Below are 55707 nucleotides of genomic sequence, written 5' to 3' on the forward strand. Positions count from 1 at the left end.
TCTCACGATGTAACGATAAGGCGGCCAGCAGCTTCCGAAGGACCGACCCTCGGCAGACCCAGGCCAACGGAACTACTGCCCTCCGATAGAGCTACTCCCGGCCCATGAATAACCGTGTATGCCAGTTCGTATAGAGTCCTGGAGCGGGGCAGGACGCGAAGCAATCCCGGCCCTGCAATCCAGGACACTTGCGCCTGCTTCCCGGGACAATTGCATGGCGAAACCGCTGTTCAATTCCGCCGGGACCATTGTCATAATCAAAGCGCACGTCAAGAATGACGTGATGACGGTCTACGTGCGTTCACTTGAAACTGCAGTTCCGACGACAAAGCTGATCCAGTCCGAAGCCCGTGATGTATTCGCCGCGCAGCCGGGTCTTTCCCGGCTTGGTTCACGCCTGGTCACCACCTGCTTTGACGGCGCAGCCATAGACACGAGATTCACGGCAGTCAGCGAACTCACCAACACCTCACGCTCGGACAATCCTCAGTTCTATGACCCGGACACCGGGCTCCTGCTGAATCCCAGCACCAAGGTCCGCAACGACATCTTCGCCCGGGAAGCCACCAAGCTGTTCGTTGAGGCTGCCCGCGCTGCCCTGCAGGCGGCTCCCGAACTGGATTTACTTGACATAACTCACCTCGTGACGGTGTCGTGCACGGGCTTTTTCAATCCGGGCCCGGACTACAAGGTGGTGCGCGAGCTCGGGCTTAGTCCTTCCGTCCAGCGGTATCACCTGGGCTTCATGGGCTGCTACGCGGCGTTTCCGGCGCTCCGCGCTGCGAAGTTGTTCTGTGAATCCGATCCGGACGCGGTGGTCCTGGTGGTCTGCGCCGAACTCTGCTCCCTGCACGTACGCACGTCCAATGATCCGGACACCATCATGGGTTCGGCCCTTTTCGCCGATGGCGCCGCCGCCGCCGTCGTGACCGCACGGCCCGGCGCGGAAGAAGCCGCGCTGCTGAAGCTGGACCACTTCGAAACAGTCCTGACCCCGGTCGGTGAGGACTCCATGGCATGGAACATCGGCGACCATGGGTTCGAGATGGTCCTGGGCACCTATGTGCCCCACATCATCGATGACCACATCGTGGGTGCCCTGCAGCCACTGCTGGCAAAGGACCCGGAATTGGCGGCACTCCCCTACACCGCGATCCCCCACTGGGCCATCCACCCCGGTGGCCGCAGCATCCTGGACAAGGTCCAGTCCCGGCTTGGCCTCAGCGACGCGCAACTGGTTCCGGCGCGGGACATCCTCCGGAACTACGGCAACATGAGCAGTGCCACGGTGCTCTTTGTCCTCAAATACATCCTGGAACAGCCGCTGCTGCCCGGGGATTCCAACGGTGGCGGGCGTATCTGTTCCATGGCTTTCGGCCCGGGATTGACCGTGGAAACGGGGCTGTTCACCAAGCTCCGGCAGTCCATCGCCGCAAACCAGGACCTCGTACGGCAGGACCACGCTGCCGGATTCGCCCCGGAGGCGCGCCAGGACCGGACGCCCACAGAAGCACCCGTGGCCTGACTGGAACGCCAGGCCATGGGGATTCTGCTGCGAACGCGCGCCGCCGGGGACATCGAGCAGATGGACCGCACGGACTGCGATGAAAAGCTCCTGGACAATACTTACCGGCAGTTTTGGGTCATCAACCGGGTGTTGTCCGGCTGGCGGGGCCTGTACAACAGGGAACTGCGCACCATCGTCAAACCGGACAAAAGCCCCGTGACCGTCCTGGACATCGGGTCCGGCGGCGGCGACCTCGCCATCATGCTGGCCCGCTGGGCACACCGGGACGGCACGTCCATGCACGTGACCGGCATTGATCCGGATCCCCGCGCTGCCGCCTTCGCCGGCCGGCGCACCCCCATGCCCGGCGTGGAATTCCGCCAGGCGCACAGCCGTGACCTGGTCCGCGAAGGTGCCAGGTTCGACGTCGTGATCTCCAACCACGTACTGCACCACCTCCAGTCCGGGGAGCTCAAGCAACTGCTGGCAGATTCGGAAACCCTCGCCGGCCACAAGGCGCTGCACAACGATCTCATCCGCAGCACCATCGCATTCTCCCTCTTCGGTGTGGCCGCCCTGCCGTTCCGGAAATCCTTCATCCGGGAAGACGGGCTGACGTCCATCCGCCGCAGCTACACCCATGCCGAGCTTGCCGCAGCCGCTCCCCCGGGGTGGTCCGTGGAGCACTCATCGGTCTTCCACCAGGTCCTGGCCTGCCGGAAGGGCTGAGATGGATGCCGATGTCCTGATCGCCGGCGGCGGTCCCGTGGGCCTGTACCTGGCGGCCGCGCTGCTGCAGGAAGGCGTTTCGGTAAGGGTCTTTGAGCAACGGCAGCAGCGGAACCGGCATACCCGGGCCATCGGCATCCACCCGCCGGCCCTGGAGGCCCTGGCCGCCGTGCGCGTGGCCTCTGCCATGGTGCAGGAGGGTGTCCGCATCCGGTCCGGCATGGCGGTGAGCCGCGGGAAGACGGTGGGCACCATGGCGTTCGACGACGTCTCCAGGGACTTTCCGTTCGTGCTGGCACTCCCGCAGTACAGGACGGAGCAGCTCCTGGAAGAGCGCGTCCTCGCCCTGGACCCCGGTGCAATTGTCAGGGGTGCGAAAGTCACCGGTGTCAGGGACGACGCCGGCACGGTCACCGTCGCGGTGGATGCCGGCGCGGGTGCCACGGCTCCCGGCCGCAGTGCGACGGGGGCTTTGCTGGTCCTGGCCGACGGTGCCCGGTCACGGCTGCGGGATGCGCTCGGGGTTCCGATGGTCCGGAAAACGTATCCCGACCACTACCTCATGGGGGATTTCGACGACGGCACGGACTACGGGGACAAAGCTGTCCTGTTCCTTGAACCGGACGGAATCGTTGAGTCCTTCCCGCTGCCCGGTGGCGTCCGGCGCTGGGTGGTGCGGCTGGGCGCCCCGGCCGGACCGGCGGCAGGGGCCGGCCACCTTGCGGAGCTGGTGCACCGGAGGACCGGGATTCGCCCTGATCCGGCCACGAACTCCATGCTCAGCGCCTTCAACGTGCAGTCCGGAATCGCCCAAAGGACCGTCGCCGGACGGACGGTGCTGCTCGGCGATGCCGCCCATGAGATCAGCCCCATTGGTGGCCAGGGCATGAACCTCGGTTGGCTGGGTGCCCGGGACCTGGTGCCGGTGGCCTGCGCGGCACTGGCCGGTGAAGATCCGGGCACTCAACTCAGCCACTTCGAGCAGAGTCGGCGACGGGCTGCCGTCCTGGCCCGCCGGCAGGCCGAAATCAACATGATGCTGGGCAGGCCGCTGCCGGGCCCGCTCCTGCGGATGCGTACCGCCGGTGTTGCCGCGGCCGCCGCAATTCCGGCAGTGAACCAGTGGGCCGCCAGGCGTTTCACCATGAACTAGCGGCCGCACCAACGACCGGTTTGCCGGGTTACCGGAAGTAGCAGTCGTAGCTGTCCTGGCTCACGATCACGCCGTTGCTGACCTCAAAGACGGACGAGGTCCTGGCCCGGATTGTCTCGCCGCGGTCCCAATACCGCAGATCCATCAGCACCGTGGCAGACCAATCCGCCTCCACCACCACCCGGCCGCCTTCACATGTGGTCCGCCGGACAGTGAACTGCTGGTCCTCCACCACGTCGCGGCTCTGGTTAGCACCGGCCAGCACCGCCGCCAGCGTCCGCGTGGAGCCTTCCGGGGCCAACAGGTGCGGTGCTTCCGTCAGCACGAACTCTGCAGAGAGGAACGGCCGGATGTCCGCCGCCCCGCCACCCGATTCGAGGACCCGGATGAATTCAAGGACGTGTTCCAGCGGGGACGCTGCAGGGAGCGGATCTTCAGCCATGGAGTAGACCCTACCCAACGTCCCCGCCCGCCCTCCGCCAGTAGGCTGTCCCCATGACCCAGACTGTTCCCCCGACAACCGCCGGCGCCGGCCAGATCCGTGAGATTGTCGAGCGGATCCTGGCCGCCGGATCCCTCCCGCCCATCGTCCAGGCCGGACACCCGGCGCTCCGCCAGCGTGCCGCGGACTTTGACGGCCAGCTGTCAGCGGACCAGCTGGACCGCCTGATCGGGATCATGCGGCAGGTCATGCACGAAGCGCCCGGCGTGGGCCTTGCCGCGCCGCAGCTGGGCATCCCCCTGCGGCTCGCCGTCCTGGAGGACCAGTTCGACATCGATCCCGTTGCCGCTGCCCTGCGCAACCGGAGTCCGCTGGATTTCCTGGCCATCCTCAACCCCCGCTACACGCCGCTTGGGGAGGAACACGCGTCGTTCTACGAGGGCTGTCTTTCCCTCAACGGGCTGCAGGCGGTGGTGGCGCGTCCGGAGGCCGTGCTGCTGGAGTACGCAACACCCGACGGCGCGGCGGAGCGGCGTGAGTTCTCCGGCTGGCAGGCGCGCATCGTGCAGCACGAGACGGACCACCTCGACGGCATCCTGTACATAGACCGCGCCCAGCTTCGCTCTTTGAGCAGCAATGCCGAATACGCCGCGCACTGGGCAGAAGCGGGCATTGACAAGGCACGGGAAGGGCTGGGTTTCGACGACGGGCCTGCGGGGATCTCCCTCGGCTGACGGTCACCGCCTCCCTCCGCATGCAGGGCGGGCAGGCTGCATACCCGGGCCGCCCTAAACTGGTTCCCATGCCTTCCGCGGACCTTCCCCTCCTGTGCCCCGTCTGCTCACATCCGCTGGAGTACCTGGAAGCGGAGGCCACGCGCCAGCCGCGCCTGGTATGCCCGTCCGGGCATAGCTTCGACGCCGCGCGCCAGGGCTACTTCAACCTCCTGGTGGGCAAAGGCACACCTTTCGAACCGGACAGCGCCGCGATGGTGGCGTCACGGTACGCCTTCCTGGGGAACGGGCACTACGGGCCGCTGCAGCAGGCCCTGGCCTCCGCCGTCGTACCCGTCCTGCGGCCGGAAGGCGCGGTGGTGCTTGACTCGGGAACGGGGACCGGACACTATCTGCGGGCAATCCTCGATGCTGCAGCTGCCGGGGGGCGGAAGGCGTCCGCCATTGGCCTGGACATCTCGAAATTCGCCCTCAGGCGGGCTGCCCGCCTCAACCCGGAAGCCGTGAGCCTGGTCTGGGACATCTGGCGGCCGCTGCCGGTGGCGGACAACTCGGTGGACGCGGTCACCGTGGTCTTCGCACCGCGGAACCCCGCCGAGTTCGCCCGGGTCCTGCGCCCGGAGGGGGTGCTGGCGGTGGTGACACCGCGGCCCGGACACCTGGCGGGCATCGCGGCCGTGACCGGAATGCTTGGCATTGAAGAGGGCAAGGATGAGCGGCTGGCAGAGGCGATGGCCGGGCACTTCGAGCCCGAAAAGGCCGTGGACGTGGACATACCGCTCAAGTTGGGCCGCGCAGCCGCCGCGGACCTGGCGTTCATGGGACCGGCGGGCCACCACCTTGACCGGGACAAGATCGCCGCCCGCCTCGAAGACTCCACGGAACCGGTGGAAGCCGACGCAAAATTCAGGCTGTCCGTGTTTCGGCCTACTGCCCACGGTGCCCCGTAACGACTTGGCCACTATCCCCCGGCACCCGCTGTGAACCGGCCCACAGGCCAGGTCCGCGGACTAGGATGAAAAGACAGTTGCTGGCGGGTCCGCGGACGCGGCTCCCCCGTGACGAAGGGGGAAGCAGGAATGTTCGAATGGCTTGGGGAAAACTGGTGGGCGTTGTGGCTCACGGCTTTCCTGGCGTTTGCAGTGATCGAGATGATCACCCTTGACCTGTTCTTCATCATGCTTGGCGGCGGATCGCTCGCCGCACTGGTAGCCGATTTTGCCGGCGCCGAGCCCTGGCTCCAGGTAGTCATCTTCTGCATCGTGTCGCTGCTCATGGTGGCCTTTGTCCGGCCCGTGGCACTGTCCCACCTGAAGAAGGGCCCCTCCGAGCAGCGAACCAACGTGGACCGTCTGATCGGTGAGCCGGCCGTGGTGATGGAGGCCGTGACGTCCGACGGCGGCCTGGTGAAAATCGGCGGCGATATATGGAGTGCGCGCTCCGCTGCGGGAGTGCTTCCCGCAGGACAGACGGTGGTCGTAGCGGCCATCGACGGCGCAACAGCAGTGGTTTCGGTACCGCCCACGGCGGCCACCGGGCCTGATACAGCCTGACAATTGGGGAACAAGGAGTTGTATGGAAAACGCAGGCGGAACCGCACTGGCCATCGTGCTGGTGGTTCTGATCGTCTTTGTCATCATAGTTTTGGTCCGGTCCGTCCGGATCATTCCGCAGGCCCGCGCCGGTGTTGTTGAACGGCTCGGCAAGTACCAGCGGACACTCAATCCGGGCCTGACCATCCTGATTCCTTTCGTCGACCGGCTCCTGCCGCTCCTGGACCTGCGTGAACAAGTGGTGTCCTTTCCGCCGCAGCCGGTCATCACCGAGGACAACCTGGTGGTGTCCATCGACACGGTGGTCTACTTCCAGGTGACGGACCCGCGGGCGGCCACGTATGAAATCGCCAACTACATCCAGGCCGTGGAACAGCTCACCACCACCACCCTGCGCAACGTGGTGGGTGGCCTCAACCTGGAGGAAGCCCTCACGTCGCGGGACCAGATCAACGGACAGCTGCGCGGCGTCCTGGACGAGGCCACCGGCCGCTGGGGCATCCGCGTTTCACGGGTGGAACTGAAGGCCATCGATCCGCCCCACTCCATCCAGGACTCCATGGAGAAGCAGATGCGTGCCGAACGCGACCGGCGCGCAGCAATCCTCACGGCCGAAGGTACCAAGCAGTCGGCCATCCTCACCGCCGAGGGGCAGCGCCAGGCGTCCATCCTGGCCGCAGAGGGCGAAGCCAAGGCTGCCATCCTCCGGGCGGACGGCGAATCGCAGGCCATCCAGAAGGTGTTCGACGCCATCCACAAGGGAAACCCGGACCAGAAACTGCTGGCCTACCAGTACCTGCAGACGCTGCCCAAGCTCGCAGAAGGCTCCGCCAACAAGCTCTGGATCATCCCGAGCGAAGTCGGGGAAGCCCTGAAGGGCATTGGCAACGCCCTCGGAGGCACCAATGCGGAAGGCACTGCCGGCGGCACGCTCTTCCAGGACGCACCCACCGAACGCGCCCAGCCATAAGCTGAACGGGAAACGGGGAGGGCTTGGCGGTTGACGCCAAACCCTCCCCGTTTTGTTCCAACAGTGATAACCAACGTATAATTGGGTATTTGTCCGGCAGGAGACTACCAGCTGGAACAACCAAGCTTCGCAATGCGTTGAATCCTATGATGCAGCACAGTGCACAAAGTAGTCCGGCGGTGCCACGGCGCCACCGGCTAGCGCGGAGATTTCATCCGCGAACCGACCAGAGGGAGAAATCATGAGCGATCGCAGCCTGCGGGGCATGCGCCTTGGTGCGCAGAGCATGGAGACCGAGTCCGGAGTTGAGCCGGCTCCGCGCCAGCGGGTCGAATACCGTTGCGCGGATGGCGAGCAGGTCTTCGTCACGTTCTCCTCCGAGGCGGAAATTCCTCCGGTGTGGGTCTCCAAGACCGGTAAGGAAGCGCTCCTGGTTGACGGCGAAAAGCCGGACACCAGCAACGACAAGGCAGTCCGCACCCACTGGGACATGCTGCTGGAACGCCGCTCCCTGCCTGAACTCGAACAGATCCTCGAGGACCGCCTGACCATCCTGCGCGAACGCCGCGGAGAGCGCCGCTCGGCATAAGGCCAGCCGCCAAAAAAGGGGGCGGCCCCGCACTAAGGTGCGGGGCCGCCCCCTTTTTTGGCACCGCCCGGACATCGTCAGCGGCAGCAGTACCGCGAGGCTAGGCCTGCTTGTTCTTCAGCTTTCCGGCCAGCGTGTTCCAACGCGCGGCCAGACCCCATTTGGTGACGTTGATCATGGCTTCGACCACGATGTTGCCGCTCATCTTGGATGCGCCGAGCTCCCGTTCGACGAAAGTGATGGGGCGTTCCTCGATGCGCAGGCCCAGTTTGGCCACGCGCCAGGCCAGGTCCACCTGGAAGCCGTAGCCCACAGAGTCCACCTGGTCCAGGTTGAGCTTTTCCAGGGTGGTCCTGCGGAACGCGCGGTATCCGCCGGTCACGTCCCGGATCGGCAGGCCCAGCATCAACCGGGCGTAGGTGCTGCCCACCCGGGAAATCGCCTGGCGGTACAGCGGCCAGTTGACCACGCTGCCGCCGGGGACCCAGCGCGAGCCCATGGCCAGATCTGCGCCCTGTTCCACGGCTTCAAGCAGTTGGGGAAGCTGTTCCGGCTGGTGGGAACCGTCTGCATCCATTTCCACCAGGACGTCGTAGCCGGCATCCAGGCCCCACTTGAAACCTGCGATGTAGGCAGCGCCCAGGCCTTCCTTGCCCTTGCGGTGCAGGACGTGGACCTGGGAGTCCTCGGCAGCGAAGCCGTCGGCAAGTTGGCCGGTGCCGTCAGGGCTGTTGTCATCGACCACCAGCACGTCCGACGCCGGAACGGCCTTCCGCAGGCGCTGGAGCGTCTTGGGCAGCGATTCCAGTTCGTTGTAGGTGGGAATGATCGTAAGGACGCGCACAGAGGGCCTTTCCTGGTGGAAGTGGTCGGTGCACCTGGTGCCGGGCATGCCGGCCGCAGGCGCAACTCCCCATTATAGGGCGGGGGATTCCCGGGTCAGGAACGCAGGGCCGGGCTGGCGAACAGTTCGGCACCGTCTTTTACGGTTTGCAGGCATACCGGGTCTGAGCCCGTGTCCAGTGCCGGCAGCAAGGGGGTCCTGGCGCGCGGATCGGTGCTCCAGGACTGAACGCGCCCGTCAGCCACCTGGACCATCAGTTCCTCCACCTCCCACACGGCAAAACTCGCGGGAGCCCCGGGCACCAGTTGCCCGGCCATGGGGTTCGGGTGCCGCGCGGCCCGCCAGCCGGCCCGGGTGTGGCCCAGGAAGGCTGCCCGCGCAGAAATACGCTGGTCCGGGTTGTGGTGTTCCACGCAGGCGCGCACGCTGGACCAGGGACGCAGGGGCGTGACGGGGCTGTCGCTGCCGAAACAGACGGGAACTCCGGCCGAGTGGAACGCGGCGAACGGATTCATCGACCGGCTTCGGTCCCCCAGCCGCTGCTCGTAGAGGCCACCGGGGCCGCCCCAGGCAGCGTCGAAGGAGGGCTGTGCGCTGACGGTCACGGAGTAGTGCGCCAGTCTGGCCACGGCTTCGGCATCGGCCATCTCCACGTGCTCAAACCGGTGGCCTGCGGCGCGCACCCGCTGCTCCCCCACTTCCCTGGCGGCAAGGTCCAGCGCTTCGAGCGCAGCATCCAGTCCGGCGTCACCAATCACGTGGAACCCGCCCTGGATCCCGGCAAGGGAGCAGGCGGCAAGGTGGGCTGCTGCCTGGTCCACGCTCAGGTACAAGGTGCCGCGCTCCTGTCCGGCATCGCTGTAACCGGCGCGCAGGGCGGCGGTGCGCGAGCCCAGGGAACCATCGATGTTCAGGTCTCCTGCAAGGCCCCGGACTCCCGCCCCCAGCTCTGCCACCAGCGCGCGGGCCTGTTCCTCGGAGGAGACCAGCCCGCCCCAGTACGGCATGACTTCGGGAAAAAGGGGCTCCCCGGTTCCGGCGGCGTTCCATGCTGCCGCGAGCCGCAGGTCTTGGGCGCCGCCGATGTGCGGTGCACCCATTTCGGCCAGGGCGACGTAGCCGTTGGCGGCCGCTTCCGCCAGGGCCCGGGCCTGGAGCCGCTTCAGCTCATCCTGCGGCAGTTGCCGGGTCGCCAGCCGTGCTGCCTCGTGGGCGGCCCGCGTCACCCGGGCGCCGCCGTCGTACCCGTCCCGGTTCTGAAGGTCCGCGGACTGTGCCAGCGACGTTGACACCAGCGCCGAGTGCACGTCCACACGGGAGAGATACACCGGCCTGCCTCCAGCGGCCCGGTCGAGTTCTTCTGCAGTGGGCAGGGCCGGGTCCGCCCAGGTGGCCTCGTCCCAGCCGTGGCCGAGCACCGGTCCATTCCCGGCGGCCCCGGCGACTGCGTCCAGCACTTCCCGGGCCGACTTGAGCGTTCCCAGCTGGAGTGACTCCAGGGCGATTCCGGTTTCGGTCAGGTGCATGTGTGAGTCGACGAAGCCCGGCGCAACCAGGGCGCCGCGGAGGTCGATGAGTTCCATGGAGCTGTCGGCAATGGACGAGGCCGCCTGCTCCGATCCAACCCAGGCAACAGTGTCCCCATCCACAAGCATTGCCGTGGCGAACGGGTCAGCCGCGGTGTACACGGATCCGTTGCGGTACAGCACCGGAGTGGGACGGTCGGCGTTGCGGGGTGCGGGATCAGGGCGGGGCATAAAGGCAGGACTCCTGGGATAGTGCAGGCCGGTTGCAGCCGGCAAGGGGTGAGGTGTGACTAGAGGACGGACGAGTAGGCCACGACGCCGCGGCGGATGAGGTTGATCGCTTCGGCGCAGAGCCGTGCCAGGCGCGGATCGAGGCCGGGGATCTTGGCGAGCTGGTCCAGCAGGTCCACCACCTGCTTGACCCAGCGGACAAAGTCACCGGCGGCAAGGTCGGTGCCGCTCAGGACGTCCTGGAGGTGGCGTCCGCGGGCCCACTTGTACAGGGGCCAGACAAGTCCGAGTTCAGGTTCGCCGGTCAGTGGAAGCTTGTTCTCCTCCTCCACGTCTTCAAGGACGGACCATTCCTTGACCACGATGTCCACGGAGGTCTCCAGGGAGACGCTGGGCATGCGCGGCCGCAGGCCCCGGTCTTCGCGTTTGGCCTGGTAGACCAGCACGCTGGCCAGGGCAGCGACTTCGGCGGCGTCCAGGTCATCGAACGCGCCCAGCCGCAGCGACTGTGAGATCAGCAGGTCCTTCTCGCCGTAGATCCGGCGCAGCCGCTGGCCGTCCGGGCTGATGTTCAGGCGGCCGTCGCCGGTGTCTTCGAGGTATCCGTAGGCGGACAGGACGTCGCACACCCGGTCGAAGGTTTTGGCGATCGTGTTGGTGCGGCCCTGGATTTGGCGGACCAGGCCATCCGTTTCACGCCGCAGTTTCCACCACCGCTCCGACCACCGGGCATGGTCTTCGCGTTCGCTGCATCCGTGGCAGGGGTGTGCCTTGAGGGCCCGGCGCAGTTCGGCGATGCGCCGCTCTTGGTTGGGAAAGGCGGCGCGGCCGAAATCGTGGTTGCGGTTCTGCCCGGGAGCAGGCGGCCGGTTCTCGCGCAGGGCGTTCCGTGCGCTGGAGGCAAGGTCCCGCCGGGACTTGGGCACCTTGGCATTGAAGGATTTGGGAATGCGGATCCGGGTAACCGGCGCGATGGGTCCTTCCAGGTCGTCCGTTCCTATCCGGCGCAGCTGGTTGTCCAGGGTGAGCACGGCAGGCCGGGGTTCGCGGCTGCTGTGGTCAGAGCTGAGGACGACGGCGGGCCCCGGGGCACGCCCGCCGGGAACGTTGACCACGTCCCCGGGCAGGAGGCGGGCCAGGGAGTCGTCACTGAGTGACTTCTGAACCCGGGACTTGGTCCGGGAGGTGGCACTCTCGGCATCGGAAAGCTCCCTGCGCAGCCGGGCATACTCCGTGAAGTCGCCAAGGTGGCAGGTCATGGACTTGGCGTAACCCGCAAGGGACTCCTCACGGCTCCGCACCTGCCTGGCCAGGCCAACCACCGAGCGGTCGGCCTGGAACTGGGCAAAGGACGATTCCAGGATTTCCCGGGCCCTGGCACGCCCAAACTGTGCCAGGAGGTTGATGCTCATGTTGTAGGTGGGCCGGAAACTGGAGTTCAGCGGATAGGTCCGCCGCGACGCCAGGCCTGCCACCGCCGTCGGGTCCGTCCCCGGCTGCCACAGCACCACGGCGTGGCCCTCGACGTCGATGCCGCGCCGCCCGGCGCGGCCGGTGAGCTGGGTGTATTCGCCCGCGGTGATGTCCACGTGGGCTTCCCCGTTGAACTTGTCCAGCTTTTCCAGGACCACCGAGCGGGCGGGCATGTTGACACCCAGGGCGAGGGTCTCAGTGGCGAAAACCGCCTTGACCAGGCCGTCGGCGAAAAGTCTTTCGACCACTTCCTTGAAGGTGGGCAGCATGCCGGCATGGTGGGCTGCGAAACCCCGGAGCAGGCCGTCCCGCCACGTCCAAAAACCCAGGACGTCGAGGTCGTCCGGCGGGATGTCCTGCCCGGCCTCGTCCACCCGCTGGGCGATGATCCGCTGCTCCTTTTCCGTGGTGAGCCACAGGCCCGAACCAACGCACTGCGCCACGGCCGCTTCACAGCCGGCACGGGAGAAGATGAAGGTGATGGCAGGCAACAGGTCCATCCGGTCCAGGCTGGCGATTACCTGCGGACGGCTGGCGGGGCGGACCCCCGTTTGTTCGCTCCTGCCCGGGCGGTCATAACCGTTGCGGCCACGCTGGCCGCGGCGTCCGGCGCCGGGGCGGCTGCGGAAGCTCTGCTGGCTTTCGCTGCGGGCAACAGTGAGGAGGTCCGGGTTGACGTCGAAACCGCGGCCCTTGGCGGTGTCAACGGATTTGCCGGTCGCGGCAGGCTGCCGGCCCTCTTCCTCGACGGGCGGGGCGATCTCGTCGAAGGTGGTCTCTCCGGCGAACAGGTCCATGATCTGCCGGCCCACCATGACGTGCTGCCACAGCGGCACCGGCCGGTGCTCGGAGACGATGATGTCCGTGTCCCCGCGGACGGTGTCCAGCCAGGCGCCGAACTCCTCGGCGTTGGAGACGGTTGCACTGAGCGAGGCGACCTGGACCTCGCTGGGCAGGTGGATGATGACTTCCTCCCACACTGCCCCGCGGAACCTGTCGGCGAGGTAGTGGACCTCGTCCATGACCACGTAGCCGAGGTCCTCCAACGTGGCAGAATCCGCGTAAAGCATGTTCCGTAGGACTTCGGTGGTCATCACCACCACCTGCGCGTCGCCGTTGATGCTGGTGTCGCCGGTCAGGAGGCCCACATTCTCTGCACCGTACTTTTCGCTGAGTTCAGTGAATTTCTGGTTGCTGAGGGCTTTGATGGGGGTGGTGTAAAAGGCCTTCAGGCCCCGCTGCAGGGCGAGGTAGATGGCGAACTCCCCCACGATGGTCTTCCCGGCTCCGGTCGGGGCCGCCACCAGGACTCCCCTGCCTTCCTGAAGCGAACGGCACGCCTGCCGTTGAAAGTCGTCAAGTTCGAACTCGAGGGTCCGGATAAAGGACCCAAGGTACGTGGCCGCCTCTGCCCGGCGCTCGGCGCTGGCACGGTATCTCTCGGCTGGAGAAAGTTCTTCAGGATCGACGGGGCCGGTGGAGAAGGGTCCGGTGGTGGAGGACATACCCCAAGCCTAGCGGCACGCTACAGCTTCTTGAGTTCACTGCCGGGGGTGGCGATATCGGCTGTGGCCTCGGTCTCTTCCACCTGCCGGGCCTGCCGGCGTTCGCGGCGTTTGTCGTTCATGATGCAAATGCCAATCGCTGCAAAGAAGAGCGCCAACAGCGGTCCGGCCAGCATGAACATCGAAATGGCATCAGCACCCGGCGCTGCGATTGCTGCCAGGACAAACACCAGGAAGACGGTGATGCGCCAGGCCTTCAGGATGGTGCGGCCCGAAACGATGCCCGCCATGTTGATGCCAACCAGCACCACGGGGACCAGGAAGGCCAGGCCCAGCATCAGCACCATGCGGGTGACGAATTCAATGTAGGTCCGGGCGTCGATGACGCTGGAGGACCCCTCCGGAGTGAACTGGGTCAAGGCGTGAACCACCTGGGGCACCACCAGCCACCCTACCCAGATTCCGGCAAGGAACAGGGGGATGGCAGCGGCCATGTAGCCCAGGGTGTAGCGGCGTTCCTTGGACGTCAGCCCGGGCGTGATGAACGCCCAGAGCTGGTAGATCCAGATGGGGCTGGAGATGACCGCCCCGATGAGGAGCGACATCTGCAGCTTGAAGTCAAAAGGCGACGCGATGGTTCCGAAGTTGATGGCCGCAAGGCCTCCGGTCTCACTCGAAATCCGGTTTACCGGTTCAGCCAGTGCCTTCAACAGCGGATCGTAAAGTATCCAGCCCCCAATACCGCCGATGACGACGCCGATAGCCGACTTGATCAGCCGGTTCTTCAGCTCCTTGAGGTGCTCCCAAAGGGACATCCGCCCCTCGGGATTGGCTTTACGGGCCCGCGACAGTGCCACGGGAGGTCAGGCGCGGGTCGACGGCGGAACGTCAGTGCCGTCTGTCGGCTCACCGGGCTTCGCCTTGGGGTGGTTCACGATGGTGCCTTCCACCGGGCCGGTGGCCTCGGTGGACTCGGCTTTGCCGTCATTCTTCATTTCCTTGACCTCGGACTTGATGATCCGCATTGACTGTCCCAGGCTGCGGGCCATGGCCGGAAGCTTGGGGGCGGCGAAGAGAAGCAAAGCAACGACGATAATGATTACGATCGGCCAGGGGCCATCAAAGAGTCTTCCCACGGGAAATCCTTTCCTCTAAATACATCCTACTTCTATGTGAAGTCGAGATCTCCGAGCGCCTGCGGCTGGCCCCGGTCCTTTTTGCGCTGCACTCGCCGGCGGCGGCGGTCTTCGCGCCGGGCCGATTTGGATGCCTCGTAATCATGTCGCATCACGGCGGGTGAGGCAAAAACGGCGGAACCCGGAAGCGGCCGTTCCGGGTCCGCGGATTCCTGCGCTTCGACGGGGTTCAGGTGCCCCAGCTTTTCACCGGCAGCACTGAGGTCCTTGACGGTCGCCATGAACTGGCGGAAGAGACGGATGCCCAGCAGGACATAGAACAGCAGGGACACTGCAACGAGCGCCACCCATATGAGAATCCAGGACCACCAAGGCATGCTGAGAAGTCTATCCGGCGTACCTGTCCAGCGATGCCGCAAGCCAGTCCCGCGCGGCGTCAGCCAGCCCGGCAGGAGCCAGGATCCGGGCCGAACCGCCGTGCTGGGCCACGAACATCGGCAGCCACGCGGTGTTGCCGAACCTGAGCTGGGCCACCAGCCCGCCGTCGGGCAACTCTGCGGTGCGCTCCGCGTAATAGTCATCCGCCAGCCCCCTCCCCTGCCGGGTGAGCTGGACAGTGACTGTTGTGTCGTCGTCGTTCGCAGTGAAAAGTTTGGCGGGAACCCCGCCTTCGGGCGGCCCGTGCACCGTGGCGGCCCGGCCGTTGGGCCGCACGTCCTGGACCCGGTCCAGCCGGAAATTCCGGAGCCCGTCCACCAGATGGCACCAGGCCTCGAAGTACCAGGTGTTGTCCAGGGAGTACAGCCGCAGCGGGTCTACGTCGCGCTCGGTGACCGCGTCACGCTGGGGTGAGAGGTAGGTCAGGTGGAGTTGTGCGCCGGTCCCGATGGCCTGGCGGACCGTGGCGTGGGTCGCGGCGTCTGCGGGAGCCACCTGCGGCCCGGCGATGGAGGCAGCACGGAGTCCTTCCTCCCCGGCCGCGGCCAGCAGCTTCAACGTGACCGATTCCAGGGCACCGCCGCCGGGCAGGTCGGGCAGCCCATTGAGCGTTTCAAGTCCGGTCAGCAGGGCACAAGCCTCCGCCACCGTAAACCGGACCGGCTTCTTCAGGTCAAGGTCCTGGGTGATGAAGACGTGGTCATCCTCCCACTGGATATCGAGCAGGTCATCCGGATACCCCTCGGGCAATCCGGAGCAAATGAGGATCCGGAGGTCTGCCTCCAGCTCGTCACGGGTGACGCCAAAGTGCTTTGCCACGTCCTGGATGTGCAGGCCCTGGTTATGGACCAGGAACGGGACCAACTGCAGCATGCGCTTGAGCTGGTCCTCCGAGGTTCCCTTCCGGGCCGTCCGCGCACGGGCATCAGGGAACGAGTAGACGGGGACGGGCGAAGCGCTGAATCGGGCAGCGGCCTGGAGCCGGCGCCGCACCGCTCCCACCAGCTCCGCGGGCTCCACTGCCAGGGCATCGGGTCCATAGCTGGCCAGCTCTTCGGCGAGGACCTCCGGATCACGGTATTCCACGACCAGGCGGTCGTCGCCGTCGGCAGGCCGGCCGGGCGCCTGGTGGTGCGCGCCTTCAACGGCCCGGCTCCGCAGCGTCAGCAGGCGCCCCTGTCTGACGTCCACGACGGCGGTGCGCAGCGGCAGTTCAGGCAACCGGTCCAGTTCAGCGCGGATGCTGAAGTTGGCGGGCGGGACGTACTGCTCCCTGCTGAGGGTTGTCACGGCGCTCGTGAAGCGCGACAGGCGGAAGTGCCTGGCTGCGTTTCGGCCCCGGTCGTAGCCCATGAGGTACCACTGGCCGAAGCGGCTGCCCAACCCCCAAGGCTCTACAGACCGTTCCTCCTCCTTGCCGGTGCTTCCGGCCAGGTATGTGAAGCTCACGGGATGGCGGGCATGCATGGCTGCAACGATGTCGTCGAAGGCCTGGCCGGCCGGTTTGATCCGCGGCTGGACGCCTGCCGGGAGTTCCACCTCGGCCAGCCTTCCCGATGCCTGGAGTTTGCGAAGTGCGCTTTGGGCAGCTGTCCCCAATGCGGCGCGCTCCCAAAGTTGGGAAGCGAGCAGGAGGACCGTCCACTCTTCCGGCCCCAGCTGGACGTCCGGGAGGCGGCTGGATTCCTTGCCGATGCGGTACCTGGTGGTGGCGGGGTCATCCTCGCTCCAGCCCAGGTCCGTCAGGGTTTCCACCTCGAACCCCATGGCCCTCAGGTCGTTCTTGTCCCGCTCGAACATCCGCCCGAAGGCGACGTCATTGCCGGAGGTGTCGTGGTAGACCTTCTCGCGCAGCTCGCTGCGGCGCAACCCGTAGCGGGTGTTCAGCAAGGCAATGAGCAGGTTGAGGAGTCGTTCAGTGCGGGATACGGACACCTTGGTTACGTTACTAAACTCCCCGGGTGAAAGCAGAAAGCGCGGCAGCGCGGGAGGTTGTCCTCCCTGCTGCCGCGCTTCACGGTGCGATCAGTTTCCGCGTGTGCCGTCGACTTAGCGGACGGCGACGAGGTCCACGACGAAGATCAGTGCCTCGTTGGGGGCGATGGCTCCGCCGGCACCGCGCGAGCCGTAGGCCAGCTCGGAGGGGATCTCCAGGCGGCGGCGGCCGCCGACCTTCATGCCCAGGAGGCCCTGGTCCCAGCCCTGGATGACCTGGCCGACGCCGACCCGGAAGTCCAGCGGTGCGCCGCGGCCCCAGGAGGCGTCGAATTCTTCGCCTGTGGACCAGGCAACGCCGACATAGTGGGTGGAGACGGTGTCCCCTGCCTTGGCTTCCTTGCCGTCACCCTCGATGAGGTCCGTGATAACGAGTTCCGTGGGGACGTCGCCTTCCGGGAAGTCGATCTCGGGCTTCTGGCGGTCGAATTCCCGCTGTCCAAACGACATGCTTGCTCCTATTGAGTGAGTGGTGATGGGTGCCGCGAAGGACGCGGCGTCCCTGTAAGTCTTGCTACTTGACCCCGAGGATGTCCACTACGAAGACCAGGTCGCCCTTCGCCTGGCCCTGGCCGGCGTCTCCGTAGGCCAGGTCCTTGGGGATGACCAGCAGGACGCGGGAGCCCACGGTCTTACCCGCGAGGCCCTGGGTCCAGCCCTTGATGACGCCCGAGAGCGGGAAGGTGGCGGGCTGGCCGCGGTCGAAGCTGGAATCGAACTTGGTGCCGTCGGAGAGGTTGACGCCCACGTAGTTCACAGTCAGCGTGTCGGATTCCTTGACGGTGGCGCCCGTGCCCTTGATCAGGTCCTGCGACACGAGTGCCGTGGGGGCAGGTGCACCTGCAACGTTGATCTCAGGTACGCCGTCCTTTTCCGTCACAGTCGGCAGGCCGGCCGGCGGCGTCACGGCGTCGCCCTGCGGCTTGTCCAGGACGGGAGTGGGGGCCGAGGCGGAGAGTACCTTGATGATCAGCAGCTGGGTCGGGGCAGCTGCGGCACTGGGGCTGGGGCTGGGGCCGTCGGAGGGGCTGGGGCTTGCCGAAGGAGCACTCTGCTGGCCGGGGACGGCCAGGGCAAGGCTTGAACCTACTTTGGCACCCACGAAAGCGTTGTAGATGACGGCGCTGCCGGTTTTGAGCTCATCGTTCAGCTCAAGGCTTTCAGGCTCGTTGGGGAAAGTGTCCTCCAGCTGGGAACCGTCCGTACCGTTCAAGGCAAGGATGGAGATCTTGGCCACCTGGTTTGCCTTGACGGTGTCGCCGCTGCCTTCAGAGACCACTTTGATGGTCGGCTGGGAAACGGCCAGGGGCTTGTCGAAATCCACACCCGGGGCCTTCTTGTCCCCGTTGTCGGTCAGCTTGAGGGAGTCGAACTTTGCAGTCTCCCCGGCGGACTGGCTGCTCGGCTGGGGCTGCGGGGCTGTACCGCCGCAGGCGGTCAGGAGCAGCAGGCCGGGAAGGAGGATTGCTAGTAGTCGGCGCACGTAGTAAAACTTTCGTCGGGGCAGGGTGGAGACGGCTTTCCGCCAGGCGGCGGACAATGCCGTGGGAGGCCCCCTTAAAAGGGACCTTATCCAGAATAGACCCTGAAGCTGGACGTCAGCCCGGAGCCGATCAACCCATGGAGTCCAGCAGCGCATCCACCCGCTCGTCGACGCTGCGGAAGGGGTCCTTGCACAGGATTGTCTGGTGGGCACGGTCGTTGAGTTTCAGGTGCACCCAGTCCACGGTGTAGTCCCGCCCCAGTTCCTGCGCACGCCGGACAAAGTCCCCGCGCAGTTTGGCGCGGGTGGTCTGTGGCGGCGCATCCACGGCACCCTTGATGACGGTGTCGTCGACAATGCGGCGCACCGCACCCCGGGACTGCAGGAGATAGAAAAGCCCCCGGCTGCGCGAAATGTCGTGGTACGTCAGATCAAGCTGGGCGATCCGCGGCGCCTCCAGGCCCAGGCCGTGGCGTTCGCGGTAGTTGTCCATCAGCTTCTTCTTGATGGCCCAGTCGATTTCGGTGTCGATCCCCCGGGTATCGCCGGACTCGATCGCATGGAGCGTCCGCTCCCACAAGTCCAGGATCACGGGAACGTGCGGGTTGTGGGCGCCATGCTCCTTGACGAAGGCGGTCACCTTGGTCAAGTACTCCTGCTGGATTTCCAGGGCGGTGAGCTGACGTCCGTTGGCCAGGCGGACCAACGCGCGGCCGCTGAGGTCGTGGGAGATTTCCCGGATGCTGCGGATGGGGTTTTCCATCCGCATGTCCCGCATGATCACGCCGGCCTCGATCATCCGGAGGACCAGGTCCACGGTGCCGACCTTCATCAGCGCGGTGGCCTCGGACATGTTCGAGTCCCCCACGATGACGTGGAGCCGCCGGTAGAACTCGGCGTCGGCATGCGGCTCGTCCCGGGTGTTGATGATGGGCCGGGAACGGGTGGTGGCGGAAGAGACGCCTTCCCAGATGTGGTCGGCCCGCTGGGAGAAGGCATAGGTGGCACCGTGGGGCGTCTTCAGGATCTTCCCTGCACCGGCGATGAGCTGCCGGGTGACCAGGAACGGAATCAGGATTTCAGCCAGGCGGGAAAATTCCCCGCGCCGCGGAATCAGGTAATTCTCATGGCTGCCGTATGAGTTCCCTGCGGAATCGGTGTTGTTCTTGAACAGGTACACGGTGCCGTTGAAGCCTTCAGCTGCAAGGCGCGCCTGGGCCTCATCCACCAGGTCGTCAAGGATGAGTTCGCCGGCACGGTCGTGGGCGATCAGCTGCGCAAGGTCATCGCACTCCGCCGTCGCGTACTCGGGGTGGGATCCGACGTCGAGGTACAGCCGGGAACCGTTGGTGAGGAACACATTGGAGGAACGCCCCCAGCTGACCACCTTCCGGAACAGGTACCGCGCCACCTCCTCCGGGGCAAGAGGCCTCGAGTCGGGGCTCGAGTAGGAGATCCCAAACTCGGTTTCGATGCCGAAGATTCTCTTGTCCACGTGGTCCTCCTAGGCCAGCAGTGCTGTGATGTCCGCGTCGTTCAGCCTGCGGAAGGCACGCCGGGTGCCGCGGGAGCTTTCGGACAGCCGGTCCAGGACGGCCACTTCCAATGCACTGGGCGGCAACGGCGCCGCGGGCTGCTCACCCTCCTGGACGGGCGTAAGTCCCTTGATGGCCAGCCGGACGGCGTCGGCGAAGCCCAACGAAGCCTGCCATCCTGCATCGATGGCCGATGACACTTTCTCAGCCTGTCCACCCATGACGACAAAGCTGTGCTCGTCGGCGATCGAGCCGTCGAACGTCAGCCGGTAGAGGTGGTCCTCGGCCTGCGAGGACCCTACTTCGGCAACGGCGAGTTCCACCTCGAAGGGCTTCTGCTCGGCGGTGAAGACAGCGCCCAGGCTTTGGGCGTACACACTGGCCAGGCCGCGGGCGGTGACGTCCTCGCGGTCGTACGAGTATCCGCGGACGTCGGCGTAGCGGACGCCGGCCTGGCGGAGGCTTTCGAATTCGTTGTACTTGCCGACGGCGGCGAACGCGATTTTGTCGTAGATCTCGCCGATCTTGTGCAGGGACGGCGAAGGGTTCTCGGCTACGAGGGCGATGCCGTCGGCGCAGCTGATGACAACCACTGAGCGGCCGCGGGCGATGCCTTTCCGCGCGAAATCCGCGCGGTCCTTCATCAGTTGTTCTGGTGAGACATAGAACTGCTGGGTCATCTCAGGCCTCCCGTCCGGCGATGGTGCGCGCTTCAATCACGCTGCGGGATGCAGCCGCGAGTTCGGGCTCGGGCACCCGCCGGGCGCCTGTCCTGTCCACCGTGTAGACCACCGGCCACAACTGCCGGACCGTGTCCGGGCCGCCCGTGGCGGAATCGTCGTCGGCAGCGTCATACAGCGATTCGACCGCAACGGAAAGGGCCTGCTCGGCCGTGAGATTGGGCCGCCAAAGCTTCTTCAATGCACCGCGCGCGAAGACGGAACCGGAGCCGACGGTGTGGTGTTCGTGTTCCTCGTACCTGCCGCCGGTGACGTCATAGGAAAACAGCCGGCCGACGCCTGCACTGGTGTCGAAACCGGCGAACAGGGGCACCACTGCCAGGCCCTGCAGGGCCAAGGGAAGGTTGCCCCTGATCATGGCACCCAGCCGGTTTGCCTTGCCTTCAAGGCTGAGCTGGGTTCCTTCTATCTTTTCGTAGTGCTCAAGTTCAACCTGGAAAAGCCGGGTCAGGTCAATTGCTATGCCGGCTGTTCCGGCAATGCCGAGGACGGAGAAGTGGTCAGCCGGGAAGACCTTCTCGATGTGCCTGCTCGCAATGACGTTCCCCATGGTTGCCCGTCGGTCGCCCGCCAGCAGGACGCCGCCGCCGTAGCTCATGGCAACGATGGTGGTGGCATGGGGAACCTGAACCGGGGCAGCCACCGACGCACCACCCTGGAGGGACCGGCTGAAAGGCAGTAGCTCAGGCCGGTCCCGCTGCAGGTGCTCGGTAAAGGACGAGGTGGCGTTGGCGGCTACCTGGTTGGCGGTTGATTCCTGCACTCATCACTCCTTGAACGTGGTACTTCAACGTCGGTACAGATCCCGGCCGTCCGCGGCTTCCGCCACCCAGCCGTCCGGGTTATTGGCCGCCCTTTTGGACGAATGCCCGGACGAACTCCTCGGCGTTGGATTCCAGGACGCCGTCGATCTCGTCGAGAAGGTCGTCCACGCCTTCGGTCGATGCCGATGCCTGTGCCTCGGGCGGTGCCGGGGGTGCCTCGGGGATGTCTTCGTCGACCTGGCTGTCCCGTGACTGCGGCTGCTGCTGCTCCTGGCCTGCCATTGGTTTCCCTCCTTCTTCCGTCGGTGGATCCGGCGGATCCTCCGATATGCCCATCCTGCCACGGGACGGGCGTTCCGGCGCGGTTTACGCCGCAGGCGGAGTGCTGTTGTGTCCCAGCAGTTCGCCGAGGAACGGTCCCGCTTCCCGGTAGCGTTCGAACAACGCTCCGGTCAGTGCTTTGGTTCCCCTCAGTGGCTCCCTGGTGGGCACGCGCTGGAGCCTCCCGTAGCCGGGCACGTCGAAGATCACCGAGTCCCAGCTGGCGCCTACAACGTCCTTGCCAAAGCTGCTGATGCACTTTCCCCGGAAGAACGCCCGGGTATCGGCCGGAGGCTCCGCGACGGCAGCGGCAATGGCGGAATCATCAACGACGCGCTGCATCCGGTTCCGGGACAGGAGCCGGTAGTAGAGGCCCTTCTCGGGCCTGATGTCGGCCCACTGGAGGTCAACCAGGCCCAGCCGGGCGTCGCTCCACTCCAGTCCGTCGCGCTGGCGGTAGCCGTCCAACAGGGAAAGTTTGGCCAGCCACTCCACGGAGGTGGCGGCGGCAGCCCTGTCACTGTCGAGCTGGGTCAGAACCGACGCCCACCGTTCCAGGACCTCATGGGTATGGCCGTCGCCGTCCACGGCGTCACCCACTCCGGTGTCCTGGGCGAGCTTCGCTGCGGCCTCGTGGTACATCCACTGAAGGTCCAGGGCCGTGACGCGCCTGCCGTCCAGCAGGCGAAGCCTGGTGGTCAATGAGGTGTCGTGGCTTACCGTCTTGAGCGCTGCGACGGGCTCGTAGACCTCGATCTTGGGTGCGAGCCCGGACTCGATGAGGCTGAGGACCAGGGCGGTGGTGCCGAATTTGAGGTAATTGGACACCTGGCTGAGGTTGGCGTCCCCGATGATCACGTGCAGGCGCCGGTATTTGTCGGCTGTGGCGTGGGGCTCGTCCCTGGTGTTGATGATGGGCCTGCGGATGGTGGTCTCCAGGCCCACTTCCGCCTCAAAGAAGTCGGCCCGCTGGCTGATCTGGAAGCCCGGGGTGGAGCTGTCCTGGCCTATTCCCAACCGGCCGGCCCCGCACACCACCTGCCGGCTGACGAAGAACGGTGTCAGCCCCCGCACGATGTCTCCGAACGGTACTGACCTGGGCATCAGGTAGTTCTCGTGCGAACCGTACGACACGGACTTGTTGTCCGTGTTGTTTTTGTAAAGGTTGACCGGCGGCAGCGCCGGATCCGCGGCCAGCCGGCGAACGGCGGCGAGACCCACCAGATCGCCGGCAGCGTCCCAGGCCACGGCGTCACGGGGATTGGTGACCTCCGGGCTGGAGTACTCGGGATGGGCGTGGTCGACGTACAGCCGGGCCCCATTGCCGAGGACCATGTTCATCAGGAGGGTCCCCGATTCATCCTGCCCGTCGAGCTCCAACTCCTCGCGGCCGTATGCCAGGGCCACCGCCTCAGCGTCGAGCACCGGCGGCTGGTCGGTCAGTTGGCTGGGATGGGCGGCACCACGGTCCACGGTCCACCCCCGGGCATCGTGCAGCGGCTCTTCATCCGTGTAGTCCCACCGGGTCTCCGCTCCGCCGGCCGCCCGCTGGCGGGTGACCTGGGCGTAGGCCTGGACCACGCGGGCGCTCATCATCGTGGCGTTGGCGGAAGGGGCGGACGGAGCGTGGATACCGTATTCGGTTTCGGCCCCCATGACCCGCATGGCCCCGCCGGCGGGGAGGGCTTCCCCGCCGGCGGATCCGTGTGAACCCGTCACAGATACTGTCCTGTGGTGGGCATGGTTTCGATGGACTTGCCGGGCTCCTGGCCGGCTTTGCCCTGCACAATGGTCCGGATATAGGTGATCCGTTCACCCTTCTTACCGGAGATGCGTGCCCAGTCGTCAGGGTTGGTGGTGTTGGGCATGTCTTCATGCTCACGGAACTCGTCCACCACCGCCCGCAGCAGGTGCTCGATCCGGAGCCCCTTCTGGTGCGAGGTCAGCAGGTCCTTGATGGCGTACTTCTTGGCCCGGTCCACCACGTTCTGCACCACGGCGCCGGAGTTGAAGTCCTTGAAGTACAGCATCTCGGTGTCACCGTTGGCGTAGGTGACCTCCAGGAACTCATTGGACTTGTCCGTGGAGTACATGGCTTCCACGGTGCGCTGGACCATGGCGTCAACGGTGGCCTGGACGTCACCGTTGTGTTCGGCGAGGTCCGATTCGTGGAACGGCAGGTCCGGCGTGATGTATTTGTTGAAAATATCGGCCGCTGCCTCCGCGTCAGGCCGCTGGATCTTGACCTTCACGTCCAGCCGTCCCGGACGGAGGATGGCGGGGTCGATCATGTCCTCGCGGTTGGACGCGCCGATGACGATCACGTTGTCCAGGCGTTCCACACCGTCAATCTCGCTGAGGAGCTGGGGCACGATGGTGGTTTCGACGTCGGATGAGATGCCGGTGCCGCGGGTGCGGAACAGCGAGTCCATTTCATCGAAGAACACCACCACGGGGCTGCCGTCGGAGGCTTTTTCCCGGGCGCGGGAGAAGATCAGGCGGATGTGCCGCTCCGTTTCACCGACATACTTGTCCAGGAGTTCGGGCCCCTTGATGTTCAGGAAGTAGCTCTTGAGGTCCACGTTCCCGGAGCGCTCGGCGGCGCGGGCAGCGAGGGAGTTGGCAACGGCCTTGGCAATGAGCGTCTTCCCGCAGCCCGGAGGGCCGTACAGGAGGATGCCCTTGGGGGCTTTGAGGCCATGCTCCCGGTAAAGGTCCGGGTGCAGGAAGGGCAGTTCCACGGCGTCGCGGATCTGCTCGATCTGGGGGCCGAGGCCACCGATGTCCTCGTAGGTGATGTCCGGAACTTCCTCGAGGACCAGGTTCTCCACCTCTGAGCGGGGCACCTTCTCCAGCGCGTATCCGGTCCGCGAATCCACTGACAGGGCATCGCCAACCCGGAGCTTCTCGGACAGGAGTGCACCGGAAAGCCGCACCACGCGTTCTTCGTCCGCGCGGCCCACCACCAGGGCGCGGTCACGCCCCAGCATTTCCTTCAGGGTGGCCAGTTCACCGGCGCGTTCGTAGCCCAGGCCCGCGACGATCAGGAGGGCTTCGTTCAGCAGCACTTCCTGGCCCACGGAAAGCTGGTTGATGTTCACCAGTGGGCTGATGCCCACGCGCATCTTCCGGCCTGCGTTGAAGATGTCCACCGACTCCTCCGTGGCGGCCTGGCCGCTGTTGCCCGGAGCCGGCTGCCGTTTCGGGTTGATCTGGAGGATGGTGCCGAAGCTGTAGGGCGGCTGCCCTTCCTGGTCCAGGGCATTTTTCAGCCGGAGGATCTCCGCCTTCGCGGTTTCGAGCATGCTGACCAGCTTGGAGTTGTTCTGCGTTGCCGCTGCCAACTGGCGGTCGATGTGCCTGAGCTTGTCCCGAAGTATGTTGACCTGGCGGTCAGCAACCGAGAGGTCGTTGGCGGCAGACTGCTCTGCCGGTGTACGTCCGGAGTCCTGGTTTGGTGTCTCCATGATGTATCAGCCCCTTCCTGCGCTTCTCTTAAGACATTAGTCCCAAGAGGGCGGGTAGGGATGGAGACTCCCGAAATGTGGACTAGTTCGTAACCTCGGGGTTGTCCACCACGTTGGTCCCGGCGATGGCGTCCCGGGCGGCGCGCCGGAGTTTCTTGTCCGAGACAGCCCGCTCCCCTACCGCGCCGGGAGTCCAGGCGTTGACGTCCTCTTCGTTGAACTCTGTCTTTGACGGGCGGCGCTTGACCGAGATGCCGGTGACGCCGTCTGCGAGCCGCCGGGTGACCAGGAGGAATCCCGTGTGGGCCACCATGCGGTGGTCCGGGCGCACGGCGAGCCCTTCGAGGTGCCAGCCGCGGACCATAGACTCCCAGGCGTCGGGCTCAGTGAAGCGGCCGTCGGCCCGGATGGCTTCCGCGGTACGGGAGAGCTGGGTGACCGTGGCGACGTAGTTGATCCAGACGCCGCCGGGGGCAAGCACCGTGGCGACGGCGTCGAGGCACTCCCAGGGTGCCAGCATGTCCAGGACGACGCGGTCCACGGAGCCCGGTTCCTCGGCCTTGACCACTTCCTCCTGGAAGTCGCCGAGGGAAATCTGCCAGGCGGGGTGTGGGCCGCCAAAGATGGTTTCAACGTTGCCGCGGGCGATGTCAGCGAACTCTTCACGCCGCTCAAAGGAGTGCAGGTAGCCGTTGTCCCCCACCGCGCGGAGCAAGGAAATGGACAGGGCACCGGAGCCCACGCCGGCTTCCACTACGCGTGCGCCGGGGAAGATGTCCGCCATGGTGACAATCTGGCCGGCGTCCTTGGGATAGACGACGGCGGCACCGCGCGGCATGGAGAGCACGAAGTCGGACAGCAGGGGCCGGAGGGTCTGGTACTGCTGGCCCACGTTGTTCACCACGACAGAGCCGTCAACCTTGCCGATGATTTCGTCGTGGTTCAGGAAACCACGGTGGGTGTGGAAGGCGCCGCCGCGTTCCAGCGTGATGGTGTTCATGCGGCCGCGTTCGTCCGTCAGTTGGACGCGTTCGCCCTCCCTGAAAGGGCCCCGGCGACGGGCAGCGCCCACCGGCTGCGAGCCGCTGGCGGCAGCACCGGCTTGCGCTGCTCCCTTGGCGTCGTTGACGGCAGTTTCGCTGCTCATGATTCTTCCTCGCTCCTGTAAACCTGTTGTGCCGCGGCCCTGACGGTCCCTGGGGACGCTGGGCTTCCGCGGCAATGCACGACCGGCAGGTAACTCTACCGGGTCTGGCCCTGCGGGTGCCTATCGTTGCGCGGGCGCTTTCCGGTGATGGCTGCGAGGACAGCCTCCTGCGTCAGCAGTCCGGTGACCGTTCCGTTGTGGTCCACAACAGCGTAATGGCGTCCCTCAAGCTGGGAAAGGAACTGGATCAGCTCCTGCCCCTTGGACCATTCCGGGATGTACGCTCCGGCAGCCAGGGGGAACGAAATGGCGGTGACGGACGTGGTATCCGCCGCAGCGCCGGGTACGGATGCGAGGGCTCCCGGGTCCACCACGCCCTGCGGCCGTCCGTCCGGTCCGCAGACCACCACGGACTTTGTTCCCGCTGCGCCCAGGCGGAGGGCGTCCCGGACCGTGCCGGTGGAAGGAACGCCGGCAGCCGGCGTCGCCAGGGCTGCGGCGCTGACCAGCGGCAGCCGGCCGCGCAGCGTGCCCTGCTGGATGGACGCCGACGCGCCCATCCACAGGAACCCGCCCACCAGGATGGTGATCATGAGGAGGCTGAAGTCCGGCTGGTCACCGGCGAGGAACGGGCGCAGGAGGAACCAGTAGGCGATGGCGAGGACGATAATCCGGCCGCCCCAGCCGGCCGCGACGGTCCCCTTTGCCTGGCTGCCGGTGGCCTTCCAGACGATGGATTCGACCAGCCGGCCGCCATCCAGCGGCAGGCCGGGCAGAACGTTGAAGACACCGATGAGGAAGTTGGCCCACATGAAGATGTTCGTGAGGATTTCCGCGACGCTTCCCAGGCTGTTCGTGCCGAGCAGCAGCCAGGCTCCGCCGGCCAGGACGAAGTTGGCGGCCGGCCCGGCCAGCGCAACCAGCACAGACCGTCCCGGTGCAGAGGTGAAGCTTTCGAACTGGGTGTGGCCGCCCCAAAGGTTCAGGACGATCTTTTGGGTGGGCCAGCCGTAGATTTTCGCCGTCAGGGCGTGGGCGAGCTCGTGGACAAGGACAGAGATGAGGAGCAGGACGGCGTAGGCAAAGGCCACGAGGTAGGCGCTCACGCCCAGCATGGGGTTGTTTCGCGCCAGAACCGGCCCATAGACGATCACCGTGAAGGCCGCGATCACGAACCACGAGTACGCGAGGACAATAGGCACGCCGGCGATGCGGCCCAGCGGAATGCCTTCACGCCGCGCCGGGCTGTCGGGTTTGGCGCTTTGCCGGGCATCCGGTTCAGCCACGGGCGTCACCGGTGGAAGCCGCGGGAGCTCCCGCGGCGCCGGCCTGCGAAAGCAAGGCCTCCAGTTCGGTGAGGCTGCGGCCCGAAAGGGTGTCCCAGAGCTCGTAGCTGTGGTGCTCAGGCAGCGGGACAATATGAGGCACGGCAACCGTGGCGACGCCGGAAGCTACGGCCGCAGCCACGCCCGGTACGGAGTCTTCGAGGGCTACGCAGTGGTGGATTCCGAGGTCGGGATCGTTCTGCTGTAGGAGCTCGACGGCGGTCAGGTACGCCTCCGGGTGCGGCTTGCCCTGGCTCACGGTGTCACCGGTGACCACGACGTCGAAGTACGGCCGGGGAAGGTTCGCCACCACCTCGCGGGCCAGCGGGCCCTCGGACATGGTGACCAGGGCGCAGCGCACGCCGGCGACGTGCAGTTCCTCAAGGAGTTCGCGGGCGCCAGGGCGCCACGGCACTTCCTGCTGGACGCTGCTGATGACCTGCGCAGTCAGGGTGTCGATGATTTCGCGGATTTCCAGTTCGACGCCGGCCCGCTGGAGCAGGCCCGCGGAGAATGTCAGTGACTGGCCAACCAGCTGCATTGCCTGGTCATGGCTCCATGTTCCCCCGTGCGCCTCCACCAGCGCGTGCTCCGCGGCAATCCAGTATGGCTCAGTGTCCACGATGGTCCCGTCCATGTCCCACAGGACGGCTTTGAGCGGGGAACTGGCGGCAGGAAATGGCATAACGCCAGTCTACGGTGCGTGGCTGGGCGGAGGCTGTGGGCTACGCCCTTGGCGAATATGCCATGGACCGGGCCTGCTGTGGACGGGTTTCAGGGGATTTGCGGCTCTTCATTCCATGCGCGGGCAAGCACCTTGGACGTAGGGTGAAGAAATGAATAGCTTCGAGGGAGACACCGCCGAACAGGGTGCCGGACCCGAGCGGGAACGGTTCCTGCAGCCAGTGGCTGACGGACAGCGCGTAACTGTGATGCTTGCCGCCTTTGAGGGGTGGAACGATGCCGGAGAAGCAGCCAGCGATTCGCTGCGCTACCTGAACAAACTGTGGGGCGGCAAGAAGGTCGCTTCCATTGATGCAGACGAGTACTACGACTTTCAGTTCACGCGGCCCACGGTGCGCAGGAATGCTGCCGGTGAGCGGAAGATCAAATGGCCTTCCACCCGGATCTACAAGGCCAGTGCACCCAACTCCAATGTGGACGTCATTTTTGTGCAGGGGACGGAGCCGTCCTATAAGTGGCGGGCCTATACGGCGGAGCTGCTGGTCCATGCCGAGGCGCTGAATGTCGACTATGTGGTGCTGGTGGGCGCGCTGCTGGCGGATGTTCCGCACAGCCGCCCGATTCCGGTGAGCACGTCCTCGGATGACGCTCCGCTCCGGGAGCGCATGAACCTGGAAGCGTCGCAGTATGAGGGCCCGGTGGGGATTGTGGGTGTCCTGTCAGAGGTGGCACTCCTGGCGGGACTCCCTACTGTGTCGTTGTGGGCCGCCGTGCCGCACTATGTGGCCCAGGCGCCCTCCCCCAAGGCGCAGCTTGCCCTCCTGCACCGCATCGAGGAGCTGCTGCAGGTGCCGCTGGACACCCACGAGTTGGCCGAGGAAGCGGATGCCTGGGAGCGCGGCGTGGACGAACTCGCTACCGAGGACCCGGAGATTGCTGCCTACGTGCGGCAGTTGGAGGAAGCGAAGGACACTGCCGACCTCCCTGAAGCCAGTGGCGAGTCCATTGCCCGTGAATTTGAGCGGTACCTGAAGCGGCGGGGCCAGGACCGCCCCTGACGTTGACGCACTGACATGCCTTAACAGGAAGGGCCCGGCCGGGAGCAATCCCGGCCGGGCCCTTCCCGTCTGCCGTAATGTGCGGACGCGTTAGAGCCGGATGCCCAGGAGGGCGTCCACCGCGTCCTTTACCAGGGCCGCGTCAGCGGGGCTGGCGGCATCACCGGCGTAGTTCGCGTTCCGTGCCCAGCGCGAGACCGCGGCCACCGCTGCCGGCGCATTCAGGTCGGCTGCCAGCGCCTCCCGCATCTCGGCCAGCAGTTGCTGGCCTGAGCCCTCGGGAGCGTGGTCAATGGCTTTCCGCCACGCTGCAAGGTCGGCCTTGGCGGCATGGAAGCCTTCGTCGGTCCAGGACCAATCGGAGCGGTAGTGGTGGGCCAGGATCGCCAGCCGTATTGCTGCCGGGTCCTCGCCGGCTGCGCGGAGCCTGGAGACCAGCACCAGGTTGCCCTTGGACTTGCTCATCTTTTCGCCGTCGAGGCCCACCATGCCCGCGTGGGCGTAGTGCTTGGCCAGCGGGACCCCAGCCAGGGAGTAAGCGTGGCCGGCGCCCATTTCGTGGTGCGGGAAGATCAGGTCCGATCCGCCGCCCTGCACGGTGAAGGGTGCGGGCAGGTACTTCTGCGCGATCACGGTGCACTCGATGTGCCAGCCGGGCCGTCCCGGTCCCAGGCTTCCACCGGGCCAGCTCGGCTCACCCTCGCGTTCCACCCGCCACAGCAACGGGTCAAGAGCCTGCCGCTTTCCGGCGCGGCCCGGATCCCCGCCGCGCTCGGCGAAGAGCTCCAGCATGGCGCTTTCGCCAAGGTGGGAAATGGATCCCAGGGCCCAGGCATCAGGTGCCGTTGACTGCTTGCCGGCGGCTTCGACGTCGTAATAGACATCCCCGTCAGGTTCGCCGTTGGTGCCGGCCACCCTGTATGCCAGCCCCATGCTGACCAGGCGTTCCACTTCGGGGACGATCAGGCCAATGGATTCGACGGCGCCGACGTAGTTGTCCGGCGCCAGGACGTTCAGCGCCTCCATATCGGTCTGGAAGAGTTCCACCTGTTCCGCGGCGAGGTCGCGCCAGTCGACGCCGGTGGCGGTGGCACGTTCCAGCAGGGGGTCATCCACGTCAGTGACGTTCTGTACGTAAGAGACCTCGCTGCCGGCATCGCGCCAGGCGCGGTTCAGGAGGTCAAAGGCGACATAGCTGGCCGCGTGCCCCATGTGGGTTGCGTCATAGGGCGTGATGCCGCAGACATACATGGAAGGCCTGGCCTCCCGTTCCAGGGCCACCTCTCGGCCCGCCGCGGTATCGAACAACCGGATGGCGGGGATGTTTCCGGGCAGGGCAGGCACAGGGCGGGAAGTCCAGGATTTCACATGCCAAGCCTAGTCCTAGGCGCTGATGACGCCGAAACCGAGGAGCAGGTACAGCGCGAGTCCAAGGAAGATCCGGTACCAGACAAAGAGCCGGTAGCTGCGGGTGGACACGAACTTCAGGAACCAGCCGATGATGACGTAACCCACTAGCAGGGCGATCACGGTGGCAAGCGCGGTCTCCGGCAGGCCGAAGGGCCCGGAGATCCCTTCCTTGGTAACCACCTTGTACAGCTGGTACAGCCCGCTGCCGAAGACCGCGGGGATGGCGAGCAGGAACGAGTACCGGGCCGCTGCCTCACGGGTGTAGCCCATCAGCAGGCCCGCGGTGATGGTGCCGCCGGAGCGGGAGACGCCGGGAATAAGGGCCAGGGCCTGCGCCAGGCCGTACAGCATGCCGTGCTTGTAGGTCAGGTGGGCAAGGTCCCGCTTTTGGGCGCCGATTGCGTCTGCCACGGCAAGGATGAGGCCGAAGACGATGAGCATGGTGGCCACGATCCACATGCTGCGGAGCACGGACTCGATCTGGTCCTGGAAGAGGAGCCCCAGGACGATGATGGGCAGGCTGCCCAGAATTACCAGCCAGCCCATCCGGGCGTCAGGGTCCTGCCGGGACACCTTGCCCGTAAGGGAGCCGGCCCAGGCCTTGACGATGCGGACGATGTCACGCCAGAAGAAGATCAGTACGGCGGTCTCCGTGCCGAGCTGGGTGATGGCCGTGAAGGCTGCCCCCGGGTCCTCTGCGTTGGGGAGGAATTCGCCCACGATCCGCAGGTGTGCGCTTGATGAAATCGGTAGAAATTCGGTCAGTCCCTGCACTAGGCCCAGCAGGGCCGCTTCAAACCAGTTCACGCTAAGACCCTACGGCATGGCAGCGCCGCTCCTGGCCGTAAGCTTGCTGCTATGCAGCAGCGTTACGTCGGCAACAGTGGATTGCGAGTTTCAGCCCTCTCCCTTGGCACCCGGTCCTGGGGTGGCGACACTGACGAACAGGACGCCTCGGAACTGCTGCGCACTTTCCTTGATGCCGGCGGCCGGCACGTGGACACGTCGGCGTCCTACGCGGGCGGCGGCTCGGAAGCGATCCTTGGCTCACTCCTGGGCGATGTGGTGTCCCGCACGGAGATTTCCATCTCCACGAAAGCGGGGATGACGACGCCGGATGGCCGGCGTGCGGTGGACGCCTCGCGCAATGCGATGCTCACCGGGCTGGATGCAAGCCTGGCCAGGCTGGGCACCGACTATGTTGACCTGTGGTTTGCCGAAGCGTGGGATGGCAACGTTCCCCTCGATGAAACCCTGGCGGCACTGGAATTCGCCGTCCGCACCGGCCGGGCCAGGTACGCGGGCATCTCAAACTACAGGGGCTGGCAGGCCGCCAAGGCCGCCGCCACGAGCAGTGTGCCACTGGTGGCCATCCAGGCCGAATACTCGTTCCTTAACCGGCGGGCCGAAGCGGAACTGATCCCCGCCGTTGAGGATGCCGGCCTGGGGCTGATGGCGTGGGCTCCGCTGGGCCGGGGGGTGCTCACGGGGAAGTACCGTGGCAGTATCCCCGCCGGTTCACGGGGCGCCTCGGTCAGCGAAGCCGCGTACGTGGAGCCGTATCTGGAGGAGAAGCCGTCGCGGATCGTGGATGCGGTCTGCATGGCTGCCAACGGGCTGGGCCGAACTCCGCAGGATGTTTCGCTCGCCTGGCTGCTGTCACAGCACGGAGTTGCCACGGCGATCGTTGGCGCCCGGACACCGGTGCAGTTGAAGGAGATCCTCGATTCCCAGCTGGCACCCCTGCCGCCGCAGATTGCACGCGCGCTGGAGGATGTTTCCGCGGTGTCCTAGCTTCTGCTCCGCAACTTCCCTGGTCCTGGGGCGGTTCGGGCGGCCCTGCTATTCGTCGACGATTTCCAGGTCTTCGTCCTCGTCCACGTCGGCTTCTTCATCCTCTTCATCCTCGTCGTCAAAGACCTGCAGGGGGGTTACTTCGTTGTAGGCCTCGTAGAGAGCGTCCTCGTAAACTTCGAAAGCATCGGCAACTGCGAAAAACGCTGCCTCAACGGAGGGATCACCGTCCCCGCGGCGGTTCGATGCTGCTATAAGGTGTTCTTCCAAAGCGGTGGTCAGGGACGAAAGCGCGACACGCGGATCGATGCTCATGACTTCACGTTAGCCGGAAAAGGACGAAAATGGAGAGCAAATGAAGGAACAATTTCTCACCAGCTCGGTCCAGCGGGAGCGGGATTATTTGCGGCAGTACGAGTACCTCGTACTGACCGTCAGCCCTGATGATTCCTTGCCGGAGGCTCGGCGCCGGCTCGTTGAACACTCCGAATACGGCAAGTGGGAGCTGGAGCGCAGCAAGCTGTACGTGGGTGGCGGCAGGCGCTTTTGGCTGCGGCGCCGGGTGATGCAGGTCCAGCGGACCGTCTAGAAATGTGTGGTCCAGCGGACCGTTTAGAAATGTGTGGTCCAGCGGACCGTTTAGAAATGTGTGGTCCAGCGGACCGTTTAGCCTTCCAACGGTCCCAGCCACGCGTTGGCTACGGTGGTGTGGGCTGATTCGTCGTCGGAGGGGTGGAACATCCCGGCCAGCACGTCCCGGTAAAGCCGTTCCAGTTCCGAGCCCCGGAAATAGCTTGATCCCCCGCTGACCCGGATGGCCAGGTCCACCACGCGACGGGCGGTTTCGGTGGCGTTCACTTTCAGTCCCACCAGTTTGGGAAACCACTGGCTTCCGTGGTCAGCCAGGGCGTCGACGTCGGCGGTGACGGTCCTGAGCTGCGGGTACAGGACGTCCATGGCCATGGCGGCGTCTGCCACCTTCCAGCGGATGTCGGGGTCCTGGGCGTAGCTTCGCCCGCCGTTCTTGAAGGATGTGCGCCGCTTCACGTTCTCCACGCCCACGGCCAGGGCGCGTTCGCCGAGACCTGTGTAGACGGCGGCCAGGAGGCTCTCGAAGCAGGCGAAGATCGCGAAGATCAGGGGGTCGGCGTTGGGGCCGACGGGCAGCTTGCGGAAGATGCGGTCGGCTGGAGCTTTGACGGCTTCCAGGACCGTGGTGGCGGACTGGCTGGCCCGCATGCCCAGGGTGTCCCAGTCGTCCAGGATCCGGTAGCCGGAAGTTTCCCGCGTGATGAATCCGTGGACCAGTTCCCCGGCGCCGTCCCGGGCTGCAGCATCTTTCCCGAAGATGCCCAGACGGGTCCAGGCCGGCGACAGGCTGGTGAAAATCTTGGTACCGGTGAAGGAGTAGCCGCCATCCTGTTCCGGTGTGGCGGTGGTCCGTGAATCGAAGAGGACCGAGTCGTTCCCGGCTTCCGAGTTGCCAAAGGCGAAGACCTCGCCCTGGGCAGCTTCCATGAGGACGAAATCGAGCGAGTTGTCGCCCCGCGCCGCCAGGACGTGCGCGACGCCGGTCCAGACCAGGTGCATGTTGACGGCCAAAGCTGTGGCCGGGGCAGCCGTTGCCAGCCTGCGCTGGCACTGCGCCGCCGCTTCGAGCCCAAGCCCTGCGCCGCCGTCGGACGCTGGTACGAAAAGCTTCAAGTAGCCTGCCGCTGCCAACTCCTCCAGGTCCTCGTGGAAGAAGGCGTTGTTACGGTCATATCCGGCGGCGCGGCTGCGGATGCGCTCCAGGAGCTCATCCGGCAGCAGTTCCTCTGGGCTCACGGCGGACTCCTCTTAGTAGTTGGTGAGCAGGGTGTCCAGGACCCGGGCACCGAACTTCAGGGAATCCGCCGGGACGCGCTCGTCCACCCCGTGGAACATGCCGGTGAAGTCCAGCTCATCCGGCAGCATGAGGGGCGCAAATCCATAGCCGGTGATGCCCAGGCGGCTGAGCGACTTGTTGTCCGTACCGCCGGAGAGCGTGTAGGGCAGCACCTTGGCGCCGGGGTCCTCCTTGTGGAGAGCGTCGATCATCGAGTCCACCAGGTTGCCGGCGAACGGGACCTCCAGTGAGACGTCGTTGTGGACGTAGCTGACGTCCACGCCGTTGCCGGCGAGGTCGCGCACGATTTCGAGGACCTGCTGTTCCTGGCCCGGGAGGGTCCGGCAGTCAACCAGTGCTTCGGCGGACTCGGGAATGACGTTGTGCTTGTAGCCGCCTTTGAGGAGGGTGGGATTCGTGGTGTTCTGCAGGGTCGCGCCGACGAACCGCGCCACCGTACCCAACTGGTTGAGCAGCAGGTCGGGGTTGTCGGCGTCGAACTCAACTCCGGTGAGTTCAGTCACCCCGTCAAGGAATTGCCGGGTGGTGGGAGTGAGCTCGATGGGCCACTTGTACTCGCCAATCCTGGTCACGGCAGCGGCCAGGCGGGTCACGGCATTGTCGGTGTTGATCTGCGAACCGTGGCCGGCACGTCCGTGCGCAACGAGGCGGAGCCAGGAGATGCCCTTTTCCGCGGTCTGCAGCAGGTAGGTCCGCTGGCCGCCGATAGTGGCCGAGAAGCCGCCCACCTCGGAGATGGCTTCGGTGGCGCCTTCGAAAAGTTCGGGCCGGTTGTCGACGGCGTAGCGGGCGCCATACACGCCACCGGCCTCCTCATCCGCGAAGAAAGCGAAGATGATGTCCCGCTTGGGCTTCCGGCCCTCCCTGGCAAAACTCCTCAGCACCGAAAGGATCATGGCGTCCATGTCCTTCATGTCGACGGCGCCGCGTCCCCAAATGAGGCCATCTTTCAGTTCTGCCCCGAACGGGTCAACGGACCACTGGTCCCGGAGCGCTGGAACGACGTCCAAGTGGCCGTGGACCACCAGGGCACTGGCCGAGGGGTCCTCCCCCGCCATCCTGGTGACAACGTTCGCACGGCCGGGAGCCGACTCGAAGATCTCGGCGTCCAGCCCCACTTCCTCGATGAGCCCGGCGGCATACTCTGCCGCAGCCCGCTCCCCCGGCCCCGATCCGTCGCCATAGTTGGAAGTGTCGATCCGGATGAGTTCCTGGCAGATCCGGACAACTTCATCCTCGGGCAGGACGTCAGGCATTGATGGCTCCTTGGTAGGGAATGACTGGTTGGCACGAGCTGAATCGCTGCCCTCAGCCTACCTACTTGGCCCGATTCGTTGTTCCCGGAAAGTTCGTGTTAGAGTTTTTCTCGCTGCTTCGGAGAGGCGCGAAACGCTGAAAGGCGGAGACGCTTCCCGAAATACCACCTGCGCGGGTGGCGGAATGGCAGACGCGCTAGCTTGAGGTGCTAGTCCTCGAAAGGGGGTGGGGGTTCAAGTCCCCCTCCGCGCACAATGGGAAGCCCCGGAACATCAAGGATGTTCCGGGGCTTTTTTGTGTCTCCAACCGCGTCGTAACCGGAATCCAACCGTGGTCCCGTTCCTGATTCTCTACACGAGCGGAGCATCGACCTGGAGGGCTCCAGCACCATGGTTTTGCCTTGGTTTTCGTTAGGGTGGAGCTACGCGGGCGGCAGCAAAATGCTTTCTCACCGGAAGCCAGGGGGAACGGGCCCTATGGGCCGCACGCATCAGACTTCGCAGCCCGCACTTAGCGCGGGCCCTCGGGACGGAAGCAGGGGGATGATGGCCGGCACCGGGAACACCAGGGATGGTCAGGTCCCCAAGTACTTCTACGCCACAGGTGGGTGGGGCAGGGAAACGGTCATCTACGCCTACACGGAGGAGGAGTGGGGTCTTGGCGGCCACAGCGCACGGGAGTCCGGCAACACGGCCAACAGCCTGATTGGCCAGAGCGTCGTCGCCATCATCATGACTATCCCCGCGATCGTGGCGCCCCTCAGCATGCTGGTCGGCATCTACGCGACCATCTCCTCGTTCCCCGACCTGGGCGAAGTGGGCATGGGACTGATCTGGTTCGTCGGCTCCATCGTCTGCACGCTCCTGTTCACTGGTGGTTGGCTCGTGAGCGTGAATGCCATCCGCTCGGAGCTGCGGGCCCGCAGGATCCGCAAACCCAAGGGACTGCCGACACCCCTGTACGCGGTCACCGACGACCAGGCCCGGCGCTGGTTCGAGGAGCACCCAGGAACCCTGGAGATCAGCCGGGAAAACTTCCCGCTCAGCACCCGCCCGTTCCCGGATGAACCCGAGTACCTGCCCAGCCAAGAGAAACGAGCCTGACGATGGTTTACGACCGGGAACGGTTTGCACGCGAGGACGCCGTCTACGCCGAACACAAGCAGGCGGTCGCCGCCGGCGAGAAGCGCGTCCTGCGCAAGACCAGCACGGGCGAGCTGCACAGCTACCCGGCCGACGAGATCGGGTTCACGCCCGGCCGCGGGCACGCCCAGGTCAGCACCTGGTGGGGCATGGGAATCCTGATGGTCGTCATGGTTCTTATCCTGGCCACCGGCGTGTGGCTGTTCCAGCGTCCGCTGTGGGATGGCGACTTGCCGGAGTGGGGCGCTCTGTGGCTGATCGGTTTCGCCGGGTTCCTGACGCTCTATACGTTTTACCTCGCCCGTGACGAGTACCGGGCCACCCAGCTGCGCAAGCTCCGTGGGTCCCCGAAGCCGAGCTCCAGCGGCAGCGTCGACATCAACCTCCTGGAACTCGGCCAGAACCGCGGCGACCAGCCCGGCGCGTCCCGATAGGATTCGACCCGTGTTCAACCAGGACAAGCAGTTCCGCCGCCCTGACGGCACGCTCTACGACCCGAGCAGCTTCAACGTGCGCCAGTACGAGGAACAGTACGGTCCCGGCGGTGTCCCCGAGGGATGGTCAATGGCTGCCACCACACCCGTCCAGAGCCCGGCCCTCATCGTGGGCATTGCTGTCTTCACCACGCTCCTGAGCGGTGGAATGCTGGCGGCGGGGATTCTCGTCATCGGGCATGGCGGCGAACTGCGCACCGCCCTTCCAGGCCTTGGCGTGGGGGCCGGCGGTCTGGTGATGTCTGCCTTTGCGTTCAGAACCGCCGTGAAGCGCCGGCGCTGGCTGCGCGAACGGCAAACCGCCAACGGGCAGGAGAACTGATGGAGTACCTTTTCGCTTTCCTGGCCTTCATCATCTTCATGGTGGTGCTACGGCTGCTGACGCCCACTGGCAACGCAAGCATTGGCGTACCCGGCCGCCCAGGCACCGGGGCAATGCGCAGTCCCAACGAGGCCGGGTGTACAAGGACCCGCCGCCCACGAACTACAACGCCGATCCCTACAGCGGTTGGCCCTAGGCACCGGTAGCGACAGGCTCGTCGCCATCCGTAGTCCACACCCGGGGCCAATTCGGCGAGCGCCGCAAGCGCCAGGCAGATGGCCTAAAGCGAGCCTGATGTCCTGCCTCATCAGCACAACGGTGGACAGCGCGGGCCGACTCGCTCGGGCGCTTGTCCACACTTGGTGCCGTGGGTTGCGCAATTAGCCCGGTAGCCTAGGGGCAGCCGCGCCAGATCCGGCATCGTCACACGTCAACTCGGGTTTTATGTCCTGGCATGGACTATTTGTCACCAAGGCGCCATGCTGCGCCTTCCAGGAAGAAGGACCCGTGAAGAGGACCAGGCCACTATCACTCGCCTTGGCGGTGATCGCAGTCGCGGGCAGTGCCTTCCTTGGCACCGGCAGTGCCCAGGCTGGACCCCAGGAGAACAACCCCTGCCAGCGGCTGTCTGCGGGACAGGTGAAGTACAACAGCTTCGGTGCTAACCGGGTAACGTTCGCTACCGCCACCGGCCGTGAATCCAACGTCGTCACCATCACCGGGTGCGTTCGTTCCGGCAATGGCTATGTCCAGGAATGGCAGGACTGGGGCTACGCGGGGCTAAAAGGCTTCGCTCCGCCGGGACTGACCTGGGAGGACACATTCAAGTCACCCACCGGTTCGTACAGCGTCACCGAGGCATTGGGCCGCTCCAACCCGGGCACGGCCCTTGCCTACCATACGGTCAACGCAAACTCCCGCTGGGGCGGTGAGTACGGACCTACCTACAACCAGTACTTCGAAGGCAGCGGCGGTCCCTCTGACGAGAACCTCTACACCTACATGAACCAGGGGTATTACGAACAGGCGGCGGTCATCAACTACAACCGCCAGCCGGACATGAATACCGTGCAGGGGGCCTCCTACGCAATCTTCCTGCACGCCGGCCGCACCACGTCCGCCGGCTGCCTGTCCACCAGCCTTGAGACGGTCAACAGGTTCCTGCGCAGCAGCCGCCCCGGCGATCGAATCATCATGGGCGCAGTCGATGACATCTTCACCCCGTATTCAGCGGATCCCTTTGGCGCCATCACACAGAAATACAGCCTGGGCGGAGGGCCGGCCGGCCAGCTTGGCAGCCCGGTCTCCAACGAAGTGGGTGGACTGAGGGACGGTGGCGCCTTCCAGAACTACCAGGGAGGAGCCATCATCTGGTCTCCCCTCTCCGGAGCCCATTTCTCGTGGGGAGCCACCCGCGGCAAGTGGGCCTCCCTCGATTATGAAAACGGCCCCCTCGGCTACCCGGTCACCGACGAAGTTGGAGGCCTGCGTGGCGGTGGCGTCTACCAGGTGTACCAGGGCGGCGTCATCATGTTTTCCCCCGCCAGCGGCGCGTACCTTTCGTCTTTCGGGCCAATCCGGGACAAGTGGGCAGAAACCGGATTCGAAAACGGCGCCTTGGGATACCCCGTCAGTGACGTCATCACCGGCCTGAAGGACGGCGGCTCCTACCAGGCGTACCGGAATGGCGCGATCTTCTCCTCACCCGCTGCGGGAACGCACGCCGTCACAGCGGGCATCTACGGCAAGTGGCGCTCCCAGGGAGCTGAAGGTGGCCCCTTGGGATACCCAACAACCGATGAGTTCCGCGGGCTCCGCAATGGCGGCTCCTGGCAGGGGTTCCAGGGCGGGGCGATCATGTTTTCCCCAGCGTCCGGAGCCGCAGTCAGCGCCGGCCCGATCCGTGACAAATGGGCCTCCACGGGTTTTGAGTGGGGCAGCCTGGGCTACCCGGTCACCGATGTGATCACCGGCCTAAAGGAAGGAGGTGCCTTCCAGAACTACCAGGGAGGCTCCATCCTGTGGACCCCGGCAAACGGCGCCATCATCTCCGTGGGAGCCATCCGCAACGTCTGGGCCGGACAGAACTTCGAGCACGGTGTCCTCGGCTACCCCACCACGGATGAGTACGGCACGCCAGGAGGCGCTGTTGCCCAGAACTACCAGGGCGGCGTCATCTACTTCGTGCCCAACGTCGGAACCTACGCGGTATCCGGGGCCATCTTCACAAAGCATGAGGCAATGGGCCGCTCACTCGGCGCTGCCGTCAGTCCCCAGGTGGCCATCAAGAACGGCGGGCTGTACCAGAACTTCCAGAACGGCTCCATCCTCTGGTCCCCTGCCACCGGCGCCCACGAGTTCATTGGTGCCACCCGCGGAGCCTGGGCCCAGGCCGGCTACGAGAACGGGTTCCTCGGCTACCCAACGAGTGACGAAATACCGGTCAGCGGTGGCGTCAAACAGACCTACCAGGGCGGATCCATCTACTGGACCGCAGCCCTCGGAGCCTTCTCCATGCCGTCAGAGTTCAGCGCCGCATTCGATGCTGTGAACGGTCCAGCCACCCTGGGGTTTCCCGGAACCAACCGGGTGACGGGGCTGAAGGACGGTGGCTCCTTCATCAACTTCCAGAAGGGCGCCCTGATCTCCAGCCCGGCCACCGGAGTTCGCCTCTCCGTCGGCAAGACCCGCGACGCCTTGGCAGGGACCGGTTTCGAGTGGGGCAGGCTTGGTTACCCGACCACGGATAACTACGTGACGGCAGACGGCAGCACCGTCCAGGATTTCCAGGGCGGACGGATCACCGTTCCCAAGGACGGCACGGCCAGGATCGATTACGGCACCTCCTGAACCCCGTCACGGGGATGCGATCCCTGCGCGGACTGGGCGGCTAGGGGGTAACTGTCAGCGGCCTCGTCCTTGCAGCGCACGAGGCCCGGCTGAAACCTTCCGCATGGCGAACACGGTTGTTCGTCCCGGTATCGTCACACCAATCCACGCCGAAAGGGTAGGCCTCAACACTGGCCTCCCCCGGCGCTGCCGCCAGCGGCACGTCGAACTGGTAAGAAAACCCGCCGGCATCGTTCATCGCGGCAGTCGTGCTGACGACGGTGTGGCCGGCGGCGTCGGTGACCGAGACGTAAATCCGGGCGTCCTGGCCGTACCGGGGATTGCAGTCAGCGTCGGCCGCGTGGACTGTGACGGCGTCACCGGGTTTCGCGACGGCCGGGGTTACGGCATAGCTTGGGGGCAAACAGGGCGGCTCCCCTTGCCACGACCCGCCGCAGGCAGACGACAGACACGACACAAGCACACCGGCAGTGGCCATCACTGCCACGCTTTTCCGCGACTGATTGGCTCGGTGAGCCCGGAACCCCATGGCCTCATTATGCGCAGGTCGGCGGGAAATCCGTCAGGCCCGCACTGCATCGTCGCCCTGTCGTCAGGCCAGGCGTTCCTTGACGATCTCGCTGACGGCTTTGCCGTCGAAGCGTCCGCCGATTTTGGGGGTTACGGACTTCATGACCGTACCCATGGAACGCATGGTCAGGGCGGTGCCCCCGGCTCCCAATTCAGCGATGACCCCGTCGATGATGGCTTCAGCTTCCTCGCGGGTCAAGGCCTTGGGCAGGTAGGCCTCGATGACCTCAGCCTCGGCGATCTCGGCCTGTGCCCGGTCGTCGTGCCCGGCGGCGGTATAGGTGGCGGCCGTGTCACGGCGCTTGGCGGCCTCTTTCTGCAGCAACGCCGTGACCTGGAGGTCATCGAGCTCAACCGGGGTCTTTCCTGATTTCTCCCGCGTTTCGACCTCACCAAGGACGTTGCGCACCGTGGTGAGGGCGACCTTGTTGCCGGCTTTCATGTGGGCGACGACGTCGCCCTTCAGCTTTTCCTTCAATGACATGTTCTGCCTCATTCTTCAGGGGTGTGGAAGCGGCCTGGGACAAGCCTATTCCCACCTGGCCGGACTGCTGCCGCATCGTGGCTTGTTCGGCCCCGCCCGGGAAACAGACAGTTTGCGTGCGGCCATAGGCTAGTTTGGAATCCGCAGCGGCCTGGTCCCCCGGGCCCCGAAAGGAGCACCGAGTGGACAGCACGGTTGGCAAGTGGTTCCTGAACCGGGCCGAGCGCGGAAACCCGGCCTCCTTGATCCATGCCGGCGGTGCAGATTCTCCACCCTGGTCGGAAGGCAACCTGGTCAGGCCCCTGGTGCATGGAGCTGCCTATTTCTCCAGGCTGCACGCGGAACTGTCCGGCCTGAAGGCCGGAGACCGGGTATGGTTCACTGACTGGCGCGGCGACGGTGATGAGCAGTTGGAACCGGGTGGTACGACGATTGGCGGGTTGCTCGCGGAACTGGCCCGGTCCGGCGTCGAAGTACGCGGCCTTGTCTGGAGGTCACACGGCGAACGGGTGTCAGCCCCCATCAGTGGACGCTCAAACGAGCTCCTCAGCCGCCAGATCAACGACGCCGGCGGGGAGGCGCTGTTGGATCAGCGCGTCCGGATCTTCGGTTCCCACCATCAGAAACTAGTGGTCATCCGCCGTCGTGACGACCCCTCCCGCGACGTAGCCTTCGTCGGGGGAATCGACCTTTCACACAGCCGCCGCGATGATGCCGGCCATGCCGGAGACCCGCAGGCAGTGAAGATGGATTCCCGCTACGGGCAGCGGCCTCCTTGGCACGATGCCGCCCTTGAACTGCGCGGCCCCATCGTTGCCGATGTGCTCGCAGTGTTCGCAGAACGGTGGAACGACCCCCACCCGCTGGACCGCAAAACTCCTTACCGGATGCTGTTGCAGCGCCTGGCCCGCATGCCGAGGCACCCCAAGCCGTTGCCGGAGGCCGCTCCGCCCCCGCCGCCGGCCGGCCCTCACTCCGTCCAACTGCTGCGCACCTACGGTGTGAAGCATCCGCCCTTCGCGTTCGCCCCCAATGGAGAACGAAGCATAGCCAGGGCGTATGCGAAGGCCTTTGCCCAGGCCCGCTCGCTCATCTACATCGAGGACCAGTACCTGTGGTCAACGGAAGTCGCCGCCGGCATTGCAGACGCCCTACAGCGCAACCACAGGCTCAACGTCATCGTCGTGGTGCCCCGGTACCCGGACTCTGACGGCTTCCTTGGCGGACCGCCCAGGCGCCTGGGGCAACTGCGTGCCATCGGCATGCTCCGCCGGGCCGCTCCGGACCGGGTGGGGGTGTTCGACCTGGAGAACAGCGACGGGACACCGATCTACGTCCACGCCAAGATCTGCATCATCGACGACACCTGGTTCACCTGCGGGTCGGACAACTTCAACCGCCGGTCCTGGACAACCGACAGCGAGCTCACCTGTGCGGTAATCGACACATCGGCCGGCGGGACGCCCGGCGACAACAAGGGCGGGATGGGGACCCACCCGCTCGCGGGGAAGCTGCGGCTCCAGCTCTGGGCCGAGCATTTGGGCCTTGACCAGGACGACCCCCGTCTCCTGGCGGACGGGGGCGAACTGGAGCTGTGGAACAGCGCGGCCGATGGCCTGGACCAGTGGCACCGCACCGGCCGTTCCACGCCCCGCCCGGCCGGGCAGGTACGTCACCACACACCCCAGCCCGTCCCGCCGTTCCACCGCCTGTGGGCCGAGCCCATCTACCGGTTCATTGTGGACCCGGATGGCCGGCCGCGCCCGCTGCGTGGCACGACCCGGTTCTAGGAAGACGGGAATAAATCATTGGGGGAAAAATGAAGGCGATACAGTCCGCGGCGCTCTCGGTGGTGCTGGCGGCCGGCCTGGCCGGCTGCACTGATTCCGGGTCCGCGCCCGGGCCGCAGCAGCAAGGCCCCACGGTGGAACCTGCTCCCGGTGTTCCCTCCGCTGCGGGGCCCGTGACTCTGAGGGGACAATTCCAGTCCCAGGGAGCAGTCACGACGGGAACGGTGACGATCCACGTCACCAAAGCCGGTGCTGTCCTGCAGCTGGAGAACCTTGCAACCGGCGCCGGCGACGATCTCCGCCTGATGTTGAGCCCGGGCAAACTGGTCCCAGGGACGGGCGGCAGCGCTGGACTGTCCTCCACCAAGCTGATCGAACTGGGGCCGCTCACGGGCGCGGGCCAGCGGGTGGAAATGGACGCCGGCAGGTGGGCCGCCCTGCGGGAACCCATTCGCAGCGTAGTCATCTATGACTACGCCGGGAAGACCGCCCTGGGCACCGCCAACCTGCAGGAAGACTGAACGCCCATGGACTGGGGCGCTGCTCCCGTGCTGCGCTTTCGGTAGGTTGGAGCGGTAGGGCATCCGCAACCGGACAGGGGAGACAACATGAAGGCAATCGTATACGAGGCAACAGGGCCCGCATCCGTGCTGAAGCTCCAGGACAGGCCATTAGCGGAGCCAGGAGCGGGAGAAGTCCGCGTCCGGGTGGTGGTGTCCGGAGTGAACCCCACCGACTGGAAGTCGCGGTCCGGAAGCGGAAGCAGGAAGCTGGATGCCCCGAAGGTTCCAAACCAGGACGGAGCCGGAGTCATCGACCAGCTGGGTGCCGGAGTGGCCGGCTTCACCGTGGGCGATCGCGTCTGGCTGTGGGACGTCGCCTGCGGCGGCAACGAAGGTACCGCCCAGGAATACGTGGTGGTGCCGAGCCACAAAGCAGTGGCCCTTCCCGACGCCGAGTCCTTCGATACCGGCGCCTCGTTGGGGATCCCGGCCCTGACGGCGCACCGGGCCCTGACCTCGAACGAGGACGGGCCGGCCCGGCTCTCCCCCGGTGCCCTGGCGGGGCGCACCGTCCTGGTCACGGGAGGCGCCGGAGCCGTAGGCCATGCGGCCATCCAGCTTGCCCGATGGGCCGGTGCCGCCGTCATCACGACCGTCAGCGGGGACCGCAAGGCTGAGCTTGCCCGCCGTGCCGGAGCCGGAACGGTCATCAACTACCGGACGGACGACGTTGTCGACGCCGTCCACCAGCTGGCCGCGGACGGCGTCGACATCATTGTGGACGTCAACGCGCCCGCCAACATAGAAACGGACCTGCAGATCCTCAAACCGGGCGGAACCATCTCCATCTACGCCGCGAACCCCGGAGAATCACTCACGGTCCCCATCCGCGAAAGCATGACCAAGAACGTCCGGTACCAGTTCATCCTCACGTACACAGTCACCGACGACCAGAAACGGCACGCCGTGGCCGCCGTCGCCGAAGCGCTCGCCGCCGGTGCGCTCCGGGTGGGTGAAGAACACGGGCTGCCACTGACGCGGTTCCCGCTGGAGCAGACTTCCGCAGCCCATGATGCGGTGGAACAGGAGACCATCGGAAAGGTGCTTATCGACGTCATGCCGGCCACCTGAGGCCTTACCGCGAATCAACGCGAGAGGCGGTCCTTGGCTGCGTGCTCAACCAGGACCGGTATGAACGCCCGGACCCTGCCCGTGTCCAGGAGGCTGTGTTCCTGCTGCACTACATCCTCAATGTGCTCCCTGGACAGGGCGGGAAACTTCGCCGCGAGCCTGTCCACCACATCGCCCAGAGCCCGCAACTCTTCGCTTACTCCCATTGGGGAAGTGTCAGGGATCCGGCCAACCCCGTCAAGACTTGACTAAAGGGGGAAGGGACGTCGAGCGCGCCCACCACAGGGCAGAGTACGACGACGGCCGGGCGGCCGCGCGCGGAGGTCCGGGCCCGCGCTCCACGCCGGCCCACCCGCGACAGTCACGTCGTCGGTCAGTGCGGGTGGAGCCTCCGGGACCGCGGGTGCCGGTTCCGTCCCTGGGCATGCGGCCCCGCCGCCACTGGACGGTACTCAATCCGCCGCTTTTCCGTCCGGATGTCGCGCCGTTCCTGCCGCCGCGCCTTCCTTTCGGGCCGGTCGATGGCGGACAGGATGGTCAGCGTCACGGTGACCCACAGGAACGCCGTCCCCAACACCAAAGCGATTTCCAGCTCAGTGCTCATGCATCAATTTTAGGCCCGCGGCGCAGGATCCAACCCCTGCAGACCCACAGCATCGACGCGTAAACCCACAGGGTTCAGAGCAACCCCAGTCCTTTGACAGCAGCCATGACATCGGAGACCTGGACAGCAAGCAAGGCAGGGTCCGGCTGTGCCGCGAAGGTGTCCCCGCGCCGCAGTTCGGCCCGGGTCAGGACAACATGGGGTCCCGGCGGCGGTCCCCAGATCTCAGGCGGGGCCGGACCAAAGAGCACCACGGATGGGGTGCCGTACGCAGATGCCAGGTGTGCAGCCCCTGTGTCGGCCGAGACCACCAGGCGCGCGGCGGCAATCGTGGCAGCGAACTCCCCCAGGCCCAGCACCCCTGCCAGTACGGCCGTGCCCGGCAGTCCTGCAAGGCGGCACACTTCCCCGGCGCGCTCCCTCTCGGACGTACCTCCGGTGAAGACCACCTGGTGTCCGGTTTCGGTCAGTGCCGTCGCCACCGCGGCAAAGCGCTTCGCCGGCCACAGCCTGCTGCCGTAGGCGGCTCCCACATGCAGGACTGTTGCGCCGGGGACGGGACTGGGAACGTGCGGTGTGTTCAACTGCACATCCAGCGGATCGGCTTCCACTCCATGCCATTCGAGGAGCCGGACCCAGCGCTCGCGCTCATGCAGCTCCGGCCGCCAGGGCGGCCCGTCCCGGTAGGCGCTTCTATGGCCCAAGGTCTGGCGGGCCCTCAACGCTTCGATCCTCCCCTGGCTCTCCGGGCCGCTGCCGTGCAGGTTGATGGCCACGTCCACCACGCCGGGATCCATCGCCAGCGGCTCGTCGAGACCGTGCGTAGGCAGCAGCTCATAGCCACCCACCAGTCCCAGGGCCTCCGACAGCCACCCCTGCGCGGCGTAGCGGAGCCGGTGCCCGGGAAAAGCGCGTTGGATGCCCTTCAGCGCCGGTACGGCCACCAACAGGTCGCCCAGCTTCAAGGCACGCAGGACCAAAAGCTCCGGTTTGCCGTCTGCGGGTATCGGAGCACCGGCCTCCTCCGCCATAACCGCGCCGCTCATGCGTCCTGCTTCGCGAACGTGGTGGCGGTGAGGCTGCGGACGTCCTCATAGACTTCCGTGACGCCTATACCGGCCACCGCCGAGTCGTCGTGGACGCAGCGCGGTGCTGTCCAGCCCACTTGGGTGACGTCGATGCCGCAGGTGGGGCAGGCCGTGACCCATGAGGCGTGGACGCGGTGAAGGCTCCGCCCCAGCGCCCCGGCATTAATCACGTTGCCCGCCCAGAAGATGCCGACCGTCGGCACGCCGAGGGCCTGCGCCAGATGCCTCGGTCCGCTGTCATTGGCCACCACAACGCCGGCTTCCGCCAGCAGCGCCACCAGGCCTGCCATATCCAGTTCGCCTGCCGCGGAATGAACTGCCGGGGAGGCCGCCCGGGAGGCAACTTCCGCTGCCAGCTCCTGTTCACTGGAATCGCCGATAATGACCACTCGCGAACCATCAGCCGCGCAGGCAGCGGCAAGTTCCGCGAACTTGGCTGCGGGCCAACGACGGCGGGGGTCGGTGGCGCCGGGGTGGATCACCACGAGCGGCTGGTCGCCGTCGCCGCTGCCGGCTTGGCAGGGTGCTGCCGGCGGGGAGGGTGCAAGCCGCGCCTCAAGGTCCACGGGGAACGCGCCGGCGAACCCGGCCACCTCCAAGGCCCTGAGGGGTTCGTGCTGGTAATAGAGGTACGGGACGGTGCGCTCAAGGCTTGCGGCGTCGGCCGTCCGGGTCCCCACCGTGTGGCGTGCCCCCAGCCGCAGCAGGAAGGGGTTCGAGTACCGTCCCCCGCCGTGGAGCTGGACGGCCACATCAAAGTGGCGCGCGCGCATATCGGCAAAGAAACGGTCCAGTTCGCCGGTGTCCTCTTCCCCGGGCCGTACGCCTTCCGCGAACGGCAGGACAACGACCTCGTCCACCGGGCTTTCCACCGCTCCGAGCAGCGCCTTGTGGATCGGAGTGCCCAACAAGGTGATCCTCGATGCAGGATAGGCCGCCTTCAACGCTGCCATTGCCGGAACAGCGAAGATCAGGTCCCCCAGGCCGCCTCCGCGCAGGACAACGATCCTGGACACATCATCAAACTTTTCCAGCACGGGACCGACGCCCACACCAATTTGTTCGGCACCGCCAAACTCTGCAGTGAGTTGCTCCACAAACTGCCCCTTCCGTCACCGGGAGGGAACAGCCCGGCCGCCCCTCCACTGCCCATGCAGCCGCACAGCGGTTTTAAACCCGCGGCCGCTCCTTTGAACCTTTACCCAATCGGCAGTGGATCTACGCTCCCTGTTGGGGAATACCGGCTTGATGCTGTACGTTTCATACCCGACAGCCAATCAAAGAAAAGAGAAGCACCCAAAGTGGCAACCGATTACGATGAACTGCGTTCCGACGTCAAGGAATCGCAGGACAACTCACTCGAGCAGCTCCAGTCAGCAAATGCTCCCGACGCCCGCAGTGTTGTGCAGGAGTTGGACGAGGCTGACGGGCTGGACGGCGCCGGGGTCCCTGGTGGCGAATTCGTCGCTGAGGAGCTCGTAGTCCAGGTCATCCCCCAGGCTGAGGATGAATTCACCTGCTATTCCTGCTTCCTGGTCCGCCACCGGTCCCAGATTGCCCGGCAAAAAGACGGCCACAGCTACTGCACCGAGTGCGAAGGCTAGTCCAGAAGCTTTCCGAGGGGCAGGTTCGCCCGGTCCCGCCCGAAAGGCACGCCGCATCAGGCGTGCCTTTCGGCTTTAAACGCTGGCCCGGCCGCCGGCCCCCGTGCCCGTTAAGCCTTCACCCAGCTCAGCTGGGTAGCGTTGGGGACAGTACAGACGACGTCGACACCTACCATGCCTACCCGGCAGCCAGGAGGCAACGGTGGCCAGCCCCGCCAGCTTATGGGAGACGTTCGCCACGGCATTCACCCAGGCGAACGTTCCCACCGTCACGTGGGTGGAGATGCTGCTGTCGGTGACGGCCGCCGTCGGGTTGTCCATCCCCCGGCGCAGTTGGCGCTACTTCGGCCTCCTCGCCACGGTGACGCACGAGCTTGGCCATGCTTTTGCTGCCCTGACCTCCGGGCAGCGGTTGTCCGGTATCCGCCTCCGGCTTGACCACTCCGGAACCACCACCACCTACAGCAGAAGCAGGCTGGCCGCCGCCTGGTCCTGCTTCTGGGGGTACCCCGTGCCCGCCCTGGCGGGCGCCGCCTTTGTTTGGTGCGGGCTGAACGGGTGGGGACCCGCCGCCATGGCCGTCAGTGCGCTGGTGCTGGCCGCTACGCTCCTGTTCCTCCGCAACCTTGCCGGATTCGTCATCACCGGCGCTGCCATCGGCGGAGCAGGCTCCCTCACCTTCCTTGCGCCGCCTCCCGCCGTGGGGCATGTGGCCGTCATTTTCGGCCTTGCGCTGCTCGTCGCCGCGGTGCGGGACCTGCTCAAACTCACCCATGTGCACCTCCGCCGCCGGGACCGTCTCAGCAGTTCGGACGCGTATCTCCTGTACCGTGCCACGTCTGTTCCGTCCGGAATCTGGATTGGCCTGTTCACGCTCCTGGTCGCCGGCGCATGGCTGGTGGCCTGGCAGCCCATTTCGGTAATCCTGCTGCAAGGCGCCTAGGGCGCAGGGGTGGCGCATAGGCTTGTGGCATGAGCCAGGAAACGGAAAGCACCACCGCAGCGACCGACCACACCAACGGGCACAGCACCCGCGGCGCCTATGTGACAGGCGGAGCCGAATTCACCCGGGACACCAACTACATAGAGGACCGCATCACCAGGGATGCTTCTCCCGGCAGCAACGGCGAGCCGGGGTGGCCAGTGGAAGCAGGGCGCTACCGCCTGATTGCCGCCAGGGCCTGCCCGTGGGCGAACCGGACGGTCATTGTCCGCAGGCTGCTGGGGCTCGAAGAAGCCATTTCGCTGGGCCAGCCCGGGCCAACCCACGACGCGCGTTCCTGGACCTTCGACCTGGATCCGGGCGGAGTGGATCCGGTCCTGGGCATAGAGCGCCTGCAGGAAGCCTACTTTAAGCGCTTCCCGGGGTACCCGAGGGGAATCACTGTGCCCGCCATCGTCGACGTGCACAGTGGTGAAGTGGTGACCAACAATTTCCCGCAGATCACCCTCGATTTCTCGACCGAGTGGACAGAGTTCCACCGGCCGGGTGCCCCGGAGCTCTACCCGGTGCATCTCCGCGAAGAAATCGACCAAGTGAACAAGCGGGTGTTCACCGAGGTCAATAACGGCGTCTATCGCTGCGGCTTCGCCGGATCGCAGGAGGCTTACGATTCGGCGTACCAGCGGCTGTGGACCGCTTTGGACTGGCTTGAGGAGCGCCTCTCGCAGCAGCGGTACCTGGTGGGCGACACCATCACCGAAGCGGACGTGCGGCTGTTCACCACGCTGGCACGGTTTGATCCCGTGTACCACGGTCATTTCAAGTGCAACCGCCAGAAGCTGAGCGAGATGCCCAACCTGTGGGGATATGCACGGGACCTGTTCCAGACACCCGGCTTCGGAGACACCATCGACTTCGTGCAGATCAAGCGGCACTACTACGTCGTGCATGAGGACATCAACCCTACGGGGATCGTCCCGGCCGGCCCGGACCTGTCCGGATGGTTGACGGACCACGGGCGGGAGTCGCTGGGCGGGCGGCCGTTTGGCGGGGGCACGCCGCCGGGGCCGGTCCGGCCGGGCGAGGAAGTCGCTGCGGGACACGGCGCGGCCGCCTGAGCAAAACCCTGAAGGAAACCGCTTTCCTCCTACACTGGAAGGCATGCAGACTTCTCTGGGTTTCGTGGCGCCGGGGTACGAGGGCGTCCTGGCACTGTTTGAGTCCTTTCTCGCGGAGGACTCCCGCTACAGCGCGCAGCTGGCCGCCTACCGGAACGGGGTGCCGGTGGTACGCCTGACCGGGGGCCCGGACATGGCACCGGATACGTTGACCGGCGCCTACTCCTGCTCCAAGGGCGTCGCCGCACTGGTCATCGCCCTGCTGGTCCAGGACGGCGCCCTTGACCTGGACCAGACCGTGGCGCATTACTGGCCCGAGTTTGCCGCGCACGGAAAGGACAGGCTCCTGGTCAGGGAGGCGCTGTCGCACCAAGCGGGGCTGCTGGGTGTCGAGGGCGGCTTTGGCTTGGACGAGTTCACCACGTCCAGGGCTGCCGCCCGACTCGCGGATGCCGCTCCCTCCTGGGAGCCCGGCCGCCAGTTCGGCTACCACGCGCTCACCATCGGCATCCTCATGGAGGAACTGTGCCGGCGGACTACGGGTGAGGCCCTGCAGGACATCTATGACCAAAGAATCCGGAAGCCGCAGGACGTGGATTTCTTCCTGGGGCTGCCGGAGGACCAGGACGCCAGATACCGGGATGTCCTCTATGAAGCAGACCCGTCGGAGGCGTGGGTCGACCCGCTCAGCCTCGATGGCATGAACGGCAACGCCCCGGTCAGCACCATCATGGAGCTGCCCAACATCCGCTCGGTGCGCGCCGCGGGCATGTCCGCGGCGGGCGGGGTAGGGTCCGCCGACGGGCTGGCGCGGTTGTATGCGGCAGCGACCACCGGCGTGGAGGGCAGTGAGCCGTTCCTCACAGCGGGGACCGTCGCGGCAATGACCCGGGAGCAGGTGTGGGGCCTGGACCGGTCCTCCGGCCTGGACAATGCCTTCGCGGTCGTCTTCATGAAGCCCCACCCCTCGCGGAACTTCGGGAGCCACCGTGCCTTCGGCCACGAGGGGGCCAACGCGGCCCTTGGTTTTGCGGATCCGTCCTATGGCCTGGGCTTCGGTTACATCCCCCGGCGCGCGGAAGAGGGGCGCACTCCGGGCCGTGCCCACCGCCTGGCCGCTGCGGTACGGCGTTCAGCAGCCGGTTTGTCCTGACGCACCCCCGGCCCTACTGTTGTCCGGATGGGCAATACTCAGGCACGGCCGGATGCACGGTGGGCTCGGGGGACCCAACTTCTTAGACAATCAGTGGCGGGGCTTTCTGCTGCCTTCGCGGCGCAGCGGCTGCAACTGGCCGGGAAAGCGGCCATAGCCGCAGGGCTGGCGTTCGCCATCGCACCCCTTATGCCGGGCGCCGCCTCGCACTACGCGTACTACGCGCCGCTCGGCGCCCTGGTGGCGATGTATCACAATGTCGCCGGGTCCGTGAAGCAGGGGGCGCAGGCCCTGGCGGGGCTGGCGATGGGAATCGGCCTTGCCTTCGTCCTGGTGAGCATCGGTGCGCCCTCGCCCCTGACGGTCGCCGTGTTCATGGGGGTGGGAGTCCTGCTGGGCGGCTTGCCGGGCATCGGTTCAGGCAGTGACTGGATTCCGACGGCGGCCCTGCTGGTTCTGCTGGTCGGCGGCAGTAACGCCGAAGATTTCTCCTACGGATACCTCGTGCAGATGGCAGCCGGAGTGGCGGTGGGCATTGCGGTGAACTTCCTGATTTTCCCACCCCTGCACCTCAACGCAGCGGCGTCGAGCCTGGCCGACCTCAGGGTCGCCCTGGGCAAGCAGTTGCTGGATATGGGCGCCGCCCTGAAGGAAAAGTGGCCCCCAGAGCACGAAGACTGGTCGCGCAGGTCGGACGAACTGGCAGAGGCGGCGAGATCGGTGCGCCACCTGGTCAAGGAAGCCGATGCCAGCCGCAGGGCCAACCCCCGCCGGAAGCTGCACCCGCGTGACATGGACCAGGACTTTCGCGACCTGCAGGACCTGGAGCGGGTCACGTTCCATATCCAGGACATGACGGATGTGCTGTCTGACGTGATCTGGGAAGACGACGTGCCGTATGCCATCCCGTTGCAGGACAACGAGCCCCTGGCCGACGCCATCACCGCAACCGGACAACTGGTGTCCACGGATACCGACGGCAACGAGCAGGGCCGGAGGGACCGCTATGACGCCGCCAAGGCGGCGGTGGAAGCCTGTATGGCTGCCACCGCCCGCAGGCCGGCAGACCAGGGAACGGTCCCTGCGTCAGAATCGGTCCTCCTCAGCCTCCACCGGATCCTCCGGGCGGTCCGTCCCCAGGACCAGGCCGGCCGCCCGCGTCCCGGAGACGAAGCCCAAGCTCCCCGGCCGTGATTACAGGGCCGAAACTGTCCCGCTGAAGTGGCGCCGCCCCGACCGCGGACTCCAGGCGACAAAGCTGGAGCGCTTCCATGCTCCGGCCCCGCCCTGTTCCGTCGCGATCTCCAGGGCGACCCGGGAGGGCAGGAAGACCGGGGCCTCGAACTCCACGTCCCACCTGAACGAGTCGCCCCGGGCGGGGCCAGCGTCCGCGAGCGCCCGGGACGCCAGGTACATGCCGTGCGCTATCGACCGCCGCATGCCCAGGGCTTTGGCCGAGAGCACACTCAGGTGGATGGGGTTGAAGTCCCCCGAGACCGCTGCATACGCACGGCCGGTGTCCACGCCCAGGTGCCACAGGGCCGTTGGGTTAGGTGCCGTGAAATCCGCCTTGGGCGCGGTGGCGGTGGGCTTGTCGATCCCCGGCAGGAACACTCCCTTGGCCAGGTACGTGGAAACCCCGCACCAATGCACATCGCTGGAGCCGGCACGCCGCACTTCCGCCACGACGTCCACCTGTGTCCCAGCACGGTGGCCGCGGAGGTTTTCCACCCGGGCGGTTATGTCAAGGACATCGGTGAACACCAGCGGTGATCTTTGCTCAACACTGTTGCGCAGGTGGATCATCCCCAGCAGGGGCAGCGGGAAGTCGTCCCTGTTCATGACGCTCATGGCCAACGGGAACGCGGTCGCGTGGATGAAGCCGGCAGGGAGGACGTCACTGGCCGTTTCGCCGATCAGGTGCTGATACGCGGTAAGGTTCTCGACCCCCACCGTGACGCCCCTGACTTCATGGCTCTCCGCCGGAAGGACTGACGAGTCGTGCGTGCCCAGGAGCCTGCGCCGTGCCGCCTGCGCGGCGGCATTGACGTAAAGCTTGGACAATGACGGCATTTCGGCCAGGACCACCGGTTGCTGGACCGTCATGCCCCCACCAGGTTCTGCCCGCACACCCGCAGCACCTCCCCGTTGATCCCGCCGGCGGCTTCGCTGGCCAGGAACGCGATGGTCTCCGCGACATCGGACGGCAGGCCCCCCTGCTGCAGGGAGTTCAGCCGCCGTGCCACCTCGCGGACGGCAAAGGGGATGCGCGCCGTCATCTCGGTTTCGATGAATCCGGGAGCCACGGCATTGATGGTGCCGCCGTGGGACGCGAGCAGGGGGGCGGTGGCACGCACCATTCCCATCACTCCTGCCTTGGACGCCGCGTAATTGGTTTGTCCCCGGTTTCCGGCGATGCCGCTGGTGGAAGCAACCGAAACAATACGCGGTGCCGACCGGAAGTGTGCGGAGGCCAGCAGGGCCTCATTGATGCGGAGCTGGGCGGCAATGTTGATGTTGATCACCGCGTTCCACCGTGCCTGGTCCATGTTGGCCAGGAGTTTGTCCCGCGTGACGCCGGCGTTATGCACCACGATGTCCAGCCGCCCGTGCCGCTGCACGGCATGGTCGATGATCCGCTGGCCCGCATCCGCGCCGGTGATGTCGAGCTGCAGCGCGGTGCCGCGCACCGCGTTTGCCACCGCGGCCAGCTGGTCCCCCGCCGCAGGAATGTCCACCAGGATCAAGGTGGCACCGTCGCGGTGCAGCGTCCTGGCGATCTGGGCACCGATGCCGCGGGCCGCGCCGGTGACAACTGCCACTTTGCCTGCCAGCGGCTGCTCCGGGTCTGTGGGAAGACTGCCGTCCTCCGTTGACACGGTGAGGAACTGTCCGTCAACGAACGCTGACCGGCCGGAGAGGAAGAACCTTAAGGCGCCCAGGGCACTGGGGCTGGTGGCGGTGGTACCGCCAGAAAGGACGACGCCGTTGCCTGTTGCACCTGCCCGCAGTTCCTTGGCCAGGGACCGCAGAAAGCCATCCACCCCCTGCCGCGCTGCCGCGGTTTCGGGCGAGGAGGCTTCCGACGCCGGGCGGGACAAGGTGATGACCCGGCCGCCGGCCCGCAGGTCCCGGAGGGACCCTGCCGCCGCCAGGACGGGCTTCTCCAGGTCTGCCGGATGAGCGAGCTCATCAAGGACCAGGATGATGGCACCCAGCTTTTCGGCCGGCACGGCGTGCCGCCGGACGTCGAGGTCCCAGGACAGCAGTTCTGCAGCGAGCTTGTCCGCCCCCGGAGTATCACCGAGGACGACGACGGGTCCGGTCACCAGTGGCTGCCCGGGCTGGTAACGGCGAAGGACCGCCGGTTGCGGGAGGCCGAGCTTCTTTGCCACGTTGCGGCCCAGGCCGCTGTTGACCAGTTGTGTGTACGTGTCCGCCATGCCGCCTCCTACAGGGATTCCAGGATCGCGACGACGCCCTGGCCGCCGGCCGCGCATACGGACACCAGGCCCCGCGCCGGCCGCCCCGTGGAAGCAGCCTTGGCGTGGAGCATCTTGGCCAGGGTGCCTACGATGCGGCCACCGGTGGCAGCAAAGGGGTGGCCTGCTGCCAGCGAAGACCCGTTGACGTTGAGGCGGGAACGGTCGATGCTGCCCAACGCACCCTCAAGGCCGAGGCGGGTGCGTCCGAACTCGTCGTCCTCCCATGCTGCAAGGGTACTGAGGACGGTGGCGGCAAAGGCTTCATGGATCTCGAAGTAATCGAAGTCGGCCAGCGTCAGGTTTTGCCGGGCGAGGAGCCTGGGCACGGCGAACACGGGAGCCATGAGAAGCCCGTCCTTGCCGTGGACAAAATCAACCGCGGCAGCTTCGGCGTCCACCACGGCTGCCAGCTTGGGCAGGTCGCGGGCATCAGCCCATTCGTCGGAGGCCAGCAGCACCGTGGAAGCACCGTCGGTCAGAGGAGTGGAGTTCCCCGCTGTCATGGTGGCGTCTGCGCCAAGGTTGCGGCCGAAGACCGGCTTCAGCGAGGCGAGCTTCTCCAGTGAAGTGTCGGCCCGCAGGTTCCCGTCGCGCGTCAGTCCCCGGTAGGGGGTCATCAGGTCGTCGAAGAACCCGGAGTCGTAGGCGGCAGCAAGGTTGTGGTGGCTGTTCAATGCCAGCTCGTCCTGCGCTTCCCGGGAGATCTTCCACTGTGCAGTGGTCAGGGC

General features: G+C 65.9%; 56 protein-coding genes and 1 tRNA gene (1 of these 57 only partly in view). 24 read left to right on the top strand and 33 right to left on the bottom strand.

Features of this window, described 5'->3' with window-relative positions; genetic code table 11:
- The first annotated feature begins 283 nt into the window (after positions 1-283).
- From MRBLMD1_RS10575 to MRBLMD1_RS10585, 3 genes are read left to right on the top strand one after another with little or no spacing between them, the layout of a single operon-like run.
- Complete coding sequence (locus MRBLMD1_RS10575; RefSeq protein WP_224026111.1) at positions 284-1525, top strand: type III polyketide synthase; 1242 nt, start codon at positions 284-286, stop codon at positions 1523-1525.
- Positions 1526-1540: 15 nt separating this feature from the next.
- The gene (locus MRBLMD1_RS10580) at positions 1541-2236 is read left to right on the top strand and encodes a class I SAM-dependent methyltransferase (protein WP_364399359.1); all 696 of its coding nucleotides are present in this window, start codon (positions 1541-1543) and stop codon (positions 2234-2236) included.
- 1 nt (position 2237) lies between these two features.
- Positions 2238-3389, top strand: a complete 1152-nt coding sequence (locus MRBLMD1_RS10585) for an FAD-dependent oxidoreductase (protein WP_364399361.1) — start codon at positions 2238-2240, stop codon at positions 3387-3389.
- A 28-nt stretch (positions 3390-3417) separates the two neighbouring features.
- On the opposite strand, the gene MRBLMD1_RS10590 is transcribed toward MRBLMD1_RS10585, so the two are convergent.
- Entirely contained in the window at positions 3418-3831 is a 414-nt protein-coding gene (locus tag MRBLMD1_RS10590; protein WP_364399363.1) for a nuclear transport factor 2 family protein, read from the bottom strand.
- Between the two features lie 53 nt (positions 3832-3884).
- Between MRBLMD1_RS10590 and MRBLMD1_RS10595 the strand changes: the two genes are divergently transcribed.
- From MRBLMD1_RS10595 to MRBLMD1_RS10615, 5 genes are all read left to right on the top strand, one after another.
- On the top strand, positions 3885-4565 hold the full coding sequence (locus MRBLMD1_RS10595; RefSeq protein ID WP_364399365.1) for a peptide deformylase: 681 nt from the start codon (positions 3885-3887) through the stop codon (positions 4563-4565).
- A 68-nt stretch (positions 4566-4633) separates the two neighbouring features.
- Positions 4634-5515 (top strand): methyltransferase domain-containing protein, encoded by an 882-nt coding sequence (locus MRBLMD1_RS10600; protein ID WP_364399367.1) that lies wholly within the window; start codon positions 4634-4636, stop codon positions 5513-5515.
- A gap of 129 nt (positions 5516-5644) precedes the next feature.
- Complete coding sequence (locus MRBLMD1_RS10605; RefSeq protein ID WP_141160411.1) at positions 5645-6118, top strand: NfeD family protein; 474 nt, start codon at positions 5645-5647, stop codon at positions 6116-6118.
- A gap of 22 nt (positions 6119-6140) precedes the next feature.
- Positions 6141-7088: an SPFH domain-containing protein gene (locus MRBLMD1_RS10610; RefSeq protein ID WP_275180132.1), complete on the top strand. Its 948-nt coding sequence runs from the start codon at positions 6141-6143 to the stop codon at positions 7086-7088.
- Positions 7089-7329: 241 nt separating this feature from the next.
- Positions 7330-7677, top strand: a complete 348-nt coding sequence (locus tag MRBLMD1_RS10615; RefSeq protein ID WP_026266052.1) for an RNA polymerase-binding protein RbpA — start codon at positions 7330-7332, stop codon at positions 7675-7677.
- A gap of 100 nt (positions 7678-7777) precedes the next feature.
- On the opposite strand, the gene MRBLMD1_RS10620 is transcribed toward MRBLMD1_RS10615, so the two are convergent.
- From MRBLMD1_RS10620 to MRBLMD1_RS10705, 18 genes are all read right to left on the bottom strand, one after another.
- Positions 7778-8521 carry a polyprenol monophosphomannose synthase gene (locus MRBLMD1_RS10620; protein ID WP_159631973.1) on the bottom strand — a complete coding sequence of 248 codons (744 nt, stop codon included), beginning with the start codon at positions 8519-8521 and terminating at the stop codon, positions 7778-7780.
- Between the two features lie 95 nt (positions 8522-8616).
- On the bottom strand, positions 8617-10278 hold the full coding sequence (locus tag MRBLMD1_RS10625) for an amidohydrolase (protein WP_364399371.1): 1662 nt from the start codon (positions 10276-10278) through the stop codon (positions 8617-8619).
- A 59-nt stretch (positions 10279-10337) separates the two neighbouring features.
- Positions 10338-13256, bottom strand: a complete 2919-nt coding sequence (locus MRBLMD1_RS10630) for a DEAD/DEAH box helicase (protein ID WP_364399373.1) — start codon at positions 13254-13256, stop codon at positions 10338-10340.
- Between the two features lie 20 nt (positions 13257-13276).
- Positions 13277-14071: a twin-arginine translocase subunit TatC gene (tatC, locus tag MRBLMD1_RS10635; RefSeq protein WP_224026104.1), complete on the bottom strand. Its 795-nt coding sequence runs from the start codon at positions 14069-14071 to the stop codon at positions 13277-13279.
- A 48-nt stretch (positions 14072-14119) separates the two neighbouring features.
- Positions 14120-14392, bottom strand: a complete 273-nt coding sequence (gene tatA / locus MRBLMD1_RS10640) for a Sec-independent protein translocase subunit TatA (RefSeq protein ID WP_255172249.1) — start codon at positions 14390-14392, stop codon at positions 14120-14122.
- Positions 14393-14424: 32 nt separating this feature from the next.
- A complete protein-coding gene (locus MRBLMD1_RS10645) occupies positions 14425-14769 on the bottom strand; it encodes a hypothetical protein (RefSeq protein ID WP_364399376.1) in 345 nt (114 codons plus the stop codon).
- 10 nt (positions 14770-14779) lie between these two features.
- Positions 14780-16765: a helix-turn-helix transcriptional regulator gene (locus MRBLMD1_RS10650; RefSeq protein ID WP_364399378.1), complete on the bottom strand. Its 1986-nt coding sequence runs from the start codon at positions 16763-16765 to the stop codon at positions 14780-14782.
- 114 nt (positions 16766-16879) lie between these two features.
- The gene (locus MRBLMD1_RS10655; protein ID WP_159631980.1) at positions 16880-17275 is read right to left on the bottom strand and encodes an FKBP-type peptidyl-prolyl cis-trans isomerase; all 396 of its coding nucleotides are present in this window, start codon (positions 17273-17275) and stop codon (positions 16880-16882) included.
- Between the two features lie 64 nt (positions 17276-17339).
- Positions 17340-18308: an FKBP-type peptidyl-prolyl cis-trans isomerase gene (locus tag MRBLMD1_RS10660; RefSeq protein WP_364399380.1), complete on the bottom strand. Its 969-nt coding sequence runs from the start codon at positions 18306-18308 to the stop codon at positions 17340-17342.
- A 130-nt stretch (positions 18309-18438) separates the two neighbouring features.
- Entirely contained in the window at positions 18439-19803 is a 1365-nt protein-coding gene (gene pafA / locus MRBLMD1_RS10665) for a Pup--protein ligase (RefSeq protein WP_159631981.1), read from the bottom strand.
- 9 nt (positions 19804-19812) lie between these two features.
- A complete protein-coding gene (gene prcA, locus MRBLMD1_RS10670) occupies positions 19813-20523 on the bottom strand; it encodes a proteasome subunit alpha (protein ID WP_224026100.1) in 711 nt (236 codons plus the stop codon).
- Position 20524: 1 nt separating this feature from the next.
- Entirely contained in the window at positions 20525-21346 is an 822-nt protein-coding gene (gene prcB / locus MRBLMD1_RS10675) for a proteasome subunit beta (protein WP_364399383.1), read from the bottom strand.
- Between the two features lie 79 nt (positions 21347-21425).
- Positions 21426-21629 (bottom strand): ubiquitin-like protein Pup, encoded by a 204-nt coding sequence (locus MRBLMD1_RS10680; RefSeq protein WP_015937113.1) that lies wholly within the window; start codon positions 21627-21629, stop codon positions 21426-21428.
- Between the two features lie 84 nt (positions 21630-21713).
- Complete coding sequence (dop, locus tag MRBLMD1_RS10685; protein WP_364400408.1) at positions 21714-23333, bottom strand: depupylase/deamidase Dop; 1620 nt, start codon at positions 23331-23333, stop codon at positions 21714-21716.
- 50 nt (positions 23334-23383) lie between these two features.
- Positions 23384-25135: a proteasome ATPase gene (gene arc, locus MRBLMD1_RS10690; RefSeq protein ID WP_159631983.1), complete on the bottom strand. Its 1752-nt coding sequence runs from the start codon at positions 25133-25135 to the stop codon at positions 23384-23386.
- Positions 25136-25217: 82 nt separating this feature from the next.
- Positions 25218-26282 (bottom strand): tRNA (adenine-N1)-methyltransferase, encoded by a 1065-nt coding sequence (locus MRBLMD1_RS10695; RefSeq protein WP_159631984.1) that lies wholly within the window; start codon positions 26280-26282, stop codon positions 25218-25220.
- Between the two features lie 95 nt (positions 26283-26377).
- Positions 26378-27568, bottom strand: coding sequence for a site-2 protease family protein (locus MRBLMD1_RS10700; RefSeq protein WP_364399386.1), 1191 nt, complete (start codon positions 27566-27568; stop codon positions 26378-26380).
- Positions 27561-28244 carry an HAD family hydrolase gene (locus tag MRBLMD1_RS10705; protein ID WP_364400411.1) on the bottom strand — a complete coding sequence of 228 codons (684 nt, stop codon included), beginning with the start codon at positions 28242-28244 and terminating at the stop codon, positions 27561-27563. The genes MRBLMD1_RS10700 and MRBLMD1_RS10705 overlap by 8 nt, the downstream gene beginning before the upstream one ends.
- Positions 28245-28443: 199 nt before the next feature.
- Here MRBLMD1_RS10705 and MRBLMD1_RS10710 point away from each other — a divergent pair, with 199 nt between their 5' ends.
- A complete protein-coding gene (locus tag MRBLMD1_RS10710; protein ID WP_159631987.1) occupies positions 28444-29349 on the top strand; it encodes a PAC2 family protein in 906 nt (301 codons plus the stop codon).
- 90 nt (positions 29350-29439) lie between these two features.
- Here the strand turns inward: MRBLMD1_RS10710 and mshC are convergent, their stop codons facing one another.
- Both mshC and MRBLMD1_RS10720 read right to left on the bottom strand, forming a co-directional pair.
- Positions 29440-30717 carry a cysteine--1-D-myo-inosityl 2-amino-2-deoxy-alpha-D-glucopyranoside ligase gene (gene mshC / locus MRBLMD1_RS10715; protein ID WP_364399388.1) on the bottom strand — a complete coding sequence of 426 codons (1278 nt, stop codon included), beginning with the start codon at positions 30715-30717 and terminating at the stop codon, positions 29440-29442.
- 15 nt (positions 30718-30732) lie between these two features.
- Positions 30733-31566, bottom strand: a complete 834-nt coding sequence (locus MRBLMD1_RS10720) for an undecaprenyl-diphosphate phosphatase (RefSeq protein ID WP_159631989.1) — start codon at positions 31564-31566, stop codon at positions 30733-30735.
- A 51-nt stretch (positions 31567-31617) separates the two neighbouring features.
- Here MRBLMD1_RS10720 and MRBLMD1_RS10725 point away from each other — a divergent pair, with 51 nt between their 5' ends.
- Positions 31618-32553: an aldo/keto reductase gene (locus tag MRBLMD1_RS10725; RefSeq protein ID WP_159631990.1), complete on the top strand. Its 936-nt coding sequence runs from the start codon at positions 31618-31620 to the stop codon at positions 32551-32553.
- 48 nt (positions 32554-32601) lie between these two features.
- Here the strand turns inward: MRBLMD1_RS10725 and MRBLMD1_RS10730 are convergent, their stop codons facing one another.
- Positions 32602-32868, bottom strand: a complete 267-nt coding sequence (locus tag MRBLMD1_RS10730; protein WP_364399391.1) for a hypothetical protein — start codon at positions 32866-32868, stop codon at positions 32602-32604.
- Positions 32869-32908: 40 nt separating this feature from the next.
- Between MRBLMD1_RS10730 and MRBLMD1_RS10735 the strand changes: the two genes are divergently transcribed.
- Positions 32909-33142, top strand: a complete 234-nt coding sequence (locus tag MRBLMD1_RS10735) for a DUF5703 family protein (protein WP_018771130.1) — start codon at positions 32909-32911, stop codon at positions 33140-33142.
- Positions 33143-33219: 77 nt separating this feature from the next.
- On the opposite strand, the gene MRBLMD1_RS10740 is transcribed toward MRBLMD1_RS10735, so the two are convergent.
- Both MRBLMD1_RS10740 and MRBLMD1_RS10745 read right to left on the bottom strand, forming a co-directional pair.
- Positions 33220-34380, bottom strand: a complete 1161-nt coding sequence (locus tag MRBLMD1_RS10740; protein ID WP_364399393.1) for an acyl-CoA dehydrogenase family protein — start codon at positions 34378-34380, stop codon at positions 33220-33222.
- Positions 34381-34392: 12 nt separating this feature from the next.
- Entirely contained in the window at positions 34393-35697 is a 1305-nt protein-coding gene (locus MRBLMD1_RS10745) for a M20/M25/M40 family metallo-hydrolase (protein WP_159631993.1), read from the bottom strand.
- A gap of 170 nt (positions 35698-35867) precedes the next feature.
- Between MRBLMD1_RS10745 and MRBLMD1_RS10750 the strand changes: the two genes are divergently transcribed.
- The 5 genes from MRBLMD1_RS10750 (at position 35868) to MRBLMD1_RS10770 (ending at position 40506) form a co-directional block, all read left to right on the top strand.
- Positions 35868-35950: transfer RNA gene (locus tag MRBLMD1_RS10750), tRNA-Leu, on the top strand.
- Positions 35951-36243: 293 nt separating this feature from the next.
- On the top strand, positions 36244-36801 hold the full coding sequence (locus MRBLMD1_RS10755; RefSeq protein ID WP_364399395.1) for a hypothetical protein: 558 nt from the start codon (positions 36244-36246) through the stop codon (positions 36799-36801).
- 2 nt (positions 36802-36803) lie between these two features.
- Positions 36804-37274 carry a hypothetical protein gene (locus MRBLMD1_RS10760; protein WP_275180119.1) on the top strand — a complete coding sequence of 157 codons (471 nt, stop codon included), beginning with the start codon at positions 36804-36806 and terminating at the stop codon, positions 37272-37274.
- Between the two features lie 10 nt (positions 37275-37284).
- Positions 37285-37656: a hypothetical protein gene (locus MRBLMD1_RS10765; RefSeq protein WP_275180118.1), complete on the top strand. Its 372-nt coding sequence runs from the start codon at positions 37285-37287 to the stop codon at positions 37654-37656.
- A gap of 507 nt (positions 37657-38163) precedes the next feature.
- Positions 38164-40506, top strand: coding sequence for a hypothetical protein (locus MRBLMD1_RS10770; RefSeq protein ID WP_364399397.1), 2343 nt, complete (start codon positions 38164-38166; stop codon positions 40504-40506).
- A gap of 40 nt (positions 40507-40546) precedes the next feature.
- On the opposite strand, the gene MRBLMD1_RS10775 is transcribed toward MRBLMD1_RS10770, so the two are convergent.
- Positions 40547-40909, bottom strand: a complete 363-nt coding sequence (locus MRBLMD1_RS10775) for a hypothetical protein (RefSeq protein ID WP_364399399.1) — start codon at positions 40907-40909, stop codon at positions 40547-40549.
- 189 nt (positions 40910-41098) lie between these two features.
- Positions 41099-41560, bottom strand: coding sequence for a GatB/YqeY domain-containing protein (locus MRBLMD1_RS10780; protein WP_364399401.1), 462 nt, complete (start codon positions 41558-41560; stop codon positions 41099-41101).
- A 182-nt stretch (positions 41561-41742) separates the two neighbouring features.
- Here MRBLMD1_RS10780 and MRBLMD1_RS10785 point away from each other — a divergent pair, with 182 nt between their 5' ends.
- The 3 genes from MRBLMD1_RS10785 (at position 41743) to MRBLMD1_RS10795 (ending at position 44984) form a co-directional block, all read left to right on the top strand.
- Positions 41743-43350 carry a phospholipase D family protein gene (locus MRBLMD1_RS10785; RefSeq protein WP_364399403.1) on the top strand — a complete coding sequence of 536 codons (1608 nt, stop codon included), beginning with the start codon at positions 41743-41745 and terminating at the stop codon, positions 43348-43350.
- A gap of 29 nt (positions 43351-43379) precedes the next feature.
- Entirely contained in the window at positions 43380-43871 is a 492-nt protein-coding gene (locus tag MRBLMD1_RS10790) for a DM13 domain-containing protein (protein WP_364399405.1), read from the top strand.
- 87 nt (positions 43872-43958) lie between these two features.
- Positions 43959-44984, top strand: coding sequence for an NADPH:quinone reductase (locus MRBLMD1_RS10795; protein WP_364399407.1), 1026 nt, complete (start codon positions 43959-43961; stop codon positions 44982-44984).
- Positions 44985-44998: 14 nt separating this feature from the next.
- Here the strand turns inward: MRBLMD1_RS10795 and MRBLMD1_RS10800 are convergent, their stop codons facing one another.
- From MRBLMD1_RS10800 to MRBLMD1_RS10815, 4 genes are all read right to left on the bottom strand, one after another.
- A complete protein-coding gene (locus MRBLMD1_RS10800) occupies positions 44999-45190 on the bottom strand; it encodes a three-helix bundle dimerization domain-containing protein (RefSeq protein ID WP_364399409.1) in 192 nt (63 codons plus the stop codon).
- Between the two features lie 167 nt (positions 45191-45357).
- Positions 45358-45588: a hypothetical protein gene (locus MRBLMD1_RS10805; protein ID WP_159632003.1), complete on the bottom strand. Its 231-nt coding sequence runs from the start codon at positions 45586-45588 to the stop codon at positions 45358-45360.
- A 74-nt stretch (positions 45589-45662) separates the two neighbouring features.
- Positions 45663-46634, bottom strand: coding sequence for a glycosyltransferase family 9 protein (locus tag MRBLMD1_RS10810; protein WP_364399411.1), 972 nt, complete (start codon positions 46632-46634; stop codon positions 45663-45665).
- Positions 46631-47773 carry a glycosyltransferase family 9 protein gene (locus MRBLMD1_RS10815; protein ID WP_364399413.1) on the bottom strand — a complete coding sequence of 381 codons (1143 nt, stop codon included), beginning with the start codon at positions 47771-47773 and terminating at the stop codon, positions 46631-46633. The genes MRBLMD1_RS10810 and MRBLMD1_RS10815 overlap by 4 nt, the downstream gene beginning before the upstream one ends.
- A gap of 204 nt (positions 47774-47977) precedes the next feature.
- Here MRBLMD1_RS10815 and MRBLMD1_RS10820 point away from each other — a divergent pair, with 204 nt between their 5' ends.
- The 5 genes from MRBLMD1_RS10820 to MRBLMD1_RS10840 all read left to right on the top strand — a co-directional run bounded on the left by MRBLMD1_RS10820 (position 47978) and on the right by MRBLMD1_RS10840 (position 52688).
- Positions 47978-48280: a DUF4193 domain-containing protein gene (locus MRBLMD1_RS10820; RefSeq protein ID WP_018761323.1), complete on the top strand. Its 303-nt coding sequence runs from the start codon at positions 47978-47980 to the stop codon at positions 48278-48280.
- 202 nt (positions 48281-48482) lie between these two features.
- The gene (locus MRBLMD1_RS10825; protein ID WP_364399416.1) at positions 48483-49223 is read left to right on the top strand and encodes a M50 family metallopeptidase; all 741 of its coding nucleotides are present in this window, start codon (positions 48483-48485) and stop codon (positions 49221-49223) included.
- Between the two features lie 29 nt (positions 49224-49252).
- Positions 49253-50341: a glutathione S-transferase family protein gene (locus MRBLMD1_RS10830; RefSeq protein ID WP_364399418.1), complete on the top strand. Its 1089-nt coding sequence runs from the start codon at positions 49253-49255 to the stop codon at positions 50339-50341.
- A 43-nt stretch (positions 50342-50384) separates the two neighbouring features.
- Entirely contained in the window at positions 50385-51494 is a 1110-nt protein-coding gene (locus MRBLMD1_RS10835; protein WP_364399420.1) for a serine hydrolase domain-containing protein, read from the top strand.
- 93 nt (positions 51495-51587) lie between these two features.
- Positions 51588-52688, top strand: coding sequence for an FUSC family protein (locus MRBLMD1_RS10840; RefSeq protein WP_159632008.1), 1101 nt, complete (start codon positions 51588-51590; stop codon positions 52686-52688).
- Here the strand turns inward: MRBLMD1_RS10840 and MRBLMD1_RS10845 are convergent, their stop codons facing one another.
- The 3 genes in view from MRBLMD1_RS10845 to MRBLMD1_RS10855 are tightly spaced (at most 8 nt apart) and all read right to left on the bottom strand, a layout consistent with a single transcriptional unit that may run on beyond the window.
- On the bottom strand, positions 52689-53600 hold the full coding sequence (locus tag MRBLMD1_RS10845; protein WP_364399423.1) for a MaoC family dehydratase: 912 nt from the start codon (positions 53598-53600) through the stop codon (positions 52689-52691).
- Positions 53597-54937 (bottom strand): 3-oxoacyl-ACP reductase, encoded by a 1341-nt coding sequence (locus MRBLMD1_RS10850; RefSeq protein WP_224026077.1) that lies wholly within the window; start codon positions 54935-54937, stop codon positions 53597-53599. Before MRBLMD1_RS10850 ends, MRBLMD1_RS10845 begins: the two co-directional genes overlap by 4 nt.
- Positions 54938-54945: 8 nt before the next feature.
- Positions 54946-55707 carry the 3' portion of an acetyl-CoA C-acetyltransferase gene (locus tag MRBLMD1_RS10855; protein WP_364399425.1) on the bottom strand. It continues 591 nt past the right edge of the window, so only the last 762 of its 1353 coding nucleotides appear in the window; the start codon falls outside the window, past its right edge — the gene reads right to left on this strand; its stop codon occupies positions 54946-54948.

Origin of the sequence: Pseudarthrobacter sp. LMD1-1-1.1 (assembly GCF_040676255.1) — a bacterium.
Lineage (GTDB): Bacteria > Actinomycetota > Actinomycetes > Actinomycetales > Micrococcaceae > Arthrobacter.

Bases quoted from the DNA above. Each gene is read 5' to 3' on its own strand.
- MRBLMD1_RS10610 (WP_275180132.1), top strand. From the start codon at position 6,141: ATGGAAAACGCAGGCGGAACCGCACTGGCCATCGTGCTGGTGGTTCTG.
- MRBLMD1_RS10755 (WP_364399395.1), top strand. From the start codon at position 36,244: ATGGCCGGCACCGGGAACACCAGGGATGGTCAGGTCCCCAAGTACTTC.
- MRBLMD1_RS10730 (WP_364399391.1), bottom strand. From the start codon at position 32,868: ATGAGCATCGATCCGCGTGTCGCGCTTTCGTCCCTGACCACCGCTTTG.
- MRBLMD1_RS10735 (WP_018771130.1), top strand. From the start codon at position 32,909: ATGAAGGAACAATTTCTCACCAGCTCGGTCCAGCGGGAGCGGGATTAT.
- MRBLMD1_RS10780 (WP_364399401.1), bottom strand. From the start codon at position 41,560: ATGTCATTGAAGGAAAAGCTGAAGGGCGACGTCGTCGCCCACATGAAA.
- MRBLMD1_RS10615 (WP_026266052.1), top strand. From the start codon at position 7,330: ATGAGCGATCGCAGCCTGCGGGGCATGCGCCTTGGTGCGCAGAGCATG.
- MRBLMD1_RS10790 (WP_364399405.1), top strand. From the start codon at position 43,380: ATGAAGGCGATACAGTCCGCGGCGCTCTCGGTGGTGCTGGCGGCCGGC.
- MRBLMD1_RS10830 (WP_364399418.1), top strand. From the start codon at position 49,253: ATGAGCCAGGAAACGGAAAGCACCACCGCAGCGACCGACCACACCAAC.
- MRBLMD1_RS10810 (WP_364399411.1), bottom strand. From the start codon at position 46,634: ATGAGCGGCGCGGTTATGGCGGAGGAGGCCGGTGCTCCGATACCCGCA.
- MRBLMD1_RS10795 (WP_364399407.1), top strand. From the start codon at position 43,959: ATGAAGGCAATCGTATACGAGGCAACAGGGCCCGCATCCGTGCTGAAG.
- MRBLMD1_RS10600 (WP_364399367.1), top strand. From the start codon at position 4,634: ATGCCTTCCGCGGACCTTCCCCTCCTGTGCCCCGTCTGCTCACATCCG.
- MRBLMD1_RS10655 (WP_159631980.1), bottom strand. From the start codon at position 17,275: ATGTCGTTTGGACAGCGGGAATTCGACCGCCAGAAGCCCGAGATCGAC.
- arc (WP_159631983.1), bottom strand. From the start codon at position 25,135: ATGGAGACACCAAACCAGGACTCCGGACGTACACCGGCAGAGCAGTCT.
- MRBLMD1_RS10580 (WP_364399359.1), top strand. From the start codon at position 1,541: ATGGGGATTCTGCTGCGAACGCGCGCCGCCGGGGACATCGAGCAGATG.
- MRBLMD1_RS10760 (WP_275180119.1), top strand. From the start codon at position 36,804: ATGGTTTACGACCGGGAACGGTTTGCACGCGAGGACGCCGTCTACGCC.
- MRBLMD1_RS10595 (WP_364399365.1), top strand. From the start codon at position 3,885: ATGACCCAGACTGTTCCCCCGACAACCGCCGGCGCCGGCCAGATCCGT.
- MRBLMD1_RS10625 (WP_364399371.1), bottom strand. From the start codon at position 10,278: ATGCCCCGCCCTGATCCCGCACCCCGCAACGCCGACCGTCCCACTCCG.
- MRBLMD1_RS10800 (WP_364399409.1), bottom strand. From the start codon at position 45,190: ATGGGAGTAAGCGAAGAGTTGCGGGCTCTGGGCGATGTGGTGGACAGG.
- MRBLMD1_RS10630 (WP_364399373.1), bottom strand. From the start codon at position 13,256: ATGTCCTCCACCACCGGACCCTTCTCCACCGGCCCCGTCGATCCTGAA.
- MRBLMD1_RS10710 (WP_159631987.1), top strand. From the start codon at position 28,444: ATGAATAGCTTCGAGGGAGACACCGCCGAACAGGGTGCCGGACCCGAG.
- MRBLMD1_RS10645 (WP_364399376.1), bottom strand. From the start codon at position 14,769: ATGCCTTGGTGGTCCTGGATTCTCATATGGGTGGCGCTCGTTGCAGTG.
- MRBLMD1_RS10695 (WP_159631984.1), bottom strand. From the start codon at position 26,282: ATGAGCAGCGAAACTGCCGTCAACGACGCCAAGGGAGCAGCGCAAGCC.
- MRBLMD1_RS10835 (WP_364399420.1), top strand. From the start codon at position 50,385: ATGCAGACTTCTCTGGGTTTCGTGGCGCCGGGGTACGAGGGCGTCCTG.
- prcA (WP_224026100.1), bottom strand. From the start codon at position 20,523: ATGACCCAGCAGTTCTATGTCTCACCAGAACAACTGATGAAGGACCGC.
- MRBLMD1_RS10590 (WP_364399363.1), bottom strand. From the start codon at position 3,831: ATGGCTGAAGATCCGCTCCCTGCAGCGTCCCCGCTGGAACACGTCCTT.
- MRBLMD1_RS10805 (WP_159632003.1), bottom strand. From the start codon at position 45,588: ATGAGCACTGAGCTGGAAATCGCTTTGGTGTTGGGGACGGCGTTCCTG.
- MRBLMD1_RS10725 (WP_159631990.1), top strand. From the start codon at position 31,618: ATGCAGCAGCGTTACGTCGGCAACAGTGGATTGCGAGTTTCAGCCCTC.
- MRBLMD1_RS10605 (WP_141160411.1), top strand. From the start codon at position 5,645: ATGTTCGAATGGCTTGGGGAAAACTGGTGGGCGTTGTGGCTCACGGCT.
- MRBLMD1_RS10585 (WP_364399361.1), top strand. From the start codon at position 2,238: ATGGATGCCGATGTCCTGATCGCCGGCGGCGGTCCCGTGGGCCTGTAC.
- MRBLMD1_RS10845 (WP_364399423.1), bottom strand. From the start codon at position 53,600: ATGACGGTCCAGCAACCGGTGGTCCTGGCCGAAATGCCGTCATTGTCC.
- tatC (WP_224026104.1), bottom strand. From the start codon at position 14,071: ATGTCCCTTTGGGAGCACCTCAAGGAGCTGAAGAACCGGCTGATCAAG.
- MRBLMD1_RS10680 (WP_015937113.1), bottom strand. From the start codon at position 21,629: ATGGCAGGCCAGGAGCAGCAGCAGCCGCAGTCACGGGACAGCCAGGTC.
- dop (WP_364400408.1), bottom strand. From the start codon at position 23,333: ATGCGGGTCATGGGGGCCGAAACCGAATACGGTATCCACGCTCCGTCC.
- MRBLMD1_RS10745 (WP_159631993.1), bottom strand. From the start codon at position 35,697: ATGCCTGACGTCCTGCCCGAGGATGAAGTTGTCCGGATCTGCCAGGAA.
- MRBLMD1_RS10850 (WP_224026077.1), bottom strand. From the start codon at position 54,937: ATGGCGGACACGTACACACAACTGGTCAACAGCGGCCTGGGCCGCAAC.
- MRBLMD1_RS10705 (WP_364400411.1), bottom strand. From the start codon at position 28,244: ATGGACGGGACCATCGTGGACACTGAGCCATACTGGATTGCCGCGGAG.
- MRBLMD1_RS10575 (WP_224026111.1), top strand. From the start codon at position 284: ATGACGGTCTACGTGCGTTCACTTGAAACTGCAGTTCCGACGACAAAG.